General features: G+C 61.6%; 48 protein-coding genes (2 of these 48 running past the window's edge). 13 read left to right on the forward strand and 35 right to left on the reverse strand.

Annotated features, from left to right (window positions below; all coding sequences use genetic code 11):
* Positions 1 to 1,093 carry the 3' portion of a putative bifunctional diguanylate cyclase/phosphodiesterase gene (locus L6D74_RS22880; RefSeq protein ID WP_236190492.1) on the forward strand. 989 nt of this gene lie to the left of the window's left edge, so the window shows 1,093 of its 2,082 coding nt (coding positions 990–2,082); the start codon falls outside the window, past its left edge; its stop codon occupies positions 1,091 to 1,093.
* A gap of 85 nt (positions 1,094 to 1,178) precedes the next feature.
* Positions 1,179 to 1,925 carry an SDR family oxidoreductase gene (locus L6D74_RS22885; protein ID WP_007955033.1) on the forward strand — a complete coding sequence of 249 codons (747 nt, stop codon included), beginning with the start codon at positions 1,179 to 1,181 and terminating at the stop codon, positions 1,923 to 1,925.
* 123 nt (positions 1,926 to 2,048) lie between these two features.
* Here the strand turns inward: L6D74_RS22885 and mapR are convergent, their stop codons facing one another.
* From mapR to L6D74_RS22900, 3 genes are all read right to left on the reverse strand, one after another.
* Complete coding sequence (mapR, locus tag L6D74_RS22890; protein WP_236190494.1) at positions 2,049 to 3,458, reverse strand: GntR family transcriptional regulator MpaR; 1,410 nt, start codon at positions 3,456 to 3,458, stop codon at positions 2,049 to 2,051.
* Positions 3,459 to 3,704: 246 nt separating this feature from the next.
* Entirely contained in the window at positions 3,705 to 5,135 is a 1,431-nt protein-coding gene (gene ccoG / locus L6D74_RS22895) for a cytochrome c oxidase accessory protein CcoG (protein ID WP_064596277.1), read from the reverse strand.
* A gap of 195 nt (positions 5,136 to 5,330) precedes the next feature.
* A complete protein-coding gene (locus L6D74_RS22900) occupies positions 5,331 to 5,579 on the reverse strand; it encodes a DUF3203 family protein (protein ID WP_007952135.1) in 249 nt (82 codons plus the stop codon).
* Positions 5,580 to 5,702: 123 nt separating this feature from the next.
* On the opposite strand from L6D74_RS22900, the gene L6D74_RS22905 reads away from it, so the two are divergent.
* On the forward strand, positions 5,703 to 6,254 hold the full coding sequence (locus tag L6D74_RS22905; protein WP_236190497.1) for an MgtC/SapB family protein: 552 nt from the start codon (positions 5,703 to 5,705) through the stop codon (positions 6,252 to 6,254).
* Here the strand turns inward: L6D74_RS22905 and L6D74_RS22910 are convergent, their stop codons facing one another.
* A complete protein-coding gene (locus tag L6D74_RS22910; protein ID WP_165369575.1) occupies positions 6,255 to 6,413 on the reverse strand; it encodes a hypothetical protein in 159 nt (52 codons plus the stop codon).
* Positions 6,414 to 6,629: 216 nt separating this feature from the next.
* Between L6D74_RS22910 and L6D74_RS22915 the strand changes: the two genes are divergently transcribed.
* The 3 genes from L6D74_RS22915 (at position 6,630) to glgB (ending at position 14,369) form a co-directional block, all read left to right on the forward strand.
* Complete coding sequence (locus L6D74_RS22915; RefSeq protein ID WP_236190499.1) at positions 6,630 to 8,624, forward strand: alpha-1,4-glucan--maltose-1-phosphate maltosyltransferase; 1,995 nt, start codon at positions 6,630 to 6,632, stop codon at positions 8,622 to 8,624.
* Between the two features lie 169 nt (positions 8,625 to 8,793).
* The gene (gene treS, locus L6D74_RS22920) at positions 8,794 to 12,135 is read left to right on the forward strand and encodes a maltose alpha-D-glucosyltransferase (RefSeq protein WP_236190500.1); all 3,342 of its coding nucleotides are present in this window, start codon (positions 8,794 to 8,796) and stop codon (positions 12,133 to 12,135) included.
* A gap of 2 nt (positions 12,136 to 12,137) precedes the next feature.
* Entirely contained in the window at positions 12,138 to 14,369 is a 2,232-nt protein-coding gene (gene glgB / locus L6D74_RS22925) for a 1,4-alpha-glucan branching protein GlgB (RefSeq protein WP_236190502.1), read from the forward strand.
* Between the two features lie 51 nt (positions 14,370 to 14,420).
* Here the strand turns inward: glgB and L6D74_RS22930 are convergent, their stop codons facing one another.
* From L6D74_RS22930 to L6D74_RS30350, 18 genes are all read right to left on the reverse strand, one after another.
* Complete coding sequence (locus tag L6D74_RS22930; RefSeq protein ID WP_236190504.1) at positions 14,421 to 15,491, reverse strand: autotransporter outer membrane beta-barrel domain-containing protein; 1,071 nt, start codon at positions 15,489 to 15,491, stop codon at positions 14,421 to 14,423.
* Between the two features lie 391 nt (positions 15,492 to 15,882).
* A complete protein-coding gene (locus L6D74_RS22935) occupies positions 15,883 to 16,680 on the reverse strand; it encodes an endonuclease/exonuclease/phosphatase family protein (RefSeq protein WP_236190505.1) in 798 nt (265 codons plus the stop codon).
* Positions 16,681 to 16,771: 91 nt separating this feature from the next.
* Entirely contained in the window at positions 16,772 to 17,533 is a 762-nt protein-coding gene (locus L6D74_RS22940) for a PIG-L deacetylase family protein (RefSeq protein ID WP_085611716.1), read from the reverse strand.
* Between the two features lie 181 nt (positions 17,534 to 17,714).
* Positions 17,715 to 18,374: a glycosyltransferase family 2 protein gene (locus L6D74_RS22945; protein WP_236190506.1), complete on the reverse strand. Its 660-nt coding sequence runs from the start codon at positions 18,372 to 18,374 to the stop codon at positions 17,715 to 17,717.
* On the reverse strand, positions 18,371 to 18,970 hold the full coding sequence (locus L6D74_RS22950) for an SAM-dependent methyltransferase (RefSeq protein ID WP_064596295.1): 600 nt from the start codon (positions 18,968 to 18,970) through the stop codon (positions 18,371 to 18,373). The genes L6D74_RS22945 and L6D74_RS22950 overlap by 4 nt, the downstream gene beginning before the upstream one ends.
* Positions 18,967 to 19,725 (reverse strand): PIG-L deacetylase family protein, encoded by a 759-nt coding sequence (locus tag L6D74_RS22955; RefSeq protein ID WP_236190507.1) that lies wholly within the window; start codon positions 19,723 to 19,725, stop codon positions 18,967 to 18,969. The genes L6D74_RS22950 and L6D74_RS22955 overlap by 4 nt, the downstream gene beginning before the upstream one ends.
* The gene (locus L6D74_RS22960; protein ID WP_236190508.1) at positions 19,722 to 20,720 is read right to left on the reverse strand and encodes an acyl-CoA dehydrogenase family protein; all 999 of its coding nucleotides are present in this window, start codon (positions 20,718 to 20,720) and stop codon (positions 19,722 to 19,724) included. The genes L6D74_RS22955 and L6D74_RS22960 overlap by 4 nt, the downstream gene beginning before the upstream one ends.
* Before the next feature lies 1 nt (position 20,721).
* Positions 20,722 to 22,881 (reverse strand): glycogen debranching protein GlgX, encoded by a 2,160-nt coding sequence (gene glgX / locus L6D74_RS22965; protein ID WP_236190509.1) that lies wholly within the window; start codon positions 22,879 to 22,881, stop codon positions 20,722 to 20,724.
* Positions 22,882 to 22,989: 108 nt separating this feature from the next.
* Positions 22,990 to 23,325 (reverse strand): DUF2934 domain-containing protein, encoded by a 336-nt coding sequence (locus L6D74_RS22970; RefSeq protein WP_085611710.1) that lies wholly within the window; start codon positions 23,323 to 23,325, stop codon positions 22,990 to 22,992.
* A 29-nt stretch (positions 23,326 to 23,354) separates the two neighbouring features.
* Positions 23,355 to 26,132, reverse strand: coding sequence for a malto-oligosyltrehalose synthase (locus L6D74_RS22975; protein ID WP_236190510.1), 2,778 nt, complete (start codon positions 26,130 to 26,132; stop codon positions 23,355 to 23,357).
* The gene (malQ, locus tag L6D74_RS22980) at positions 26,129 to 28,207 is read right to left on the reverse strand and encodes a 4-alpha-glucanotransferase (RefSeq protein WP_236190511.1); all 2,079 of its coding nucleotides are present in this window, start codon (positions 28,205 to 28,207) and stop codon (positions 26,129 to 26,131) included. The genes L6D74_RS22975 and malQ overlap by 4 nt, the downstream gene beginning before the upstream one ends.
* On the reverse strand, positions 28,204 to 30,006 hold the full coding sequence (gene treZ, locus L6D74_RS22985; RefSeq protein WP_236190522.1) for a malto-oligosyltrehalose trehalohydrolase: 1,803 nt from the start codon (positions 30,004 to 30,006) through the stop codon (positions 28,204 to 28,206). Before treZ ends, malQ begins: the two co-directional genes overlap by 4 nt.
* Positions 30,007 to 30,024: 18 nt before the next feature.
* Entirely contained in the window at positions 30,025 to 31,611 is a 1,587-nt protein-coding gene (glgA, locus tag L6D74_RS22990) for a glycogen synthase GlgA (RefSeq protein ID WP_039768136.1), read from the reverse strand.
* Between the two features lie 529 nt (positions 31,612 to 32,140).
* Entirely contained in the window at positions 32,141 to 33,094 is a 954-nt protein-coding gene (locus L6D74_RS22995) for a D-2-hydroxyacid dehydrogenase family protein (protein ID WP_236190523.1), read from the reverse strand.
* 13 nt (positions 33,095 to 33,107) lie between these two features.
* Positions 33,108 to 34,133 carry an alpha/beta fold hydrolase gene (locus tag L6D74_RS23000; RefSeq protein WP_236190526.1) on the reverse strand — a complete coding sequence of 342 codons (1,026 nt, stop codon included), beginning with the start codon at positions 34,131 to 34,133 and terminating at the stop codon, positions 33,108 to 33,110.
* Between the two features lie 85 nt (positions 34,134 to 34,218).
* Complete coding sequence (locus L6D74_RS23005; protein WP_236190528.1) at positions 34,219 to 34,653, reverse strand: YqaA family protein; 435 nt, start codon at positions 34,651 to 34,653, stop codon at positions 34,219 to 34,221.
* Positions 34,653 to 35,099 carry a DUF411 domain-containing protein gene (locus tag L6D74_RS23010; protein ID WP_007957572.1) on the reverse strand — a complete coding sequence of 149 codons (447 nt, stop codon included), beginning with the start codon at positions 35,097 to 35,099 and terminating at the stop codon, positions 34,653 to 34,655. The genes L6D74_RS23005 and L6D74_RS23010 overlap by 1 nt, the downstream gene beginning before the upstream one ends.
* Before the next feature lie 164 nt (positions 35,100 to 35,263).
* The gene (locus L6D74_RS30350; protein ID WP_236190529.1) at positions 35,264 to 37,255 is read right to left on the reverse strand and encodes a methyl-accepting chemotaxis protein; all 1,992 of its coding nucleotides are present in this window, start codon (positions 37,253 to 37,255) and stop codon (positions 35,264 to 35,266) included.
* A gap of 381 nt (positions 37,256 to 37,636) precedes the next feature.
* Between L6D74_RS30350 and L6D74_RS23020 the strand changes: the two genes are divergently transcribed.
* Complete coding sequence (locus L6D74_RS23020; RefSeq protein ID WP_236190532.1) at positions 37,637 to 38,170, forward strand: hypothetical protein; 534 nt, start codon at positions 37,637 to 37,639, stop codon at positions 38,168 to 38,170.
* Positions 38,171 to 38,210: 40 nt separating this feature from the next.
* Here L6D74_RS23020 and L6D74_RS23025 read toward each other — a convergent pair whose 3' ends face one another.
* From L6D74_RS23025 to L6D74_RS23050, 6 genes are all read right to left on the reverse strand, one after another.
* On the reverse strand, positions 38,211 to 39,128 hold the full coding sequence (locus L6D74_RS23025) for a GNAT family N-acetyltransferase (RefSeq protein WP_236190534.1): 918 nt from the start codon (positions 39,126 to 39,128) through the stop codon (positions 38,211 to 38,213).
* Positions 39,128 to 40,417, reverse strand: a complete 1,290-nt coding sequence (locus L6D74_RS23030) for a phenylacetate--CoA ligase family protein (RefSeq protein ID WP_236190536.1) — start codon at positions 40,415 to 40,417, stop codon at positions 39,128 to 39,130. The genes L6D74_RS23025 and L6D74_RS23030 overlap by 1 nt, the downstream gene beginning before the upstream one ends.
* A complete protein-coding gene (locus tag L6D74_RS23035; RefSeq protein ID WP_236190537.1) occupies positions 40,401 to 42,845 on the reverse strand; it encodes an aldehyde dehydrogenase family protein in 2,445 nt (814 codons plus the stop codon). Before L6D74_RS23035 ends, L6D74_RS23030 begins: the two co-directional genes overlap by 17 nt.
* Before the next feature lies 1 nt (position 42,846).
* Positions 42,847 to 43,977, reverse strand: coding sequence for a LuxE/PaaK family acyltransferase (locus tag L6D74_RS23040; RefSeq protein WP_236190539.1), 1,131 nt, complete (start codon positions 43,975 to 43,977; stop codon positions 42,847 to 42,849).
* A complete protein-coding gene (locus L6D74_RS23045; RefSeq protein ID WP_236190541.1) occupies positions 43,977 to 45,236 on the reverse strand; it encodes an MFS transporter in 1,260 nt (419 codons plus the stop codon). The genes L6D74_RS23040 and L6D74_RS23045 overlap by 1 nt, the downstream gene beginning before the upstream one ends.
* Positions 45,237 to 45,498: 262 nt before the next feature.
* Positions 45,499 to 45,639: a hypothetical protein gene (locus L6D74_RS23050; protein WP_178076145.1), complete on the reverse strand. Its 141-nt coding sequence runs from the start codon at positions 45,637 to 45,639 to the stop codon at positions 45,499 to 45,501.
* Positions 45,640 to 45,796: 157 nt separating this feature from the next.
* On the opposite strand from L6D74_RS23050, the gene L6D74_RS23055 reads away from it, so the two are divergent.
* Positions 45,797 to 45,985, forward strand: coding sequence for a hypothetical protein (locus tag L6D74_RS23055; protein ID WP_039768149.1), 189 nt, complete (start codon positions 45,797 to 45,799; stop codon positions 45,983 to 45,985).
* A gap of 18 nt (positions 45,986 to 46,003) precedes the next feature.
* Here L6D74_RS23055 and L6D74_RS23060 read toward each other — a convergent pair whose 3' ends face one another.
* Complete coding sequence (locus tag L6D74_RS23060) at positions 46,004 to 46,381, reverse strand: fe2+ zn2+ uptake regulation protein (RefSeq protein ID WP_236190542.1); 378 nt, start codon at positions 46,379 to 46,381, stop codon at positions 46,004 to 46,006.
* A gap of 294 nt (positions 46,382 to 46,675) precedes the next feature.
* On the opposite strand from L6D74_RS23060, the gene pvdQ reads away from it, so the two are divergent.
* Positions 46,676 to 49,012 (forward strand): bifunctional acylase PvdQ, encoded by a 2,337-nt coding sequence (gene pvdQ, locus L6D74_RS23065; protein WP_085646473.1) that lies wholly within the window; start codon positions 46,676 to 46,678, stop codon positions 49,010 to 49,012.
* Positions 49,013 to 49,074: 62 nt separating this feature from the next.
* Here pvdQ and L6D74_RS23070 read toward each other — a convergent pair whose 3' ends face one another.
* Complete coding sequence (locus L6D74_RS23070; protein ID WP_064596334.1) at positions 49,075 to 50,079, reverse strand: FecR family protein; 1,005 nt, start codon at positions 50,077 to 50,079, stop codon at positions 49,075 to 49,077.
* 154 nt (positions 50,080 to 50,233) lie between these two features.
* Here L6D74_RS23070 and L6D74_RS23075 point away from each other — a divergent pair, with 154 nt between their 5' ends.
* Together L6D74_RS23075 and L6D74_RS23080 are read left to right on the forward strand one after the other, a co-directional pair.
* Entirely contained in the window at positions 50,234 to 50,503 is a 270-nt protein-coding gene (locus L6D74_RS23075; RefSeq protein WP_085646474.1) for a PepSY domain-containing protein, read from the forward strand.
* A gap of 328 nt (positions 50,504 to 50,831) precedes the next feature.
* Complete coding sequence (locus L6D74_RS23080; protein ID WP_236190544.1) at positions 50,832 to 51,863, forward strand: Ldh family oxidoreductase; 1,032 nt, start codon at positions 50,832 to 50,834, stop codon at positions 51,861 to 51,863.
* A 57-nt stretch (positions 51,864 to 51,920) separates the two neighbouring features.
* Here L6D74_RS23080 and L6D74_RS23085 read toward each other — a convergent pair whose 3' ends face one another.
* Positions 51,921 to 52,238, reverse strand: coding sequence for an ElaB/YgaM/YqjD family protein (locus tag L6D74_RS23085; RefSeq protein WP_007957537.1), 318 nt, complete (start codon positions 52,236 to 52,238; stop codon positions 51,921 to 51,923).
* Between the two features lie 153 nt (positions 52,239 to 52,391).
* Between L6D74_RS23085 and L6D74_RS23090 the strand changes: the two genes are divergently transcribed.
* Complete coding sequence (locus L6D74_RS23090) at positions 52,392 to 52,646, forward strand: hypothetical protein (RefSeq protein ID WP_007957535.1); 255 nt, start codon at positions 52,392 to 52,394, stop codon at positions 52,644 to 52,646.
* Here L6D74_RS23090 and L6D74_RS23095 read toward each other — a convergent pair whose 3' ends face one another.
* Positions 52,647 to 53,561, reverse strand: a complete 915-nt coding sequence (locus tag L6D74_RS23095) for a LysR family transcriptional regulator (protein ID WP_236190545.1) — start codon at positions 53,559 to 53,561, stop codon at positions 52,647 to 52,649.
* Between the two features lie 84 nt (positions 53,562 to 53,645).
* Here L6D74_RS23095 and L6D74_RS23100 point away from each other — a divergent pair, with 84 nt between their 5' ends.
* Positions 53,646 to 54,569: a carbon-nitrogen hydrolase family protein gene (locus tag L6D74_RS23100; protein WP_236190547.1), complete on the forward strand. Its 924-nt coding sequence runs from the start codon at positions 53,646 to 53,648 to the stop codon at positions 54,567 to 54,569.
* Here the strand turns inward: L6D74_RS23100 and L6D74_RS23105 are convergent.
* From L6D74_RS23105 to L6D74_RS23115, 3 genes are all read right to left on the reverse strand, one after another.
* On the reverse strand, positions 54,559 to 55,116 hold the full coding sequence (locus tag L6D74_RS23105) for a GNAT family N-acetyltransferase (RefSeq protein WP_064596344.1): 558 nt from the start codon (positions 55,114 to 55,116) through the stop codon (positions 54,559 to 54,561). The genes L6D74_RS23100 and L6D74_RS23105 overlap by 11 nt on opposite strands.
* 50 nt (positions 55,117 to 55,166) lie before the next feature.
* The gene (locus L6D74_RS23110; protein WP_236190548.1) at positions 55,167 to 55,640 is read right to left on the reverse strand and encodes an LEA/WHy family protein; all 474 of its coding nucleotides are present in this window, start codon (positions 55,638 to 55,640) and stop codon (positions 55,167 to 55,169) included.
* A 69-nt stretch (positions 55,641 to 55,709) separates the two neighbouring features.
* On the reverse strand, positions 55,710 to 56,967 hold the 3' portion of the coding sequence (locus L6D74_RS23115) for a nucleobase:cation symporter-2 family protein (RefSeq protein WP_085611690.1). Its footprint extends 209 nt past the window's final position; only the last 1,258 of its 1,467 coding nucleotides appear in the window; its start codon lies off the right edge, out of view — the gene reads right to left on this strand; the stop codon is at positions 55,710 to 55,712.

Below are 56,967 nucleotides of genomic sequence, written 5' to 3' on the forward strand. Positions count from 1 at the left end.
AGACTTGCGCAGCCTCGACACGCTGGCGCGGATCGGCGGCGATGAGTTTGTCCTGCTGGTGCGCTTGACCGAACCCAACGATGCACTGGGTCTGGCGGCGCGTCAGGTCGGCTTGATCGCCCGGTCGTTCCGGGTCGCCGAGCATGAGTTGCAGATTTCCGCCAGCGTCGGCATTGCCCTGTACCCCGGCAACGGGGAGAGCGCCCAGGAACTGCTGATGAACGCTGACGCCGCGATGTACCACGCCAAGGGCGGCGGCAAGAACGGTTACAGCTTCTTCGACGTTTCGATGAACAGCAACGCGCGCAAGCAACTGCAATTGCTGCAGGACTTGCGGGCGGCGCTGGAGCATGGCGAGTTCAGCCTGCATTACCAACCCAAATTCCATGCGGCCGACGGTCGTCCGGTCGGTGCCGAGGCCTTGTTGCGCTGGGAGCACCCGACCCAGGGCATGCTTATGCCGGACAAGTTCATCGATCTGGCGGAGAAGACCGGGCTGATCATTCCGATTGGCGAGTGGGTGCTCAATGAGGCCTGCCGGCAGATGCGCGAGTGGTACGTACTGGGCTACACCGACTGGCGAATTGCGGTGAACCTGTCGGCGTTGCAGTTCTGCCATGCAGGGCTGGTAAGCAGCGTGGCCAAGGCCTTGGCCACCCACCATTTACCGGCCAACAGCCTGACCCTGGAAATCACTGAAACCACCGCCATGAGTGACGCCGATGCGAGCATGACGGTGTTGCAGGAACTGTCCGACATGGGCGTCGATCTGTCCATCGACGACTTCGGCACGGGTTATTCGAGCCTGATGTACCTCAAGCGTCTGCCGGCCAACGAGTTGAAGATTGATCGCGGTTTCGTCCGCGATCTGGAACACGACAGCGATGACGCGGCCATCGTCTCGGCGATCGTCGCCCTCGGTCAGGCGCTGGGGCTGCGCATCGTGGCTGAAGGCGTTGAAACCGATTCGCAGCAGGACTTCCTGACGCAATTGGGCTGCGATTCGCTGCAGGGTTATCTGCTCGGTCACCCGATGCCGGCGGATCGCTTCCTGCAGGACATCGTGCGCGGCAAACCATTGGCGGTGAGCTGAGCCGCTAATCGCAGGTCATGCAAAACCCTGCAATGACGGTTATTCTTGCCCCGACTGTTACGTGTGCATCGGGGGAAAGGCCAGCATGGATAAAGTCATTGTGATCACCGGCGGCGGTCGTGGAATCGGCGCCGCCACTGCGCTGTTGGCTGCCGAGCAAGGCTATCGGATCTGCATCAATTACCAGACCGACGAACAGGCCGCTCACCACGTGCTGGACCAGGTGCGTGAGCGCGGCGCCACGGCCATCGCCGTGCGTGCCGATGTCAGTATCGAAGACGAAGTGATCGCGCTGTTCAACCGGGTCGACAGCGAACTGGGCCGCGTCACCGCCCTGGTCAACAACGCCGGCACCGTGGGGCAAAAATCCCGGGTCGACGAAATGTCCGAATTCCGCATTCTCAAGATCATGAAAACCAACGTGCTGGCGCCGATCCTCTGCGCCAAGCACGCGATCCTGCGCATGTCGCCCAAACACGGCGGGCAGGGTGGCAGCATCGTCAACGTCTCCTCGGTCGCCGCGCGGCTGGGCTCGCCGAATGAGTATGTCGATTACGCGGCGTCCAAAGGCGCGCTGGATACGTTCACCATCGGTCTTTCCAAGGAAGTGGCGGGCGAGGGGATTCGGGTCAACGCGGTGCGTCCGGGTTACATCTATACCGACTTCCACGCCTTGAGCGGCGACCCGGATCGGGTCAGCAAGCTGGAGTCGGCGATTCCGATGGCCCGGGGCGGACGGCCGGATGAGGTGGCGGAGGCGATTGTCTGGTTGCTGTCGGACAAGGCTTCGTATGCCACCGGGACTTTTGTCGATCTCGGCGGCGGGCGCTAAACCCGATCTTTCTATTGCAGCGACCGACCTAATCGCCAGCAGGCTGGCTCCCACATTTGGAATACATTTCCCTGTGGGAGCCAGCCTGCTGGCGATTGCAATCGATCAGGCAATATCTATTCCTCAAAACGACCGCACAATCCGCCCCAGCGTCTCCATCGCCTTCTCCGCATCCTCGGTCCACGGGCTGCCGTAGTTCAATCGAATGCAATTCCTGAAGCGCTGGGTCGGCGAAAAGATCGGCCCCGGCGCGATGCTGATCCCCTGCGCCAACGCCATCTGAAACAACTTCAACGAATCCATCTGCGGTGGCAGTTCCAGCCACAGAAAATAACCGCCGGCGGGTTGGCTTACGCGTGTCTGCGCCGGGAAGTAGCGGGCGATGGCCGCGAGCATCGAGCTTTGCTGTTCTTCCAGGGCATAGCGCAGTTTGCGCAGGTGACGGTCGTAGCCGCCGTGTTGCAGGTAGTCGGCGATGGCGGCTTGCGCGGGCATCGAGGCGCACAGCGAGGTCATCAGTTTCAGTCGTTCGATTTTCTGTGCGTAGCGGCCGGCGGCGACCCAGCCGATTCGGTAGCCGGGGGCCAGGCTCTTGGCGAACGAGCCGCAGTGCATCACCAGCCCTTCGGTGTCGAAGGCCTTGGCGGGTTTCGGCGCCTGCTGGCCGTAATAGAGTTCGGCGTAGACGTCGTCTTCGATCAGCGGCACCTGATGCTGTTTCAGCAGTTCCACCAGTTCCTGTTTCTTGGCCTCGGGCATGGTCGCGCCCATCGGGTTCTGGAAACTGGTCATGCACCAGCAGGCCTTGATCGGGTGTCGTTCCAGTGTCTGGGCGAGCACGCCGAGGTCGATGCCGTCGCGCGGGTGCACGGGGATTTCCACGGCTTTGAGCTTCAGGCGTTCCAGCACTTGCAGGCTGGCGTAAAACGCCGGGGCTTCGATGGCCACCAGATCACCGGGCTCGGTCACGGCTTGCAGGCACAGGTTCAGCGCTTCGAGGGCGCCGTTGGTGATCAGCAGTTCTTCCATCGGCAGCATCAGGCCGCCGACCATGTAGCGCAGGGCGATCTGCCGGCGCAGTTGCGGGTTGCCCGGCGACATGTCGGTGACCACCATGCGCGGGTCCATCTCCCGCGCGGCGCTGGCCAGCGAGCGGGACAGGCGTTGCAGCGGGAACAGGGTCGGGCTGGGGAACGCCGAGCCGAATGGCACGGTGCTCGGGTCCTTGATCGATTCCAGTACCGAGAACACCAGCTCGCTGACGTCGACCTTGGTGGACTCGTTGACCTGGCTGCTGATCACCGGCTCCGAGAACGGGCTCGGGGCGTGGGTATTGACGAAGTAGCCGGAGCGCGGGCGGGCGCGGATCAGGCCGCGACGTTCCAGCAGGTAATAGGCCTGGAACACCGTGGACGGGCTGACGCCGTAGGTCTGGCTCGCGTAGCGCACCGACGGCACCCGCTGACCGGGGCCGAGGACGCCGGAGCGGATCAGTTCAGCGATGTCGTCGGCGAATTTTTCGTAGCGTTTCATCGGGGGCCTTGGTACGTGGTGTTTGGTGTTTTTGTGGTGGGTCAGTGGCATCAGCCCTCACCCTAGCCCTCTCCCAGAGGGAGAGGGGACTGATCGTGGAATGCTTAAGAGTTACGCCGACATGAACGTGCTGCAGTGAATCCATAATCGACTCGATTTTTCAGGTCGATGTACAACTCCTTACACCTCGGTCGGCTCCCTCTCCCTTTGGGAGAGGGCTGGGGTGAGGGGGGAGATTCTAACGGCTCACCGATTCATCGGCGCAACAAACCGGCTCTTCGCCACGCTATAAATCCCCGGCTCATCACTGTCGGCAATCTTGAAGCTCAAGGTCTGCGAGCTGCTGGCCGGGCGTTCGGAGGTCATCGCCACCGACACCGGCACATCGACGATCTCGCCCGGCGCCAGGCTCAGTTCGGTCTTGCCTTGCAACTGGAAGCCGTCGCCATCCACCAGCGTCAGGTTGTAATCCTGGCGCTGCTGGGTTTTGTTGATGACCTTGAGGGTGTAGATGTTTTCGATCTGGCCCAGACCGTTTTCACGAAACAGGCCACGGTCCTTGGTCACGTCCAGCGAGACCATCGGTCGTTCCACCAACGCCAGGGCGAGGGCACCGATCATCACCACCAGCACCGCGACGTAGCCGATCAGGCGCGGACGCAGCAGATGGGTCTTGCCACCCTGCAACTCACGCTCGGAGGTATAGCGAATCAGGCCGCGAGCGTAATTCATCTTGTCCATGATCGAATCGCAGGCGTCGATGCATGCCGCGCAGCCGATGCATTCCATTTGCAGGCCGTCGCGGATGTCGATACCGGTCGGGCAGACCTGCACGCACAACTGGCAGTCGATGCAATCACCGAGGCCGGCCTCGGCCGGTTTGATCTCGCGTTTGCGCGGGCCCCGGTTTTCGCCACGGGCGGCGTCGTAGGAAATCGCCAGGGTGTCCTTGTCGAACATCACGCTCTGGAATCGCGCATACGGGCACATGTGCATGCACACCGCTTCACGCAGCCAGCCGGCATTGATGTAGGTGGCGGCGGTAAAGAACAGCACCCAGAACAGACTGACGCCGCCGATCTGCAGGGTCAGCAGTTCTTCGGCCAGTGGCCGGATCGGGGTGAAGTAGCCGACGAAGGTCAGACCGGTCAGCACACTGATCGCCAGCCACAGCGTGTGCTTGGCCGCACGCCGCGCCAGTTTGTTCAGGCTCCACGGCGCCGCCTGCAATTTGATCCGCTGGTTGCGCTCGCCTTCGGTGATCTTCTCGCACCACATGAAGATCCACGTCCACGAACTCTGCGGGCAGGTGTAGCCACACCAGACCCGGCCGGCGAACACGGTAATCGCGAACAGGCCGAACGCGGCGATGATCAGCAGCGCCGAGAGCAGAATGAAATCCTGCGGCCAGAAGGTCGCGCCAAAGATGTGGAACTTGCTTTCGGAAAGGTCCCAGAGCACCGCCTGACGTCCGCCCCAGTTCAGCCATACCGTGCCGAAGAACAGCAGAAACAGAAACCCCGCGCCGCTCATGCGCAAGGTGCGGAACAGGCCGGTGAAGCTGCGGGTGAAGATCTGGTTGTCGCTGGTGGCGTGTTTCGCCTTCATTGGGCGCGCCGGTACTTTTTTTATCCGGGGAGATGCTTCTACGGTTCGGACGGGGATTCGTTCGCTCATGGTCGTTCGCTCATCAGCCTCCATCAGGCCAGGGAACTATGAGCGCCGATCTGTTTGCATAACAGACTCAGGTATTTCAATAAAAAGCGTATCAGATGGGCTGTTCTGCCACGCCTGCGACAACTTGAAGCAGCCCGCAGGCCAAAGCGCAGAGGCCTATCCCAGAGCTCTGCGCCGGTTGTTGATCGAGGTCAGTCAAATCACCGAATCACTGTCGTCGGCCTTCAGGTGTTTGCGCCCATCCCGGGCGCCTGCGACGGTCAATGCGTCCGCTTCGGCTTCGGTGACGTAGATGCGCCGTCCTTCCACCTCGACGAACGACATGGCTTTTTCGCTATCTGTCCTGACTTCCAGCGTGTCGCAGATCCGGATTTCCTCACCATTCTCAACGGTGAAAAAACAGACTTTCGATTCCGGATTGCTTTCATCGATACGAAGGGGCATGGGGTTGTCCTTTTTTCACGGGAGTCTGAGACGTTAGGGTGCGCGGTTCTGCAGATCGTTCTACGCAACCGATTAATGGTCGGCGCTGTCCATCCTTTATCAACTCATAACAAGGACTGGACGATGAACGCCTGGTGGCATGAAGTGTGGGAAACCCTGCAAGCGGAATTCGCCGACATCGGCGATGCGTCGCAGTTGACCCGGATCACCGTGCGCCTGTTGATGGCGGCGCTGCTGGGCGGCATTCTCGGCTTTGAGCGTGAACACAAGGGCAAGGCCGCCGGGGTGCGAACGCACATGCTGGTAGCCCTTGGCGCGGCGTTGTTCGTGCTGGTACCGCAATTGTCCGGTTCCCAGGCCGACGCGATGAGCCGGGTGGTGCAGGGCGTGATTGCCGGGATCGGCTTTCTCGGCGCCGGCACCATCCTCAAGAACCACGAAGGCGACGAAGGCCACGTCAAGGGCCTGACCACCGCCGCCGGTTTGTGGATGACCGCCGCCATCGGCGTCGCGGCCGGTCTGGGCCGCGAGGCGACGGCGGTGCTCAGTACGTTGCTCGCGTTGGGAATATTCAGTGTCATGCCGCGGATCGTCAGGGTCTTTGAAAAGGATCACATCGAGAAGGACCGCATCGAGAAAGACCGCATCGAGAAAGACCACAACGACCTACGCTGATCAGACGATTACCGGCGGCATGGTCGTCGGTGGTTCTTCCTTGGGCGGTGGCGTGGTGCCAGGCGGCTCCTGTTCAGGGATCGGTTGCGGTTCGGTTTCGGGCAGGGTCGGTTTGTCGATGTTCGGATCGGGTGTTTCAGCGGGAATCGGAATAGTCATCGGGTGAACCTCCGTGTGGCACTTGGCGTGGGACGTGCTTAAGTGGATTGACCACTTCACTGCGAAATCGATCCGATTTTGTAGCGCGGCAAATCCCTGTGAACTTTTCCCGGCGACGGCCGCTCGGAACCTGAGAGAGTTCATCCGGGCCCAGGCCCGACCGTGACCGCCAAACAGGCAAACGAGCGTCCTTGGGGCGTTAAGGAGAGATGCTCAATGACTGCTGAAAAACCTTCCGAACAGAGCTACAACCCGCACATGCCGCTGTCGCAGGCCTTGCTGTTGCCGCGCATCGTCATTGAAAACACCATGCCGACCCTCGACGGCGGGCAATTTGCCGTCAAGGCGATCGCAGGTCGGGAGATCGTGGTCACCAGCAAGGTGTTCGCCGACGGTCACGACAAACTGGCGGTGCGCATCCGCTGGCGCGAAGAGGGTGACGAGACCTGGCAGACCGAAGTCATGAGCGATCAGGGCAACAATGGCTGGCGCGGTGTGTTTCAGCCGCAGCGCATGGGCCGTTATCTGTTCCTGATCGAAGCCTGGATCGACCAGTTCGCCAGTTTTCAGTACGAACTGGAGAAAAAGCACACCGCCGGCGTCCCGGTCAGCCTCGAGCTGCAAGAGGGACGCACCATGGTGCAGCAGGCCGCCGAGCGCAGCGAAGGTCAGCTCAGCGAACAACTGGCCGTCTTGCACCACGAATTGTCCGGCCTGCTCGAAACCGAGCAGGTCGCGTTGTTTCTGCACTCGCGCAGTGCGCAACTGATGGCCGAGGCCGATCACCGCGCCTACTTGAGCCTCAGCCCGGAATTCCCGGTGGACGTCGAGCGCGAATTGGCGGAATTCGCCAGTTGGTACGAACTGTTTCCCCGCTCGATCACCGACGATCCCACCCGCCACGGCACCTTCAATGACGTGCACTCGCGCCTGCCGATGATTCAGGACATGGGCTTCGACGTGTTGTATTTCACGCCGATCCACCCGATTGGTCGCAGCCATCGCAAGGGTCGCAACAATTCCCTGACCGCCGGCCCGGACGATCCCGGCAGTCCGTATGCGATCGGCAGCGAGGAGGGCGGCCACGAAGCGATTCACTCGCAACTCGGCACCCGTGAGGACTTCCGTCGGCTGGTGGCCGCTGCCGCTGACCATGGTCTGGAAATCGCTCTCGACTTCGCCATTCAGTGTTCCCAGGATCACCCGTGGCTCAAGCAGCATCCGGGCTGGTTCAACTGGCGGCCGGACGGCACGATCAAATACGCGGAGAACCCGCCGAAGAAATACCAGGACATCGTCAACGTCGACTTCTATGCACCGGAAGCGATTCCGAGCCTGTGGGTCGAGTTGCGCGACATTGTGGTCGGCTGGGTGCAGGAGGGCGTGAAGATCTTTCGCGTCGATAACCCGCACACCAAACCGTTGCCGTTCTGGCAATGGCTGATCGCTGATGTCCGTACGTTGTACCCGGAAGTGATCTTCCTCGCCGAGGCTTTCACCACCCCGGCGATGATGGCGCGGCTGGGCAAGGTCGGTTACACCCAGAGCTACACCTATTTCACCTGGCGCAACACCAAGACCGAACTGGCGACCTATTTCAGCGAGCTGAATGAGTCGCCGTGGCGCGAGTGCTACCGGCCCAACTTCTTCGTCAACACTCCGGACATCAACCCGGCGTTCCTGCATGAGTCGGGACGTCCCGGATTCCTCATTCGCGCCGCGCTGGCGACCATGGGCTCGGGCCTGTGGGGCATGTACTCGGGGTTTGAACTGTGCGAATCGGCGCCGGTGCCGGGCAAGGAGGAATACCTCGATTCCGAGAAGTACGAGATCCGCGTCCGCGACTTCAACCAGCCCGGCAACATCATTGCCGAGATCGCCCAGCTCAACCGCATCCGCCGCCAGAACCCGGCGCTGCACAGCCATCTGGGCCTGAAGATCTACAACGCCTGGAACGACAACATTCTGTATTTCGGCAAGCGCAGTGCGGACGGCAGCAACTTCATTCTGGTCGCCGTCAGCCTCGATCCACATAACGTGCAGGAGGCGAATTTCGAGCTGCCGCTGTGGGAAATGGGCCTGCCGGACGATGCCACCACCCACGGCGAAGACCTGATGAACGGCCATCGCTGGGACTGGCACGGCAAGTACCAATTCATGCGGATCGACCCGGCGTATCAGCCGTTCGGAATCTGGCGCATCACTGCCTGAACACAGATCCCCTGTGGGAGCGAGCCTGCTCGCGAGTGCGGGCCAACATTCAATACATAGCTTGCCTGCCAACTCGAATTCGCGAGCAGGCTCGCTCCCACAGGGTGCTCATCGTTTGCGAGCCAAGTGATCGGCTCACCGTGTTTATAGAATTGAACAGGAGTTTCACATGGCGAAGAAACCCAAGGCTGCCACCTTCATCAAAGACCCGCTCTGGTACAAGGACGCGGTTATCTATCAAGTTCACGTCAAATCCTTTTTCGACTCGAATAACGACGGGATTGGCGACTTTCCCGGCCTGATCGCCAAACTCGATTACATCGCCGATCTTGGCGTCAACACCATCTGGCTGTTGCCGTTCTACCCCTCGCCACGCCGCGACGATGGTTACGACATCGCCGAATACCGGGGCGTCCACAGCGATTACGGGACGATGGCCGATGCCAAACGGTTCATTGCCGAAGCACACAAGCGTGGCCTGCGGGTGATCACCGAGCTGGTCATCAACCACACCTCCGATCAGCACCCGTGGTTTCAGCGGGCGCGAAAGGCCAAACCCGGCTCGGCGGCGCGGGACTTCTACGTGTGGTCGGATGACGACCAGAAATACGACGGCACTCGGATCATTTTTCTCGACACCGAAAAGTCCAACTGGACCTGGGACCCGGTGGCGGGCCAATACTTCTGGCACCGCTTCTATTCGCACCAGCCGGACCTTAATTTCGATAACCCGCAAGTCATGAAAGCCGTGCTGTCGGTCATGCGCTACTGGCTGGACATGGGCATCGACGGCCTGCGCCTGGATGCGATTCCGTACCTGATCGAGCGCGATGGCACCAACAACGAAAACCTTCCGGAAACCCACGACGTTCTCAAGCAGATCCGCGCCGAAATTGACGCAAACTACCCCGATCGCATGCTGCTGGCCGAAGCCAACCAATGGCCCGAAGACACCCAGCTGTATTTTGGTGATACCGACGCCGAGGGCGTGAATGGCGACGAATGCCACATGGCGTTCCACTTCCCGCTGATGCCGCGCATGTACATGGCGCTGGCCCAGGAAGATCGCTTTCCGATCACCGACATCCTGCGCCAGACCCCGGAGATCCCGGCCAACTGCCAATGGGCGATTTTCCTGCGCAACCACGATGAGCTGACGCTGGAGATGGTCACCGACAAGGAACGCGACTACCTGTGGAATTACTACGCGGCCGACCGTCGCGCACGGATCAACCTCGGCATCCGCCGGCGTCTGGCGCCGTTGATGGAACGTGACCGCCGCCGCATCGAACTGCTCAACAGCCTGCTGCTGTCGATGCCCGGCACGCCGACCCTGTATTACGGCGATGAAATCGGCATGGGCGACAACATCTACCTCGGCGACCGCGACGGCGTGCGTACGCCGATGCAATGGTCGATCGACCGCAACGGCGGCTTCTCTCGCGCCGACCCGGCCAGTCTGGTACTGCCGCCGATCATGGACCCGCAATACGGCTATCAGTCGGTCAACGTCGAAACCCAGGCCGGCGACCCGCATTCGCTGCTGAACTGGACCCGACGCCTGCTGACCGTGCGCAAGCAATCCAAGGCGTTCGGTCGTGGCACCTTGAAGATGTTGTCGCCGGCCAACCGTCGCGTTCTGGCCTACACCCGCGAATACACCGGGCCGGACGGCAAGCACGAAATCATTCTCTGCGTAGCCAACGTGTCACGCAGTGCACAAGCGGTGGAACTCGACCTGTCGGCTTACGTCGGCATGGTGCCGGTGGAAATGCTCGGTGGTAACGCGTTCCCGCCCATCGGCCAGTTGAGTTTCCTGCTGACCCTGCCGCCTTACGGGTTCTACTGGTTCGGCCTGGCGGCGGAAAACCAGATGCCGAGCTGGCACGTGGAACCTGCGCAGAGCCTGCCGGACTTCACCACGCTGGTGCTGAAAAAGCGCATGGAGGAACTGCTCGAAGCACCGTCCCGGGCCACCCTCGAACAGGCGATCCTGCCGAGCTGGCTGCAGAACCGCCGCTGGTTTGCCGGCAAGGACGCGGCCATCGAACAGGTGAAACTGGCCTACGGCGTGCGCTTCGGCGATGCGCAGCATCCGGTGTTGTTCAGCGAAATCGAAGTGCAGAGCGGCGGGCAGACCAGCCGGTATCAACTGCCGTTCGGGTTCATTGCCGAAGATCAGGTCGGGCCGGCATTGCCGCAACAACTGGCCCTGGCCCGAGTGCGCCGGGTTCGCCAGGTCGGCTTGATTACTGATGCCTTCAGCCTTGAAGCATTTGTTCGCGCGGTGCTGCAAGGTATGCAGGGCGGTACGGTGCTGGAGTCCAGTGATGGCGAGATCCGTTTCGAGGCGACGCCGCAACTGGAAAAACTCGGTCTCGGCGCGGAATCCGAAGTGCGCTATCTGTCCGCCGAGCAGTCCAACAGTTCAGTGGTGATCGGCAACAGTCTGGTGCTCAAGCTGATCCGCAAAGTCGCTTCCGGCGTACACCCGGAACTGGAGATGAGCGCTTACCTGACCGCGGCCGGATTTGCCAATATCTCACCGCTGCTCGGCTCGGTGATTCGTCGGGACGGGAAGGGTGAAGACAATCTGTTGATGATTGCACAGGGCTATCTGAGCAATCAGGGCGACGCTTGGGAATGGACGCAGAACAACCTCGAACGTGCACTGCGCGACGAACTGGCCGACGCGGTGTCCGAGCAGGCGCAACACTACAACGCCTTGGGCGAACTGAAGGATTTCGCCGGGATGCTCGGCCAGCGTCTGGGGGAAATGCATCAGGTACTGGCAGCGCCGAGCGACAACAAGGACTTCGCGCCGCAAGTCAGTTCGGCCAAGGATGCCCAGGCGAGCGGCAAGGATGTCGCGGCGCAGGTCGAACATGCCCTGAAGCTCCTGAAGCAACATCAGGGCGAACTAGACGCGGCGGATCAGAAGCTGGTCGCTCGTTTGCTCGACAACAAGAAAACCATCCTTGCCCACGTGCAGGAACTGGCCAAGCAATCCGCCGGCGGTCTGCGGATCCGTGTGCACGGCGACCTGCATTTGGGGCAGGTGCTGGTAATCAAGGGCGATGCCTACCTGATCGACTTCGAAGGTGAACCGGCGCGGCCACTGGCCGAACGCCGAGGCAAGCACAGTCCGTACAAGGACGTCAGCGGGGTGCTGCGCTCCTTCGACTATGCCGCGGCCATGGCGCTGAATGTGCACAACGTCGACAACAGCCCCGAGGCCGAAGCCGCGCGTCGGCGGGTCACGGAGCGTTACCTGCGTGAAGCCCGGGAAGCATTTCTCCAGGCATATCGCCAAGCGGCAGCTAGTCTTGATCATGCCTGGCAAGATCCTGAAGGTGCCGACGCCGCACTGGCGTTGTTCGGTCTGGAGAAAGCGGCCTACGAAGTGGCCTATGAAGCCGAAAATCGCCCCACCTGGCTGCCCGTGCCGCTGCACGGTCTGTATGGGTTATTGACGGGGCTCAAACCCTTTTCCGATCTTGGTGGAGAGTAGTCATGAGTTTCTCGAACAGGGAACAGGGTCACGCTAAAGAAAGATTGCTGCCCACTGCAAAAGACATTGATGCTTTAGTGCGCGCAGAACACCACGACCCGTTTTCCATTCTTGGCCCCCACGGCGATGGCGCCGGCGGGCAGTTTATCCGGGCGTATCTGCCCGGCGCGTTGAGTGTTGCTGTCGTCGATAAAAACAGTGGCGAAGAACTCGGTCCGCTGGAGGCTACCGAAACGCCGGGGCTGTTTGTCGGCCATTTCGAGGGCGCACGGCCGTACCTGTTGCGCACCCGCTGGGCCGGTGGTGAACAGGTCGCGGAAGATCCCTACAGCTTTGGTCAGTTGCTCGGTGAAATGGACTTGTATCTGTTCGCCGAAGGCAATCACCGCGACCTCAGCAGCTGCCTCGGCGCGCAGCTGAAAACCGTCGATGGCGTCGACGGTGTGCGCTTTGCCGTGTGGGCGCCGAATGCCCGGCGGGTGTCGGTGGTCGGTGACTTCAACGTTTGGGACGGCCGGCGACATCCGATGCGCCTGCGGCATCCATCCGGCGTGTGGGAGTTGTTCATTCCACGCCTGCAGGCGGGCGAACTGTACAAGTACGAAATCCTCGGCGCTCACGGCATCCTGCCGCTGAAGGCCGACCCCATGGCACTGGCCACCAGCCTGCCGCCGGACACTGCGTCAAAAGTCGCCGCACCGTTGCAGATCGACTGGCAGGATCAGGACTGGATGAACGGCCGCCACGAGCGTCAACAGCACAGCGCGCCGCTGTCGATCTATGAGTTGCACGCCGGATCCTGGCAGTGCGAACTCGATGATCTGGGCGAAGTGGCGCGCCAATACACCTGGCCAGAACTGGCCGAACGACTGATTCCTTACGTGAAGGAACTGGGTTTCACCCACATCGAACTGATGCCGATCATGGAGCACCCGTTCGGCGGTTCGTGGGGCTATCAGTTGCTGTCGCAGTTCGCTCCGAGTGCGCGATACGGCACGCCCGAGCAGTTCGGCGATTTCGTCAATGCCTGCCACCAGGCCGGCATTGGTGTGATTCTCGACTGGGTGCCGGCGCATTTCCCCACCGATACCCACGGTCTGGCGCAGTTCGATGGCACGGCGTTGTATGAGTACGGCAACCCGCAGGAAGGTTTTCATCAGGATTGGGACACGCTGATCTACAACCTGGGCCGCACCGAAGTGCACGGCTACATGCTGGCGTCGGCGCTGCACTGGTTGAAGCATTTCCACGTTGATGGGCTGCGGGTCGATGCGGTGGCGTCGATGCTCTATCGCGATTATTCGCGCAAGGCCGGCGAGTGGGTGCCGAACCGCCATGGCGGTCGCGAGAACCTGGAAGCCATCGATTTCCTGCGGCACTTGAACGACGTGGTGGCACTGGAAGCACCGGGCGCGCTGGTGATCGCCGAGGAGTCCACGGCGTGGCCGGGCGTCAGCCAGAGCACCCAGCAGGGCGGGCTCGGTTTCGCTTATAAATGGAACATGGGCTGGATGCACGATTCGCTGCATTACATCCAGCAGGATCCGGTTTACCGCGCCCATCATCACAACGAATTGAGTTTCGGTCTGGTCTACGCCTGGTCCGAGCGTTTCATCCTGCCGATTTCCCACGACGAGGTGGTGCACGGCAAGCATTCGCTGATCGACAAGATGCCCGGCGACCGTTGGCAGAAATTCGCCAATCTGCGCGCCTACCTGAGCTTCATGTGGACCCATCCGGGCAAGAAGTTGCTGTTCATGGGCTGCGAGTTCGGTCAGTGGCGCGAGTGGAACCACGACCAGCAACTGGACTGGTATCTGCTGCAATATTCGGAACACCAAGGCATGCAGAAACTGGTCGGCGACCTCAACCGGCTCTACCGCGAAGAGCCAGCGCTGCACGAGCAGGACGATGCGCCGCAAGGCTTTCAGTGGTTGATCGGTGATGATGCGATCAACAGCGTTTACGCCTGGTTGCGCTGGAGCAAGGACGGCACGCCGGTGCTGGTGGTGGCCAACTTCACTCCGGTGCCGCGCCAGTCGTACCGGGTCGGTGTGCCGTTTGCCGGGCGCTGGAAGGAATTGCTCAACAGTGATGCCGACACCTACGCCGGTTCCAACTATGGCAATGGTGGCGGGGCGTTCACCGAAGAGGTGGCCAGCCATGGGCAGGCGTTGTCGCTGGAGCTGAACCTGCCGCCGCTGGCGGTGTTGATCCTCAAACCTGAGGGCTGACCCCACGCGAGATCGTTCCCACGCTCCGCGTGGGAACGATCATACGGGTGCTCACCAGCGCATCCGGATCCCCAGGCTGCCAATCAACCCGTTCAGGTCGTTGTCGTCCACATCGCTGCTGTAATCGGCGCTGACGTACAGGCTCACCGTCGGTGTCATCCTCGCCACCAGCCCCAGGCCGACTTCCACGGTCGAGGACTTGCGGCTGCTGCTGATCTTGTCCACCTGATCCAGCGTCACCGTGTTGCCGGTATACACCGTGTGCCACAGGTTCGTGCGCACGTAGGGTTCGACCGGCAAGCCGTTCAGGTCATAGCTACCTTTCAAGCGTGCACCGACCCGGCCGCTCCAAGATGAAATATCGCTGGAAGACGCATTGCCCGAGCCCGCATAGGGTGTGTCCAGGGTGATGCGCTGGTTGATCAATTGCGCCTGCGGTTCAACCACCCAGTTTTCACCCAGACCGATCGGGAATCCGCCTTCCACCGACAGCGTCATCGCGCTGCCTTCGGTGGCCAGGCGTGCGCCTTGCTCGTTACGGCTGAAACCGCTGACCCGGCCGCCACTGGCCGACAGATCGACGTGCCAGCCTTGTGGGCCGATCAGGCTGTAGTAGGCGCCCAGGCTCTGGCCTTGCAGGTTGAGAGTGTCGGTGGTCGGGTCGGCGAGGGCGCGGCTGGTGATCAGGCCGTTGCCATTGCCCCTGATCTGATTCACACCGCCGATCAGGCCGACTTGCTGGGTGTGCCCACTGCTGCTTTTCAAGGTCAGTACGGCGGGCCCCTTGAAGTCGCCGGTGCCGGGTGTGGCGAAGCCCGGGCTGATGACGTCGGTTTGCGCCTGGCGGGAAGTCGGTCCGTAAAGCTGTTCCCAGGCCGAGGGGGCGAGGTCTTCGGTAATCAGCTTTGTACCGCGCAGATCCGGCTGTGGGCTGAGCCGTTGCGGGCCCGGAGTCACGACCGTGGCGGGGAGAGTCATGACGGGAATGTCCTGGCGATACCAGGGTGTTGCTTCGTCCGCCACAGGACCCGCCTGCGCCTCCATGGACGAGCACAGCAAGATAGAACTTGAAACGGTGCAAAAGGTAACTTTGATCTCTTGTGAGGTGAGTGAGGTTTTCATGGAGGTCTACCTTGCTAGCGCATGCAGTATCTCGCCTTGGCGTCTCTCCTACCCCGAACGAGGGGCGACCGAATGGAGCGTGGCGAATCCGTGGCCGCCCGTTTTTGACGAGTGACCTGGGGTTCGCCCCGAGTAGTGTTTCCGGGGGTAGTAAGGTAGAGCTAAGAAGACCCGAGCCGCTGCGTCAAGAAATTGAACGATGAGCGGTCGAGTCAAAACAGGTGATGCAAGTTTTTGTTTTTGCGTATTTATCTAAGTTCTTGTTTGTAGAGCTAATCGCTGTGGAAGCCGCGAGGCAGAGACTTTTTACAACCGACAGTCGGTCTGCGAAACCGGGCCTGGCGACCAATTTCGCATCGTTGCGTATGTAAGGACAGCTGTCAGTATCGCGCTATAAATGCACTTCAACCGCCAGCGGCAAATGATCCGAAAGATGCGTCCACGGTTTGTTGCCGAGGATCTGCGGGTCGTGGCTGCTGGCATTGCGCAGGTAGATCCGATCCAGTCGCAGCAACGGGAAACGCGCGGGATAAGTCTTGGCCGGGCGGCCGTGGTGGCGTTCGAAGGCTTCGTGCAGGTAGTCGCGGCGGGCGAGAGCGACGTTACCCTGCAACTGCCAGTCATTGAAGTCGCCGGCGATGATCACTGGCGCGTCGTCGGGCAGGGATTCGAGCAACTGACAAAGCAACTGCAACTGCAATTGCCGATGGCTTTCGAGCAGGCTCAGGTGTACGCAGATGGCATGCACTTCGGCATGTCCCGGCACATCCAATATGCAGTGCAACAGCCCGCGCCGTTCCGGGCCGGTGATCGAGACGTCGAGATTGCGGTATTCGCGGATCGGGTATTTCGACAACAGGGCGTTGCCGTGATGGCCATCGGGATAGACCGCATTGCGGCCGTAGGCAAAGTCACTCCACATACTGTCGGCAAGGAATTCGTACTGTGAGGTTTGCGGCCATTCGTGGTAGCGGCTGGAATGCCGCTCGTGTTCGCCCACCACTTCCTGCAGAAACACCAGATCGGCCGAGGTGCTGCGCACCGCTTCACGCAGTTCCGGAAGGATGAAACGTCGATTGAGCGCGGTGAAACCCTTGTGCGTATTGACCGTCAGCACCCGCAGGCGATGGATGGCGGACGGGGTGGAAGTCTGCGCGTCGACGACATGACGCTTGGGATCGCTGGACACGTTCACTCCTCTGAATCATGACTGCCTGTTCATGCGACTGATCCGGGCGCGGGCAGTTCACTTTGACTGGCTGCCCGCGCCCGATGGACAGTCAATCGACGAAGACGATCTCGTAGGGCAGGCGCATGCGTTCCAGTATCGACTTGGGCAACAGTGGCGCGATTCCGATCGCCGGTTCGCCATTGAGCTGGCTGGCGTAGGCATGGGTGGCGTGGCTCTTGCGCGCGACGGTCCAGGTGTCGAGGCGCAGCTTGCGCGCGCGATGCCACGGAATCTGTCCCTGATCGCGTTCCGGCCAGTGCCAGGCCCAGACCGGCACGTCGTGGTAAGTGGCGCCGACCTGTTGCGCCGCTTTGGCACTGGCCCGGCCGACCACTTCATGATCGGCGGTGCCATCTTCGCACCAGGTGCTGAAGACCACATCACCGGGGCGCAGGTAGCGGGCGATGAAATCAGTCAGTTGGGTTTCCTGGTCGAGCAGGGCCTTGTCGGTAAAACCGCCGCGCACCCATTTCAGGCTGTGCATCGGCAAACCGAGGCGGCGCAGGGCTTCGACGCTTTCCTGCGGGCGGAAAACGCTCAGGCGTTTTTCCGACCACTGGCGCGAGCCCGGATGACTGGCGCTGCCATCGGTGATCGACAGCAGTTGCAAGGGATGTCCGAGGCTGGAAAGCAGTTGCAGCAAACCGCCGCAGGTCACTACTTCATCGCCGGGGTGCGGGGCGATGACCACGGCGCGGGCGCCGGGTGGCACCAAGGTGTGGGTATTGATGACGGGAATGTTGTCGAGCTGCGGGGCGCTGTTCCAGATCTGCGCCGGCAGACCGCTCTCGCTGAGGGATAACGGTTTCATGAGTGATACGTCCTTGTTGTGTCTCGCCCTCAGTCGCACAAGCGCCGGTCTCCAGGCGTGTTCGACCCGTGAAGGCTGGTGGATAGCCCTGCAGCGCTCCGAACCCTGGATTGCTGCGCAGCAGAGTATTGCTCAAGACGGGCGGTTCGTCGCGTCACAGATCAATCTGATCCGCTTTTTTTTATTCAGTCTGTGCCAACTGTCGCAGAAAGTCGCCAAATCCGCCGCGTGCACGACTGTCCAGACGGGCGCTGGTAATGACCTGTGGCCGATGACTCCAGGCGATGCTGGCCCCGCAAAGCTCCAGTTGGCGCACCAGCCGCACATCTTCGTCACAGGTCAATGGTTCGAAGCCTCCGGCACGCACGTAAGCTTGTGCGCTGACGCCCAGATTGGCGCCATGGATGTGCCGGTGTCCTTCGCAGGCCTGGTAATTACTGTGATAGCGAATCTGCGCGGCTTCATCGAAGGTGTCATGCCAGCGCTCGACCGTCACCGTGCCGCACACGGCATCGGTGCCCAATCCCAGTTGTTCCACGAGCCAGTCTTCGGCGACGCGGCTGTCGGCGTCGGTGCAGGAAATCCAGCGAGCACCCCGATCAAGCAGCTGTTGCGCACCGATGGCTCGGGCCTGGCCGACATTGCGTGCCTCGATGCTCAGCGCCCGCACAGGGTACTGGCTGACGATATGCGCCGAACGGTCGGTGCAACTGTCGAGCACTACCAGGATCTCCACCGGTTCACCTGCCAGCATCGGATGCCCGGCGGCGCGCAGGGCGGCCTGCAGGCAGTCATCGAGCCACTCTTCTTCGTTGTGTGCCGGGATCAGGATGCCAATCATCGCAACCCCTCCAGCGCGGCCACCGAACGCGGTTCGCGGCTCCAGACTTCCAGCAGGAAATCTGCCTCCTGATGCAGGACCAATCGTGACAGGTGCAACTGTTCATGAATCAGGTCATGGACCTGACGAGCATTGAGCGGGCAGCCATCGATGGGCGGGCGCCAGTGACAGGCCAGCAATTGACCGTCTGCCGTCAACGAATCGCTGATGCGACGGATGACCTCTGTCAGATCCTGTCGATCAAGGTAGTAGCCGATTTCGCTGAATACGATCAGGTCGAATTTTTCCTCAGGCCAGTCAACAGGGAGGCGACCCTGCCGCACCTCGGCGTGGTCGAACAGGCTCAGCCGGGTACGCGCCAGATTCACCGCGGCGGCGCTTGTATCGCAGCACAACAGTCGATCACAGCGTTCGGCCAGCGCGGCACTCAGTTCACCGTTGGCGCAACCCGGTTCGAAGATCGCGCGGTAATGCGGGCGGGGCAGTGCCGCCAGGGTCACCAGGCGTTTACGCTGCTCGTACCAGCGCTGGCGAAATCCCCAAGGGTCGTTATTGCCGGCGAACAGGCCTTCGAAGTAACGATCCTCGACGCTCATAGAAAGACCACCTCGAACGGTTGCAGCAAACGGTCGATGACATAGGGCGCGAGCACCGGTGGCAGTCCCGCGTCGGGATCACCCTCCAACTGACTGGCGAAGGCATGCACTGCGTGACGCTTGCGCGCGACCTGCGCCGGGCTGAGCAGAATCTTGCGCGCCCGTTCCCAGGGCACGATGGCGTCTTCCGGCGTCGCCCAGTGCCAGGTCCAGACCGGCAGTTCGTGGCAAATTGCACCCACGCGGTACGCTGCTTCGACGCTGGCGCGGCCGACGGCCTCATGGTCGCTGTGGCCGTCTTCGCGCCAGGTGGTGAAGATCACGTCGTCGGGTTGCAGGTAGCGCGTCAGGTATTCGCAAAGCATCGATTCGCGCGCGGCGACCTGGGTGTCGGGGAAACCGCCGCGCAGCCATTGCACCTGATGCATGGGCAGGCCGAGACGACGCAGGGCTTCGGCGGATTCCTGCGGGCGCACCACACTCAGGCGCTCCACCGGCCAGCGCTCCGAGCCCGGATGGCTGGCGCTGCCGTCGGTGACCGAAATCAGTTGCAGGGTGCGGCCCGCCGCTGCGAGCTGTTGCAACAGCCCGCCGCAACCGAGCACTTCATCATCCGGATGCGGCGCGATTACCACGGCCCGCGACCCCGGCGGAACCAGGTCGAGAATGTCGATGCTCTCCACCGCTGCCAGATGACGCGAGCCCTGCCACTCATGCAAGGAGGTTCCTTCACCGATGATCGGATTGCGCTTCATAGGGCCCAACCCTCGCGCGGTTGCTGCGCAGCCAGTTGGCCCAGTACTGCCAGATCCCGTTCGGCATGGCTCTGGCGCAGATACACCGGCAGGTCGGCCGCCAGGCGGGCAAAGTGCAGGTCCTTGCAGAACGGCCCGGCGCCAAGTGCCCGGCCAGTCTCGCGCATGACCTGTGCAGCGGCGTCCTCGACCACGGCACGCACACGCCGGGCCAACAACTCGGCGTCGGCTCCGGGATTGCTGTCGATGTCCAGGGCACTGACGCGCAGCACCTGTGCGGCGCCGTGCAGCGCGCTGTCGACGGCGCCGAGACTGGCCAGTGCGTGCGGTTCTTCACGCCGCGCACAGTGCTGGCGCAAGCGTTCGCCGATCTCCCTCGCGGCGCCGTACCAGCACGCGGCGATCCCGATTCCGCCGTGCCAGAAACCCGGACGTTGCAGATAGTCGCCAGGATCGCCGATCGCCTGGGCCTCGACCTCATCGAACAGCACCTCGACGCTGCCGGTGGCGGCCATGCCGACCGCTTGCCAGCCTTGATCGGTGACGGTCACGCCCGGTTGGTCGAGGGCCACGGCCACCAGTTGCTGATGATCGTCCTCATCCCACGCCGTCAGCAGGGCATGACTGAGCACTGCCGCCCCGGAGCACCAGGCCTTGCGTCCATTCAACCGCACCATTTGCCCCGAACGGCTGACCCGAACCCGCGCCTGCGGTGGTTCAGCCGCCCACATGCCCCACGTGCTGCCGGGCGTCGGCGAGCCACCGAGTTGTTCGATGATTGCCAACGCATCGGTATGGCCTTCGTAGAGTTTGCACAGCCCCAGATCGTGCCCACCGACCTCGGACAGCCGTTGCCAGCGCTCCAGCGTACGACCGCTGCCGGGTAACGGCAGGCGATCGAGGCCGGCCTCGACCAGTTGCCGCAGACACAGGCCGAGGGCGGCAGTGTCGCGGTAGTCCGGCGCGTGCCGTGAGAGATAGACGGGCAAGTCCATGTCAGTCCTCTTCTTCGCGTTGCAGTTCAAACAGCAACAGCGAGCGTCCGGTGACCGAGTACTCATGACCGAACTCAAAACGCTCCTGGCCACGGATCGATGGCTGGTTGGTGTCGATCATGCACGTCCAGAAACTGCCTTCAGGCACTTCCGGCAAGGTGAAGTTGACGATGTCGTGATGGGCGTTGACCACCAGCAGCAACGTGGCGTCGCCACCCTTGCGGCGGATCCCGGTTTCCTGGGCACGGCCGTCAAGCAACATGCCCATGCAGCGATTCTGCGCGTCATGCCAGTGTTCGGTGGTCATTTCCGTGGCGTCCGGCGCAAGCCAGGTCACGTCCTTGACGCCGATGTCCTCGTTGTATTCGCCGACCAGGAACCGCCCGCGTCGCAGGATCGGATACGCCAGGCGCAACTTGATCAGGCGTTTGACGAATTTCAGCAGCGCCTTGCCGTCCTCGCTCAGGTCCCAGTTGACCCAGCCGATCTCGCTGTCCTGGCAATACGCATTGTTGTTGCCGTCCTGGGTACGAGCGAATTCGTCGCCGGCCACGATCATCGGTGTGCCCTGTGACAACAGCAGGGTGGCGAAGAAATTGCGCATCTGCCGGTGGCGCAGTGCATTGATTTCCGGATCGTCGGTAGGGCCTTCGACGCCGTGGTTCCAGGACAGGTTGTTGTTGCTGCCGTCCTGATTGTTTTCGTCGTTGGCCTCGTTGTGCTTGTCGTTGTAGGACACCAGATCATTGAGGGTGAAGCCGTCGTGGGCGGTGACGAAGTTGACCGACGAATAAGGCCGGCGACCGCGCTGGTTGAACATTTCCCCGGAGGCGGTCATGCGGCTGGCGAAGTCGGCGAGTTGGCCGTCGTCGCCTTTCCAGAAGGCACGCACGGTGTCGCGGAACTTGTCGTTCCACTCGACCCAGCCCGGCGGGAAATTGCCGACCTGATAACCGCCGGGGCCACAGTCCCAGGGCTCGGCGATCATTTTTACCTGACGCAGCACCGGATCCTGGCGGCAGGCCACGAGGAAACTGTGCCGTTCATCAAAGCCGTCGTGATAGCGACCGAGGATGGTCGCCAGGTCGAAGCGGAAGCCGTCGACGTGCATTTCACTGGCCCAGTAGCGCAGCGAGTCGGTGACCATTTGCAGCACGCACGGGTGGCTCAGGTCGAGGGTGTTACCGGTGCCGGAATCGTTGATGTAGAAGCGCTTGTCGTCCGGCATCAAGCGGTAGTACGAGGCGTTGTCGATCCCGCGCATCGACAGGGTCGGGCCTTGCTCGTTGCCTTCGGCGGTGTGGTTGTAGACCACGTCGAGAATCACTTCGAGATTGGCGTCGTGCAGGTGCGCGACCATTTCCTTGAACTCGGCAATCTTGCCGCTGGCCAGATAGCGCGGATCCGGGGCGAAGAACGCGATGCTGTTGTAGCCCCAGTAATTGGTCATGCCCTTGTGCAGCAAGTGCTGGTCATTGACGAAGGCATGGATCGGCAACAGTTCGACGGTCGACACGCCCAACTTGCGGATGTGTTCGAGCACATCGTCGACCATCAACCCGGCAAACGTGCCGCGCACATTCTCCGGCACCGAAGGGTGGCGCATGCTGATGCCGCGCACGTGGGTCTCGTAAATGATGGTCTTGTCCCACGGCACGCTGACGCGATGGTCGTGGCCCCAGGTGTGCGCCGGGTCGATAACCTTGCACTTGGGGACGAAGGGCGCGCTGTCGCGCTCGTCGAAACTGAGGTCGGCGTCCGGGTGGCCGATGGTGTAGCCGAACAGCGCTTCGGACCATTTCAATTCGCCCACCAATTGCTTGGCATAGGGGTCGATCAGCAACTTGTTGTGGTTGAAGCGGTGGCCGTTGGCTGGGTCATAGGGTCCGTAGACCCGGTAACCGTAGATCAGTCCCGGATGCGCATCGGGCAGATAGCCGTGGTAGATCTCGTCGGTGTATTCCGGCAGTTCGATGCGTTCGAGTTCGACTTCGCCGGCATCGTCGAAAATGCACAGCTCGACCCGGGTGGCGTTGGCGGAGAACAGCGCGAAGTTCACCCCCAGACCATCCCAGGTCGCGCCGAGCGGGAAGGGCAGGCCTTCACGGATGCGCGAGGGTTCGGCGTGCGCGGCGGGCTCGGCTTTCTTTGGACGGGTCATAGGTGCTCCTGCAAAAAATCGGGGGGTAGGTGTTTTTCGAGGACGAGCGAGCCCTCGGTGGCGAGCGAACCCGCCACACGGTTATTCAAATCAATGGTTCGGGGGGCGTCAGACCGCAGGCGGCTTGCGTGGCGCGCGGGGCTTTTTCTCGGTGGCTTTTTCGCCCGGAGGAATCACTTTGGCAGCACCGGCGGGCTTGGCCTTCGTCGTGGTGGCTGTCTTGGGTTTGGCAGCTGTCCCTTTGCCGTCGAGCGCTTTGCTGGTGGCGGTCTTGCCGGCGGTTTTACTGCCGGCGGCTTTTGGCGATTTTTTCGGCGCCAATGCTTCGGCTTCGGCCAGTTTGCGTGCCATCTCCCAGTGGCGGGCGTCCTGGCCCTCGGGTTTACCTTCGGATTCCCAGATCTGATAGGCGAATTCGCGGATGCGTTTATCGTCGGTACTCATCGCAATGCTCCTGAACTGAACTCATGCTGCTAGACGTGTTGGATAAGCAGATTGACCGGGAAATCCCCCAGCGCGGCGCTGACCTTCAGCTCCCTGTTTTTTGTGACTGCGGTGCTCGAAAAAAGTCCCTTCGGATTTTCGTCATAGGCGTCGAACGGTAAAACCACCCGCGTATCGCCCCAGCGCAGCGCGTCAACCATCGGCACAGCACTGTTTTCCAGCAAGGTTGCGCAACGGATCGGCACGATCACGATGATCCGGCGCTCCCCATGCTCGCGGGCAAACGCGAGCACGTTGTGCGCCTGGCTGCCCAGCACCTCGAGGGCCTGGTACGAACCCTGGCGAAACAACTCGGTGTGGTCGGCGCGCAGACGCAGCACCTCGGCGATCAATGCTTGCTTGATTCGCCCGTCGCGCCAGTTCGCCAACAGTTCCTGAACCGGCCTGGGTGCCTCCAGCGCCTGCTGCCTGGCGGCATAGTCCACTGGCCGGCGGTTGTCCGGGTCGACCATGCTGAAGTCCCAGAACTCGTTGCCTTGATACAAGTCCGGCACTCCCGGCACCGTCATGCGCAGCAAGGTTTGCGCCAGACCGTTGAGGGCGCCGGCGGCGGCGATGCTGTTGACGGTCTTGGCCAGCGCTCCGCGCAGCAGTTCGCCTTCAGGAGCCAGCAGTAATTGTTCGGTGAACGCCTGGGCTGCGTTTTCGTAGGCTTCGTTCGGCGCGCTCCAGCTGCTTTGCAGCTTGGCTTCGCGCAGGGCTTTCTGCTGCCACTGCCAGACACGTTTGGCGTAATCGGCGAAGCCCGCCTGATCGTCGTCACGCAACTCCAGCGGCCAACTGCCGAGCAGCGCCTGATAAAGGATCAGTTCGTCCGCAGACGACGGCAGCTGATCGTCATTGCGCAGCGGCCGGGCGAGGGCGCGCCACAGCTCGATCTGTTCGGCGTACCAATGGCTGCGCTCGCTGAGCACGGCCAGCCGCGCGCGGGTGTCTTCCCCGCGTTTGTGGTCGTGGGTGGCGGTGGCCAACAGATTGTCGGGAAAGCTCTCCAGACGTTGCAGGTTCACCGCGTGAAAGTCGCTGACCGGCGCACTGAACTGCTCGGTGTTGTAGCCGACGTCATTGCGCGACAGCAGCACCGCCGAACGATACAGCGCGGTGTCTTCCACCGCTTTGGCGGCGGCCGGCGAAGTGAGCTGTTGAAAGCGCACGCAGGCATGGCGCAGGATTTTGCGCGAGCGCCCACGGGGTTTGCGCCGCCATGGCTGACCACCGAGCCAACCGGCTACGGAGTCCAGCACTGGCCAATCAGCTTCGCTCAATGTCTGCCGTGCACCGTCCATGGCCTGCTGGAAAAACACCTCGTCCCGGGCCGAGCGGCCCATCGGGGTGATGTAGGTGCGATAGACCGGGAAGTGCACGATCAGCGCCTGCAACACCCGGCGGATCGAGCCGAGCGTAAGGTCGCGGGTCATCAGGTCGTCGCGTGCCACTTGCAGCAGGGCCTGGGCGACGCTTTCGCAATCGCTGGCCAGCGAGCCGTTGAGGATCTGCTGGCGCGCCAGTTGGGCTTCTTCGATGAACGCGGCGGGGCGCTCGGTACGGCGTTGCCACAAGTCACCGAGCACGTGTTCGCCGTCCGGGTCGTGTTGCAGCAGCGACAGCTGGTTCATGAATTCGTAACCGGTGCTGCCGTCCACGGCCCAGTCGGTGGGCAGGGTTTCGCCGTCGCCGAGAATCTTCTCGACGTAGATCGGCAAGTGCCGGCCCGGCGCCAGGTGATCGAGGCGGCGGCGCAGCTTGCGGCAGTAACCGCGCGGGTCGGCGAGGCCGTCGATGTGGTCGATGCGCAGGCCGTCGATCAAGCCCTCGCCGATCAACTGGAAAATCTTGCCGTGGGTGGCCTCGAACACAGCCGGACGCTCGACCCGCAAACCGCCGAGTTCGTTGATGTCGAAGAAGCGCCGCCAGTTGATGTCGTCCGCCGCCGTGCGCCAGCTCGCCAGACGATAGCTTTGCCGCTCCAGCAATTGGTGCAGGCGCTGAAAACCGTCTTCGGTCTTCGAATCGTAGTGCGTCAGGTTGCGCTCAATGGCCTGCAGAATCTGCGGGTCGCTGGCCAGTTGCTGAAGTTCTTCCTTGAGCGGAATCGCCAGCGCGCGAGCGTCGGTCTGATAACTGAGCGCGCTGAAACGTTCAGCGAGGGCCCTGAGGGCTTCGTTCGGTGTGTCAGCGGATCTGAGCAGTTCGCCGTAGTCGCCGGGGCAGATGGGGAAGTGATGCTCGTAATGCTCGACATGGAAGGTGCCACTTTCGGCGTTGAACACCAGCGGCAGAGTCGCGTCCTGCAACGCGACGCCATAGTCACTGCCGAGAAACGGCAACAGCAACTGGCCTTCCATCAATGGGTCGGGCGAGTGCCACTGAATGTCGAAGAACTCGCCGTAGGGGCTGAGCCGTCCCCATTCCAGCAGATCGAGCCACCACGGGTTGTCCCCGCCACCGACTGCCATGTGATTGGAGACGATGTCGAGGATCAGCCCCATACCGTGCTCGCGCAGGCTGGCGACCAGACGACGCAAGGCTGGCTCGCCGCCAAGTTCCGGATTGACCCGGGTCGGGTCGACCACGTCGTAGCCATGCATCGAGCCCGCACGGGCGGCGAGCAACGGCGAGGCATAAATGTGGCTGATGCCGAGTCGGGAGAAATAAGGCACCAGCGGCACCGCCTGATCAAGGGTGAAACCGCGATGAAATTGCAGGCGAACCGTGGCGCGCAGTGTCGGGATAGGCAATGCACTCATTGGTCACGCTCGGCTGCTTGAAGGCGGGCACACGCCAATAGTTCCAGGCGTCTTGCGGCGTCGACACCGTCGAGCAGTGTCTCACTGGTGGCCGGCAAGCGGCGCGACCAGTTCGGGTGGGTGTCGATGGTGCCGGGCAGGTTGGCCTGTTCGTCGAGCCCCAGCGCATCTTCCAGTGGCAATAGCACCAGCGGCGCGCGAGTGTGGCCGAGGAAACGCACAGCGGCGTCGACCACCTGATCGGCCTCGTGGGATTCCTCGCGAAAGTTCTGCGGGTCCTGGCTCAAGGCACTGCGCAGGCCTTCACGCTCGCGTTCGCGGTAACGGCGCCAGTCGATTTCGCCGTTGGCATCGACCAGCCCGAGCCGCGCGTTCCAGTCGATGTCGCGGCCATGCCACCAGCCGTTGAGCGTCGGCAGATCGTGGGTGCTGGTAGTGGCCAGTGCGTTGTCCGGCCAGTCGAGGATCGGTTTGAAATGGGTGTTGTCCTGTTCGAACAACAGCACGCGCATGCCGAGCATGGCGCGGGCGATCAGTTTCTCCCGCAGGCCGTCGGGTACGGTGCCGAGGTCTTCACCGAGCACTATCGCTTGATGACGATGGGATTCGAGGGTCAGCAGACGCAGCAAGTCGTCCACCGGGTAATACAGGTACGCACCGTCTGCCGGGGCGGAACCGTTGGGGATGACCCATAACCGTTGCAGGCCCATGACGTGGTCGATGCGCAGCCCGCCGGCGTGGGCGAAGTTGGCGCGCAGCATCTCGATAAACGCGCGAAAACCGTTGCGCACCAGGCCTTCCGGGGAAAACGCGGAAATACCCCAGCCCTGTCCGGAGCGATTGAGAATGTCCGGCGGCGCACCGACGGTCAGCGAGGCGAGCAGTTCGTCCTGAAAACTCCAGGCCTGGCTGCCGGCGCCGTCGGCACCCACCGCCAGGTCAGCGATCAGGCCGATGCCCATGCCGGCGCTGCGAGCGGCGGTCTGGGCACGTTCCAGGCAGCGGTGAATCAACCATTGGCAGAACGCGAAGTAACTGATGCGCTCGGCGTATTCCTCGGCAAATGCGCCGAGCGCTGCGCCGCGCGGGTCGTGCCAGTGTTCCGGCCATTCGCGCCAGTCGAGGCTCTCGCCACGGGCGGCGCGCATTTCCTGGATGGCTTCGAAGCGGCAGTGGTTTTCCAGCGCTTCACCGCCGGCATCGCGGAAACTGGAGAAGTCGGCATGCAGCGGGTGTTCGCCGTTGATGAAACCGTCGTACAAGGCTTGCAGGAGTTTCAATTTGGCTTCGGCCGCTTTCGGCCAGTCGACCAGTTTCAGGTCTTCCAGTTGCTTGAACTGGTCGGTCAGGCCGGCGGCGTCAATCGCATCACGCAGCGCGCGCTCGCCGAGGATGGTCCCCGGTGCGGCATACAGCGGATTGAGAAACAGCCGACTGGACGGCGAGTAAGGGCTGTAGCGCCCGGTGTCGGCGCTGAACATCGCGTGCAATGGGCTGATCGCCAGTGCATCGGCACCCCGTTCGCCGGCCACCCGGGCCAGTTCTTCCAGGGCCTGGGTATCGCCGAAACCGCCATCGCCAGGGCGACGCAAACCATAAAGCTGCACGCTCAGGCCCCAAGCGCGCGGGATCGGACTGTCCACCGCGTCGCCCACGCTGAAGCAGCGTTCCGGCGCCACGGCCAGGGTGAATTGCTGATCGGCGATGTGCACTTGCTGATAGCCGACCGGAATCTCTCCGGGCAGTATCGACTCGGCATCAAGCCGCAGGCTCAAGCGCGAGCCATCTTCAAGGTGAATCTCACAAGGGGTTTCTGGTTCGAAATAGCGCGCCAGATCCAGGCCCTTGCCGAGATCGGCAGTAAGCAGTGGCGGCAGTTGGCGATTTTCCTGTACCTGTTGCAGTTCAAGCAGGCTGGCGTCGATTTCCTGGGCAGTGCCGGCCGGGTGGCCGAGACCGATCAGCACATTGCGAAGCACGGCCGGGGCGACTTTTTGGGCTCGCCCGTTGGCGTCGATCCAGTCGACGGCAAGGCCGGCTCGGCTGGCGAGAATTTCCAGTTGCGCATCGCTCATAGGCGCTCTCCATCCAAGGGGGGCAAAGGGGTTGCGGCCGTGAGGCTGACGAGCGCGCAATACGGGGGCAGAAGGCCCTTATCCGACATCTCGGCAGCGGGGGGCTGTTGAAACAGCCACACCGCGCCGGTCCGTGGAGGGTTGACCACTGCCGTCCCGCTGAGGTTCAGGTCAATTCGCAACTCACTGCCATCGCCCAGACGCCAGCGTGCGCTGACTGCACCACGGCCCAACATTTGCGCGCCAAGGGCCTGGGTGCCGGACAGGTTCGGGATGATGTAGCGGTGACGCAATTGCAGCAGGTGACGATAGAGCTCATTCGTTGCCTGCTGGCGCGGCGTGCCATTACCGGACCGCGTTGGCCGCGAGGCGTGGAAGGTCGATTCGGCGTTGGGATCGGGAATCCGCTCGCGCTTATTCGGGTCGGTGAACGCACTGAATGCAGCGAACTCGTTGCGACGGCCTTCTCGTACCTGTTTCGCCAGTTCGCCGTGGTGGCTGGTGAAGAACAGAAACGGTTGCTCGGCGGCATATTCATCGCCCATGAACATCAGCGGAATCATCGGCGACAGCAACAGCAGCACCGTCGCCGCCTCGAGCGCGCGCGGATCGGCCAACTGATGCAGGCGCTCGCCGAAGGCACGGTTGCCGATCTGGTCATGGTTTTGCAGAAACAGTACGAAGGCAGTGGACGGCAGATGCTCGCTCGGTTCGCCGCGTGGTTCGCCGTGGCGGGTGATATGCCCCTGAAACACGAAGCCCTGGCTCAGGCAGCGGGCCAGTTGCTCGGTCGGTTGCAGAGCGTAGTCGGCGTAGTAGGCATCGGTTTCGCCCGTCAACAACACATGCAAAGCGTTATGGCCGTCGTCATTCCATTGGGCGTCGTAATTTTCTTCCAGCAGGCTCGATTGGTTGAGTTCGTTCTCGACGGTCAACCATACATGACGGGCAGGGTCGACCTGCTGGCGGACACGCTGCGCCAGTTCGGGCAGGAAGTCCTGACTTTCTATTGCATGGACGGCATCCAGGCGCAAACCGTCGAAACGGTATTCCAGCAGCCACATCAGTGCGTTTTCGACGAAGAAGTCCCGCACCTCACGACGGCGAAAGTCGATGGCCGCGCCCCACGGGGTGTGTTTGTCTTCGCGGAAAAAGCCCTTGGCGTAGCGATGCAGGTAGTTGCCGTCCGGACCGAAATGGTTGTAGACCACGTCGAGAATCACCGCCAGACCGTGGCCATGGGCGCTGTCGATCAGATGCTTGAGTTGTTCCGGAGTGCCATAGGAGGCTTGTGGCGCAAAATGAAGTACGCCGTCATACCCCCAGTTGCGATAGCCGGGGAATTGTGCGATCGGCATCAGTTCGATAGCGGTGATGCCCAGGGCGGCCAGTCGGGCCAGATCCTTTTCGACCTCATCGAATCCGCCTAGCGCACCCACATGCAACTCGTAGATCACCGCTTCATTCCACGGCCGACCTCGCCACGTTACGTGTTGCCATGGATAGGCGTGGGGATCGACCACCACGCTGTGACGGTCGATATCACCGTCCTGCGCCCTGGAGGCCGGGTCGGGCACCTCCAGTTCGCCGTCGATGTTGAAGCGGTAGCGGCTGCCGGCAGGGCAGCGGGTCTTGATGACAAACCAGCCATCGCCCTGGGGCAGCATAGGCAGCGACTGGCCGTTGCCCAGCTCGACGCTGACGTAAAACGCATCCGGCGCCCACAGCGCAAATTGTGTGTGGTCGGCATCCAGCATGATCGCGCCGTGGGGCCAGCTTTCAGGTGTCCTTGACGGCATTGTTGTAAAGCTCCCTGGTTATTTGTGGTGCGTTTTACCCAGCGACTTGGCCACCAGTTGTTCGTAGAGTTCGGCGTAGGGTTCGACCGCCTTGCACCAGTTGAATGGCGCGGCCATTGCCCGGCAGCGCATGGCGTTGAGCAGTTCGGGAAAGGCAAATACCTTGAACGCGCGGCTCAGGGCTTCGCGGTAGCTGTCGGCGGTCGATTCGTTGAACAGGAAACCGGTAACACCGTTTTCGATGGTGTCGGCCAGCCCGCCGGTGTTGCGCGCCACTGGCAACGAGCCGAAACGCTGGGCGTACATCTGGCTCAGACCGCAGGGTTCATAACGCGATGGCATCAGCAGGAAATCGCTGCCGGCGAACATCCGCCGGGCGTCGGTTTCGTTGAAGCCGATGCGCACGCCGATCTGGCCGGGGAAGCGCAGCGCCAGTTCGCGCATGGCTTGTTCTTCTTCCGGCTCGCCACGGCCGATGATTGCGATCTGGCCACCGTTCTGCACGATGTATTCCGACACCGCCTCGGTCAGGTCGAGGCCTTTTTGATAGACCAGCCGCGAGACCACGGCAAACAGCGGACCTTCCGATTGTTCCAGGCCGAACAGTTCGCGAACGTGGGCGGCATTGACCGCTTTGCCTTCCCAGTCGCCGATGGCGAACGGTGCGAACAGGTGCGGGTCGGTGGCGGCGTCCCAGCTTTCATCGATGCCGTTGGGGATGCCGCTGAGCAAACCTTGCTGGGTCTTGGCGGCGAGAAAACCGTCGAGACCGCAGCCGAAATCCGGTGTGGTGATTTCCTGCGCGTAGGTAGCGCTGACCGTGGTGATATGGCTCGAATAGGCCATGCCGGCCTTGAGGAACGACATTTTGCCGTAGAACTCCATGCCTTCCTGTTGCAGGGCATGGGCGGGAATCCCGAGTTCCGGGCACGAGCCCAGGCTGGTCACGCCTTGATAAGCGAGGTTGTGAATGGTGAACAGGGTCGGCGTGCGTTGCCCGCGCCAGTGCATATAGGCAGGCGCGAGACCGGCCGGCCAGTCGTGGGCGTGCACCAGATCCGGGCACCAGTGGATTTGCGCGAGGTTGGCGGCGATATCGGCTGCGGCCAGCCCCAGACGAGCGAAGCGAATGTGGTTGTCCGGCCAGTCGCGACCATTGTTGGCGCCATACGGGCCACCGTCACGGGCGTAGAGTTCAGGGCAGATCAAGACATAAATGACCAGACCGTCGGGCATGTCCATGCGCCCGATCTTGCAGGGTGGCAGTGCAGCGTGGCCACCCAGTTCGCCGATGATGTGGATCGGATTTTCGCTGTTCATGACCTGCGGGTAACCCGGGATCAATACCCGCACGTCATGCAGATGTGCCATCGCGCGGGGCAGGGCGGCAGAAACGTCTCCCAGACCGCCGGTTTTCACCAGATCGGCGATTTCCGAGGTCACGAACAACACTTTTTTCTTGTTGGGGTTCTGACTGGCTATCGGCGTCAGTGTCTTGGTGATCGGGACGCTGATCGATCGGCTGCCGGGAACGCTTAAAGTGCTCGATTCACCCATCGGCTGATGAGCCCGTTCTCCCTGAATTTCCAATGCCGCACTGATCATATGAATCTCCCGTCTTTTTGATCTGATTCTTGTCTTGAACATGCGATGTCCATGGCCAGGTCCTGTGGCCGGGCGCAAACACGCCACGCATGAGTGAGCAAATCGCTACCCAACACGTGCAAGCAGAATGGGTGAGGGGGCCATTGCAAGACTTGAACCAGTCGCTTTGGCCCTGCCTATCAGATGACCCGCCGCGATCTGCAAAAGTTTCGACGAATTTTTGACTTTGTGACCGGCCGGTTTTACCCCGCGAAAACCAGTCTAGGCCAGATCCTAGAGCGGGCCAGGGCAATTGGATGAATTGTTCGACAATCTGTTGCAGGCTCACGAAATCCGTGGCTTCGGGAGGGGGTGCGCCCCGACGAAGTGCATGTCTGGCGGGTTCGGTGACGCAAAATGGTGACCGACCAGTCACGATTTCGGGCGCCGGGAAAGTGCGGGCGCACTGTTGCGGTGCGGACAGTTGTGTTGGCGGGCAGGCAGCGGGTGCTGCTTCGCGGGCAGGGATTGCCCGCGAAGGCGAGGTGACTCAGTTAAGCAGGCGGATAGGTTCCCCGGCTGACCACCCTTGAATGTCTTCGATCATCTGCGAAAAGAACAACTCATAGTTCTGGCGGCTGACGTAGCCGACATGAGGCGTGGCCAGCACATTGTCGAGGGTGCGAAACGGGTGCAGTGCCGGCAGCGGTTCCTGATCGAACACGTCAAGGGCCGCACCGCCGATACGCTGTTTCTGCAAGGCTTTGATCAGCGCCGCTTCGTCGACAATCGGCCCGCGCGCCGTGTTGACCAGCAGGGCGGTCGGCTTCATCCAGTCCAGCGCTTGGGCATCGACCAGGCCCCGGCTGCGATCGCTGAGCACCAGGTGCACCGACAGCACGTCAGCCTGTTCGAACAATTGCTGCTTGCTGACATAGGTGACGCCAGCCTGTTCGGCGCGTTCGGCGGTGAGGTTTTCGCTCCAGGCGATGACGCGCATGCCGAACGCCTGACCGAACTGCGCCACCCGCTGGCCGATGCTGCCGAGCCCGAGGATGCCCAGGGTCTTGCCGTGCAGGTCGCCGCCCAGACCTTGCTGCCACTGGCCGGCGCGCAGGGCGTTGGCCTCGTTCAACAGATTGCGGCTGGCGGCCATGATCAGCGCCCAGGTCAGTTCCGGCGCTGCGTGTTTGTAGCTGTCGGTGCCGCAGACCTTGATCCCGAGGCGGGCCGCGGCCGGCAAATCCAGCGCCGCGTTACGCATGCCGCCGGTGACCAGCAGCTTCAGGGTCGGCAAGCGTTTGAGCAGGTCTTCGTCGAAGCGCGTGCGTTCGCGCATCACGCAGATCACTTCGAACCGGCCCAGACGTTCGGCCAGCGTGGCGTTGTCCGCCGGGTACTCATGAACGAAGGTGACTTCGCCGAGACTGTCGAGCACCGACCAGTCGACTGCGCCCCGCGCGACGTCCTGCCAGTCATCGATCACCGCAATCTGCACCGCCATCAGCGTTACCTCTTCAACGAACGGGATTGGTTTTGTCCAGCCAGCCGAGCAGCGCCTCGTGGAATTTCGCCGGCTCTTCCATCTGCGGGGCGTGGCCCATGCCGGGGAATTCCACCAGCGTGGACTGAGGAATCAGTTTCGCCACCTGCTTGCCCAGCACCTCGTAGTGACCGATTTTCGCCTTCACTTCGGGCGGCGCGATGTCCTTGCCGATGGCGGTGGTGTCGGAGGTGCCGATCAGCAGCAGGGTCGGCATCTTCAAATCCTTGAACTCGTAGTACACCGGCTGGGTGAAGATCATGTCGTAGATCAGCGCCGAGTTCCATGCGACCTGAGTCTTGCCCGGACCGTTACTCAGGCCGGCGAGCATGTCCACCCAGCGGTCGAATTCGGGTTTCCAGCGGCCGTCGTAATAGGTCGTGCGTTCGTAGTCGCGAATGCCCTGAGCGGTGACTTTCAATTCGCGCTGATACCACTGATCGACGCTGCGATACGGCACACCAAGGGCTTTCCAGTCTTCCAGGCCGATCGGGTTGACCAATGCCAATTGCTCGACCTGATCCGGGTATTGCAGCGCGTAACGGGTGGCGAGCATGCCGCCGGTGGAGTGGCCGAGCAGGGTGGCCTTCTGGATGCCCAGCGCCTTGAGCAATTGCTGGGTGTTGGCCGCCAGTTGCTGGAAGGTGTACTGATAATGATCGGGTTTGCTGGAGGTGCAGAAACCGATCTGATCCGGGGCGACCACCCGGTAACCGGCTTCGCTGAGGGCCTTGATCGAACTGTCCCAGGTCGCGCCGCAGAAATTCTTGCCGTGCATCAGCACCACGGTGCGCCCGTTGGCCTTGCCGTGGGCGGCGACGTCCATGTAACCCATCTGCAGCGACTTGCCCTGAGACTGAAAGGCAAAGTGCTTGAGGGTGTAGGGATACTCGAAACCCTGCAATTGCGGGCCGTATTGCGGGCCTTCGGCGTGAGCGAGCAGGGGCAGGACGGCGGTCAGCAGCAGGCCGGGCAGCCAGCGGGTCAGCGATACGGACATAGGACAACTCCACAAGAAATCGGCCGATGCTGGAACGGCCGGATTAGGGCGACGTTAAACACAGGCAATCCCCGGGCCCGATCGTTCAACCGAGCCAGCCGAGGGTGAGCATCGCCAGCACCCCGTAGCGGGCGCCTTTGGCGAGAGTGACGATCAACAGAAAACGCCCGAGAGGTTCGCGCATGACCCCGGCGATCAGCGTCAGCGGATCGCCGATGACCGGCAACCAGCTGAGCAGCAACGACCAGTGACCGTAACGCTGATAGTGAACGCGGGCTCGCTCCATATGCCTGGGGCTGATCGGAAACCAGCGCCGGTCCTGAAAGCGTTCCAGCCTGCGCCCCATCCACCAGTTCACCAGCGAACCGAGGACGTTGCCCAGCGTCGCCACGGCCAACAGCCCCCAAAGCCAATAGCGCTCGCTGACCAGCAGCCCGACCAGCACGGCTTCCGATTGCAGCGGCAACAGCGTCGCCGCACCAAACGCGGCCACAAACAGCCCGAGATAACCCGCCGTCATCAATGGGCCGGGTAATCCGCCACCACCACATCGGCACCGTCTTTCTTCAGGCCGATCACTTGATAGGCATCGCTCATGCCGTCCATTTCCATGCCCGGCGAGCCCATTGGCATGCCCGGTGCGGCAACGCCCAGCAGGTCGTCACGTTTGCTCAGGGCCAGCACCTGTTCCGCCGGAACGTGGCCTTCGACGAATTTGCCGTTGATGATCGCGGTGTGGCAGGACGCCAGACGTGGCGGAACGCCGTGTTGTTGCTTGAAGCTGCTCATGTCGCTTTCGACGTGGTCTTCGACCTTGAAGCCATTGGCTTCCAGATGACTGATCCATTTTTTGCAGCAACCGCAGTTGGCGTCGCGGTGGACTTCGATCGGGATAAGGTCGGCGGCTTGCGCCAGGGAGGAAATGAACAGGGCGCTCAGGGCGGCCAGACGCAGATGGTTTCGCATGGAGGGCTCTCGGCTCAGAGGAGGAACGGTCAAAAAAGGAAGGCATTTTGACCGGTTTTTCCTGCCGGGCATCAACGGAGTGTTTCCAAGTGATACAAGGCAGGCCTGCCAACATGATCGTAGATCAAAGCTGACAGGCCACTGAGCGCAAGATGACAAAACGGTCAGCGAACCTTGAAGCGCCCCATGATCGCACTGACCCGGCTGTTGGCTTCCAGCAACTGGCGGGTGTTGAGTTCGCTGGCCTGACCGCTTTCCACCAGCTCATCAACCATGTGGCGGATCTGCACCATGCTGCGGTTGATCTCTTCGGTGACCGCGCTCTGCTGTTCGGCGGCGGTGGCGATCTGGGTGCTGAGGCTGTTGATGTGGCTGACCGAACCGGCCATCTCGTCGAGGCCACTGTTGACTCGCGCCGTGGCATCGGCGGCCGACTGGCAGCTGGCCTGGGTGTTTTCCATGGCGCTGACCGACGAGCTCACGCCCTGGGTCAGACGGCTCAACATCTCGTTGATTTCCGAGGTGCTGGCCTGGGTGCGGGCGGCGAGGGCACGCACTTCGTCCGCCACCACTGCAAAACCGCGACCCTGTTCACCGGCCCGCGCTGCTTCGATGGCGGCGTTGAGCGCCAGCAGGTTGGTCTGGCCGGCAATGGCGCCGATCACGCCGAGGATTTCGGTGATGCGCTGGGCGTCCTGCTGCATGCTTTCGACCTTGTGGGTGGCGCTGGCCACTTCGTCGATCAACGCCACCACGCTGCTTGACGCTTCGCCAACCACCACGCGCGAGCGGTCGGCGTTTTCATTGGCGCGTTGGGTGAAGGCGGCGGTTTCAGCGGCATTTTGCGCGACGCTTTCGGCGGTCGAGCTCATTTCGTTGATCGCGGTAACCGTCTGGTCGGTTTCCGAAGCGTGGCGCAGCAGAATCTGGCTGGTGTGCGCCGAGGTGCGTTGCAGGTTGTCGAGGCTTGAGGCCATGGCGCCGGTGGCCTGGGTGACCTCGCCGATCATGTTCTGCAGGTAGGCGATGAAGGTGTTGACCGAGTGCCCGATGGCGCCGAGCTCATCTTCAGCGCGGATGGTGATGCGCCGGGTCAGGTCGGCATCGCCGCTGGACAACGAATCGATGTTGGCTTTCAGCGCTTTCATGCGCGAAACCAGTTGGCGAATCGCGTAGACCTGCAGCAGCACCAGCAGGATCACCAGCGGAATCTGCAACAGGCTCAGGCTGCTGAGCACGTCATCACGCTGGGCGGTGAGCATTTTGGTCGGCAGCGCGGTGGCGAGGAACCACGGGGTGCCTTCGATCGGGCGCATGAAGAAGGTGCTGGCTTCACCGTGGTTTTCGAATTCGACGCGCTGCGCCTGCTCGCGGTTTTGCAGCCCGGCCTTGACCTGGCTGGCGAAGGTCGAGCCACCGGCCAGTTCGCTGATGTTCTTCAGCACGATCGGCCCGCTGATGCGCGAGCTGTTGCTGATGATCTTGCCGTCGGCCTCGACGATCAGCATTTCGGCGTTGAGGTCTTTTTCCTTGCGCGCCACCAGATCGTTGAAGAAGCCCAATGTCACGTCGATGGTCGAGACGCCCCAGGCGCTGCCGTTTTTCTGGATGGCCATGGCGCAGTTGGTGCGCGGTTCGGCGCTGGCGTCATCTTTATAGGCAGCGGCCCACGCGCATTGGCCGCGCGGGGTCTGCATGCCGCCCTTGTACCAGCTCTGGTCGTAATAGTTGGGGGCTGCGTCGCTGTTCCAGAAGGTGTTTACCGCCAGTTTGCCGGAGGCGTCGCGGTGCCAGAACGTACTGAACTTGTTGCGTCCGGCCTCACGCTGGCCGGGCAACGGCCAGATGCCGCCGCCGAATACTTTGAGCTCGCCGTATTGATCCACCAGCCCCGGCAACACGGTGTCGATGGCTGCGCTGTCGAGCAGCGGGATGGTCTGGGTGATGCTGCGCTGTTGCGCCTGGACCTTGTTCAGTTCGCCCTGGATCTGCTCGGCCACTTCAGCAATGCGATTGAGCACCACCTGTTCTTCGGTATGGCGCAGCTTGGGCGCAACCAGCTGGCTGATGCCAACTACGGTCAGCACCGACAACAACAGAATGAACAGAACCAGAAACAGCGTGTAGCGAGCCTGAATGGTGCGGAATGCGGGCATGGAAACCGGTCCTTGAGCAGGGATTCTTATTGTGGGCAAGGGGAAAACAGCGCGGGTTTCCTAACGTATCGTCGCGACATCGGGAAGCTTTAGGTACTTGCGTCCTAAAAGATGCAATCCCGACCGATGGAACGTATCCGGCCTGATACACGAGAACTAACTGTCCCGAACATTAGAGCGATAAACCCACTTTCATCACATTGTCATGAACGCTCTGGTCCCGTATTTCCGAGCTGTTACCGGTTTGTATCGTGAATGTACGAAAATTGTAAAAAAGTGCAGAAAGGAGTTGGTGCCATTAGTTTGCCGGCCGATACTCCGGGCAACTCAAAAGTCGTCCAACAAGGAATTTTTCATGTTTTCCTCGCAAGGAGCCTGCACATGACTATCGGCTATACCGGTGCCTGGCAACCCAAGGCGGGTTTGCTGGTTCGAGACACAGGAAGCTCGAGCAAACCGGTTTCCCAAAGCGTGAAGGTCAAGCAGATGCTGGCTCTGGTCGGCAACGACCCCAACGCAATCAGCATCGCCGAGATGGACAAGCAGGGTCTGCACAAGAACATCAAGGGTTTCGATCCCACCAACGTTTCGGCCAAACAATTGGGCAGCCTCAGTGCAATGCTGCGCAGCCGTGGCCTGATTTCCGAAGTCACGTCCATTACTCTGCTCAACGCCGGCGACAAGTTTGATCGCTTCGGCATTCAGAAGGATCCGGAAGCCAAGTTCAATGCGCTGGAGTACTTCGCGACGCAACTGGATACCATCCAGAACAACAATCTCAAGGGCAACAAGTACGCCAATACGTTGATCCCCGAGTACAAGAAAGCCATCTATGTGCTGCAGAATCTGCAGACCTACGGTCAGGGTGGGGAACGCAAGCCTCCTACCGACAAGGGTGTCAGCGCCAAGGCGTGATCAGGCAGGCCCGCCCCGGCAACGGAGCGGGCCTCGTCGTTTACGCAGCCTTGAGTTTGCGCCGTCGCGTGTCGTCCTGCAGAACCTGCATGCGCGGGCAGTGCAATGTCAGCGGTCCTGGTTGAAATCCGCGATGAAACAACGCCAGCCATCCGGACCCTTTTTCATCGGGTGCCAGCCCGGTGAAGGTGAAGTCCATGGTCGACAACTGGCGCCAGGCACTGTCGAAACCCTGCGCGAGTCTGAGCCTGATCGAAATCAGCCAATGGTCCGGCAACTGCTGCAATTGCTTGAGCAATCCGTCGTCAAGCGCCTCCAATACGCAGTCATAGCGCCCCCAACGTTGATCCAGTTGGATGGGGTCGCCGACCCAGGGTGATGGGTTGTCCCGTGTCCCGAACATGTCGACCATCTGCTGCATGAACTCGCGGCAGCCATCCGGCCATGCGAGGCTTGGCAACGGTCGCTGGTATCCGTCGATCTGGAGATAGCCGAGCACCAACGACTCCGGCACCGGTTCGCCAAAGGGCGAAGGGGCATGATCGGGTAGCAGCCCAGTGTTGTGAAACCCCAGACGGGCGGCCATCCGTTGCGTGTAGAGATGATGGGTCATCTGCTTGATCGTCACGCCGTGGCATCCGAGCGCCTGGGCATGAACCAGCAATTGCCGGCTCAGTCGGGTGGCCACGTTCTGGCCACGGCTCTGCGGATCAACCACGCTCAATGCGAGTTCGGCAATGCGCGACTCCTTGTCGCGAATCAATGCCGCGTGCCCCAGAATTTTCCCCTCCGACACCGCCACCAATGAATGCCAGCGACCGCCGACATGGTTCTGCGTAATCATGCGCGGCAGGTAAACATGGGGCTGAGCGTATTGGTTGCCGTAGACCTTTCTGAACAGTTGGCTGACGGCACGGGCGTCGCTGTTACGGTAACTGCGCAGGATCAGGGTTTCCATCAACGGTCCTCCCGGTGCAGATTGTCGTATACCCGCAGATCGACTACACGCTGCTGTTTACCTGACCGAGGATGGCGTGACAGTGACTGAATCGTGCAGCGCCGGATCTGCAATTCGAGCAAATGCCCGGTGCTCAACTCTTCGATCAATGGATAGGCTTCGATCAACGCACGGTGCAGTAACCGGTCTGCCTGCTCAGCCATCGCAGATAGGGCATCCGGTACCCAGCGCAGGCACAGAATATCCCTTGTGCCTTCCTGTTCGATCACCAGTTGCCAGTCTTCACTGCCGGTAATCCGCTGTACGGTTTGGCCGATGGCCTGAGGCAGGAGGGTCAGTATGCCGACACGAACCCGCTGACTGTCGGCACAGCGTCCCATCAAGGCGAATTTGCGCCGGGGAACATTACCGGGCTCTCGCCAACAGGCGCGATCGCCGACCGGATAGCGAATCAAGGGCATCAAGCGACGGGTCATGTTGGTCACCACCAGTCGTCCCACCCGGTTGCACCCGTCAATCACCTCTCCGGTTTCTTCGTCGAGAATCTCCAGCACGCTATGGTTGTCCGCCGCATGATGTTCGCCCAACGCGCAATCCCGTTGACTGGCGCCGATGAAACCGGCGTCGACACTGGCATAGCCGAGAGACGCAATGCGCGCACCGGGAAAGACACGCCCCAATCGTCGCAGTTGTGCCGGAAAGAGACTTTCCCCGGCGTAGAGCAGGGTTTTCACGCCCTCGAGTACCCGCCCGTGCTGTTCCAGCCAGGCCGCGAAGGTCAGCAAATGGGCGGGCAGTCCGGCCAGCACATTGATCCGGTGTCGGGCGATGGCATCGGCGAGGATGAGCGAGTCGACATGACCGGTGAACGGAAATTCGACAATGTCCGTTTCCACCTGTGCCAGCGCATCGTGGGTGAAGATGAAACTGGCGTAGAGGTCGCCAGCGAAAAACAGGTTGGCGATGCGGTCGCCCGCGCTCAACTGCCCGCCGAGACTGCGACCGAAGTCCGCTACCAGTGTTTGCCATTCCTTGCGCTGAAAAACCGAAAATTTGCCGGTGCTGGTGGTTCCTCCTGTCTTGAATACCAGTGCGTTTTCCAGAGAACCGGTCAGTACAGGCCAGTGGTCGAGATCCTGGCTGCCTTCCCAGTAGGCCGCAGGATCGATCACCGGTAATTCAGCCAGCGCAGTGATGTGCTCGGGCACATCAGCGAAGTGTCTTGCATAAAAGCTCGAATGGCGGCGTGCGAACGCCACGAGCTCGTTCAACTCAATCCTTGTGTTCATGTTGCATTCCTTGTATGTCAGTGGGCGGGACCTCGCTGCGGTTGTCGATCACCTGCGGCGTCTTTCCGCTGTGTTTGTTTCGGGCGAATTGATCGATCGCACAACGTTCCGCCTCCACCGTGAGCAGTCCGGTGCGGATGAGGGTCGCCAGGGTCGGGTAGTCCTGCAGGCGGCGGTGGACGTCGAGGGCGGACAGGGAACTGCGAAACCGCATACGTTCCAGCCCGTCGGGTGCGTGCTCCAGGACCAGCTGGAACTCGACCTGCAGATGCCGAGCCAGTGTTTCCAGACAGATAAAGTCCGTGCCGATGCGCAGCAGCCGGCCGTGACGTTGCAGCAGCTCGAAGCGTGGAGCCGGCAGCCCGCATGGACACCGGCCGGGTATCCAGCGGCCGCTGTCGCCAAGGTCGTATCGCTGAACGTCCTGGCCTTGTCGTTCTATCGAGGTGAACACCAGACGGCCGATTTCATCGCCATTCACCGGCTGATCGGCTTCAAACGCGACGATTTCCAGGTGTTGAATAGCGCTCATCAGATGGAATACGCCATCAGACGTTGCCGGGCAGGCATGGCCGAGTGGTCCGGCGTCGACGCTGCCGTAAATGGCCGAACGGATCAGCCTGACGCCGCAACTGCGCATCAACGCACGGCTCTGTTCGCCGGGATGCTCACCGCCGAGAAAGACCTTTTCGATGCCGCCATAGTCACGTAATCGTGACTGCTCGTTTAGAAACAGGCGATGCAGGGTGCTCGGCATGCCGACCAGTGTGGTGACGCGTTGTTCGATGATCAAACGGGCGATTTCGCGGTAATCGTCATCGGCGGGCGCGCCCATCGGCAGATGAGTGACACCCAGTAGCTCCAGCACTTTGGAAAAGCTGAAGAAGCCGCCATACAGCCCGCCACTGAAGAACAGGTTCATCACGCGGTCGCGGGCCGGGTCGAGGCCAGCCGCAAACAGGCCATCGGCGGCGGCACGCATTTGCCGATCAAAATCGCGGTAACTGAAACCCGACAACACCGGAACGCCGCTGCTGCCCCCGGAGCGGAAGTACAGGCGGGCCGCCGGATTGATCGGGCGGGTGACAAACGTTTCCTTGTTCATGATCGAGCGAGCTGCGATGCACGGCGGTGCCGGTAGCGGATCAAGCGTGGCACAGGTAGACAGCGTCGCAACCGGCAGGCTGACCGACACCCGCCGACTCAGGCGCTGCAAGGCATAGACGCCGTCGTGGGGTTCACCCTCGTAACCTTCGTGAATCGATTCAACGGGGGCGATTCGCGTGACGCCTGCTGCGATCAGCATCTGCGAAAGTTCTGCTGTCTCGTGTTCGGAGCAGATCAGGGCGCAGCTTTGCAGCATGTTTCGCCAAGGCATGAGCGCCTCGATGACTTGCGTTCGTGGCAGTGGTTTGAGCAGCACACTGCGAAACAGCGGCGAGGGCGCGAGTTGCTGGTCATGCGTCCAGATCACCCGCCAGCCCGGTGCTTTCCAGACATGTCCGGGTGGCCCGACAAAACTCTGGGTCAACTGCGCGATCGCCGTGTCTGTGGTGATTTGCGACGCCTCTTGAAGTGACGGCATCAAGGCTGGCCAGTGCTGGGCCCGACGTTCCAACGCCTTTGCCAGGCCCGCGCCGATGATGCGCAGAACAGCTTCGTCATCGCTGTCCACCAGCAGCCATTGCGGGCTGGAACAGGCCTGTTGGTCGAGGCGACAGACTTCATCCGCCACCGCGTCCAGCGCCTCTGGCGAGGCGGTCTCGGGAGTCAGGTAAACAAAACTGATCCGATGACCCCAGTCGATCCAGCGACAGCCGGCCGGGATCTGTCGGCGGATGGATTGAAGCGCCGATTCGCCGCCCCAGGCTGAAATGCCGTTGGCGCGTTCGCAGAGTTGGCCGATTTGCTCGGTCGTTGCTGGTATGACCGCGACGTGTCCTGCGATCTGGCCGGTGGCGTCGCACTGAGTCAGCGCATGGAGCAAGCGAGCGGTCAGGCCCTGGTCACTGCTGCTGGGACGCAGCCAGTTGACGTTGCCGGCCAGCAGGCTTTCGATCACGGCGCAGAAGGCCAGCAGCGGCGCATTGCCAGGGGTGATGTGCACCACCAGACCCAGCGGGCTCCAGCGTTCGAAGTGCGACTCGCGATAGTCGATGCGGCGCAAGGCATCCGCTTGATCCCCCAGCTCACGTTGCAGTTTGTGCTGCAGGGCATCAGGCTGGCAGAACTCAATCAGGGATTGACGGTGTTCAGGTTCAAGAGGCAGATCCGGATCGTGCAGTCGGGTGGAGAAAACCGCGACCGCATCGAGGACTGTCCCACGCTGGAGTGCCGTGCCCAGTCGCTGTGGCAGGTCCAGATGAAGTTGCTCCAGTGCGGCGTCGAGCCGGTAGTCGGGGTGAAGCTGTCCATTGATCAGATACATGTCAATGCCTCCCCAGCAGTTCAGCGGCGGCCAGGGCGCAGCTTCTGCCGGCCGTGGTCGCGGCGCGGCCATGCAGTTCGAACCAGTCTGCAGATAGACCGCAGCCACAGCTGGCGCCTGGATGCAGGGTGGCCAGATCGCTCATGACCACGGCGTGGGCCGGACTCGATGAAATGTAGGGCGAGACGAAACTCAGCAAGCCTTGACGGCCATACGGCAGAACCGTGAAGTCGGACGGATTGCGCACGAAGACCTGCGAATAGACGGGCACATGGAAATGATGATGAGCACATTCAAGGTAAGGCACCGGATGCTCGACCGCGCCGTAACCGTCACGGCAGCGAGAGACCTCAAGGCCCAGTTGTCGGTGCATGCGCTCGTACAGTTGCTGATGGGGAATCTCCTGCGCGGCATGGGTTTTCCAGCCACCCCCGAAGAGCGCCAGCGAGTCCGGTGTCAGTTGCAGTTCGCGAACGCCGGTGGCCCGCATGCGTTCAAGGGTCTGCCAGAGAAAGGCGGGAAAGCCGAGAATCCGTACGGGCAAGCCTTCTTCGGCGAAGGATTGCAGGGCAACAATGACGCCGAAACTGTCGAACTCGTGGCCGCCGCCGGTACGGCGCAGGGCATAGGCCACTCGATTGACGGGGGCGAACCGACACAGGAACTGGTCAGTAAAGGAGGTTCCCAGGCTGATCGTGCCCTCCGGCTCATAGCTTAAAAGCAAGTAGTTGCACGGGGTTTGCGGGTTGTTCCAGCCATAATGGTGAAAGATGCGTTCGACCATGTACTGAGCGGCGCCCAGGCTGCGTTCGTCGTAACGCATGCGACTTTTCTGACCGCTGGTGCCTGAGGATGTCAGCTCCAACGCGTGGGTACCGGTGGGGCTGAGCAATAGGTGCTGCTTGAAAAAACTGGCGAAAATCGGCGGTAGACGCGACCAGTCGTCGAGTCTGTCCAGATTGTCCACGGTCAGCCCGTTGGCGTTCAGCCAGCGTTCGTAGCCCGGGGTATGCAGGCTGTGGAAACGGCTGATCTCGACCATGGCCTGATCGAACAGCCCGTCCGGCACGGAGTCCGGGCAATAGGGTTGCGTCAACGCGCAGAGCTTGTCGCTGTGGGGGAAATGGAACATCAGACGTCCTTATCGTTATGGTGAACGGTCGGCCTTGCCGCAGCAGGCAAAAACCGGTTGAGCAGGGGCAGGCACAGCAGGCCGCCGACCGCGGCCCACAGTGCAAAGAAATCGAGGCGAAGGCCGCCGCCGATGGCGGCAATCAACGATCCACCGGCACCCATTACGGCAATCGAAATCATGCCGATCGCGGCCGAGACCAGTCCTTTGCTGTCATCGCTGCAAAACAGCGCCAGCCGATACAGGGCTGCGTTGCTCATGCCCAGCCCTACGGCGTACAGCGCGAGGCCGGCAATCAGTGCGGTGAGGGAGAGGCCTGTCATGGCCACGGCCACCAGGGTCAGCAGACCCAGGCAGTACGGCCACAGTGCCAGGCGAATCAATTGCGGCAGTGCACGTGTGGGCAGCAACCGGTCGAGAATCAGATTGCCGAGAATGACGGCTGAAAAAACCGGTATCTGCCACAGCGCATATTCCCGCGTTGTCAGCCCCAGTGACTGGATCAGCAACAGCGGAGCAAGACCGATCCAGGCGATCAGCGGCAGGCTCATCAGGCCAAGTGCAACGCAGGTCCCGAGAAAGTTCTTGTTGCGCGACAACGCAAGGTATCGAGCACCGATCTGGCGAAGGGAAAAGGCTATAGGCGCTTGCTGAGTGCCATCACGACGGACCACTCCGATGGTTTCGGGCATGCAGGCGTACAGTCCGGTCCATGCAAGTACGGCAACCAGGGCCAGGCCGAGAAACAGTTCGCGCCAGCTGAGCCATTCAAGTAACAGACTGCCCAGCAGGGGGCCGATCAGCGGCGAAAGCAGTGCAACATTGCCCAGCAGCGCCATTAGGCGCACCGCATCGGCTTCGCAGAATACTTCCTGAAGCGCGGGATAGCTGACAGCCACCACAAACCCCAGCCCCATGCCCTGGATCAGCCTTAATGCGTTGAAAACTTCAATACCGGGCGTAAAGACTGTCGCTGCACACGTTGCACCGAACAGTGCGCAACCGGCCAGCAACAGCGGGCGTCGGCCGAACCGGTCGGCAAGCGGTCCGATCAGCCATTGCAGGCACACTCCACCGATCAGGTAGAGATTGAAAGCGTTGGGGATATGACGGGCATCGGCTTCAAGATCCCGAGTGACGGTGAGCATCGCCGGCATGACCATGTCGCTGGCCATGTAGGTCAGCCATTCGAACAGCATGATGGCGAGGCAGAAACCGAGCGCCTGCCGCGGCGAGAGATTGATGAGAGTTCTTTGCATACGCTTCCACGAGATTCGAGAGAGAGCGCAAAGGGTAGAGGCGGGGTCAGACTGTTCCTACGTCATTGCTGTGACGCTCTATGACGGGGGGTTGCGTGATGTTGCACAAGTCGGGATGCCTACTCGCAAGCGCGAATTGCCTGACAAGATAATGAATAGAGTCTTAAGAAAAATGCCCACATTCCTGTGGGCATTTCGGCTGACACTAAATCAGTTGTTGCATTTGAATGAATGGACGCTGGCATCCTTCTCGCGGCATGACTTAACGATGGTCGTAGTAGCCCGGACCTTGCGGCGCGTAGTGGCGATGATCGCCATGCCAGCCGCCGTGGGGGAAAATGATGCAGCCGCTCAGGGTGAGCAGTGCAAGGACAGGAATCAGCCAGGTGATTCGACGCAGCATTTCAAAGATCCTCATGGTTAAAGCCGCCTGAAGCCAAAGCTCTTCATCGGCTGTAACATGAGACCCCGTTTGCAGCGGCATATCCCCGTGAAAGGGTATGCGCATGGCATCAACGCCGATACAAACCCGATACATTCCAACGGTTCAGGAACCTGTAATGACCCAGAAGCAACGCTTGAAATATTCGATTCTGATCGCCCTCGCCGTACTGCTGATCATGCTTGGCCTGTCCTGGCTGCAAAACGCCGGCAAGCTCAGCGAGCAAACATTTCAGTACATAGCCATCGGTGTGGCGGTGGTGGTTGTGGTGATCAACGGCGTGATGCGCCGCAAGGTCAAGCCCTGACGGCATCTGCCGGGCGCTTCAATCGTGGTTGAGCACGGCGGCAGCCTGGGGATGGAGGCTGTAGCTCTTGTCGTCGTTGAACGTGATGACACCTTCGGCGCACAGGCGCTTGAGTACTTCACGCACGCTGAGAAAGGACAAGGGAATGTCCAGATCCAGCAACTGGCTGTGAACACCACGCACACCCAGACGACGGTCGTCCTCGGCGGCGACCAGCAGGGTGTCGATGACTTTGAGGCGAATCAGGCTGGTGCGCAGGCCGAAGCTTTTAAGCAGCATACGGATGCGATCATTGCCGTGACGCTCGACCCGTTGCCCGAATACGTCGGCGTGTGAACCCATGGGCGCTCCTTGTGGGGGCTGGCTACCTTCCGATGGTAGGGGTGGGTTGTACATGCGATTACTCCTTTCAGAGCCTGATCAGGAAAGGTTTTTCGTGCTCTCTCTAAACAAGACGTTTCAGCCCGACAAATCATGAAGCGGAAAATGTAGAAAATTTGTCGTGGTTTTGTCTTTTCCCCGTGATTGCGGCACGAAACGGGTGTGTGACCGACTAAATTTTTTTCCCACGGCTTCGTTTTCTGGACAGGCTCATTGCGCGTGACGCGTGGGTGATTTCAGAGCGAGCCGGGTCCGACGTGTTCACGGTGGCTGGCGGTTCGCTCTTCGGCATTTCGATCAGGAGCGAGCGTGACTATTTCCAGGCAATTCACCGGACTGACCCTTGCCGGCCTCTTTCTCGGGCTGAGTCTGTCGGCGCAGGCGTTCAGCCCTTCCGGCCAGACCGGCGCCGATATCCGCCGCACCGGTTTTGGCGTACCGCACATCCGCGCGGAAAACGAACGTGGTCTCGGGTTCGGCATCGGTTATGCCTATGCGCAGGACAACCTGTGCCTGCTGGCCAACGAAGTCGTGACGGTCAATGGCGAGCGGTCGCGGTACTTCGGGCCGGAGCAACTGACAGTCGAAGAGCGCGAGAACCGCGTCAGCGACGTGTTCTTCCAGTGGCTCAACACGCCGCAGGCAGTGAACGCTTTCTGGCAGGCCCAGCCGGTCGAAGTGCGTGATCTGGTGGAGGGTTATGCCGCCGGCTACAACCGTTATCTGGCCGAACGCCGTCAGCAGGGCTTGCCACAACAGTGCCAGGGTGAATGGGTGCGCGATATCGCCGCCGAGGACCTGGTGAAGCTGACCCGTCGTCTGCTGGTCGAGGGCGGGGTGGGCCAGTTCGCCGAAGCGCTGGCGGGTGCTACTCCGCCGCAGGCCACTGCGAAGATTGAAAACGATGCGCGGGCCTATCAACTGGCGGACACGCGCCTGCAACGCTTCGCACTGGACCGTGGCAGCAACGCGGTGGCGGTGGGCAGCGAACGTTCGTTCAATGGCCGTGGGATGCTGTTGGCCAACCCGCATTTCCCGTGGGTCGGCGGCATGCGCTTCTATCAGATGCACCTGACCATTCCGGGCAAACTGGATGTGATGGGCGCGGCGCTGCCGGGCCTGCCGATGATCAACATCGGCTTCAATCAGCATCTGGCCTGGACCCACACCGTCGATTCGTCAAAGCATTTCACCCTGTATCGCCTGCAACTCGATCCGAAGGATCCGACCCGTTACCTGCTCGACGGCCAGTCCTTGCCGATGAACAAGCAGACGGTCACCGTGCAGGTCAAACAGGCGGACGGTCAGGTGGTGCCGGTCTCGCGGGATGTCTACAGTTCGCAGTTCGGCCCGATTGTGCAATGGCCCGGCAAGCTCGATTGGGACAATCAGTTCGCCTATAGCCTTCGCGATGCGAACCTCGATAACGACCGGGTGTTGAAGCAGTGGTACGCCATGAACCGCGCCGGCAATCTCAAGGATCTGCAGGATTCGGTGCACACGATTCAGGGCATCCCGTGGGTCAACACCCTGGCCGTGGATGACAAGGGCCAGACGCTGTACATGAACCTGTCGGTGGTGCCGAACGTCAGCGCCGACAAACTGGCCAGGTGCAGCGACCCGCGCGCCGGTCTGAAAATGATCGTGCTCGACGGCTCCAACAGCGCCTGCGCCTGGGACATCGACCCGCAAGCCGCACAGAAGGGCATTTACGCCTCCAGCCAGTTGCCGCAGCTGCTGCGCAAGGACTTTGTCCAGCACTCCAACGACTCGGCGTGGCTGGCCAACCCGGCGCAACCGCTGACCGGCTTCTCGCCGCTGATCAGTCAGGACGGCCAGCCATTGGGCCTGCGCTCGCGCTTTGCGCTGGATCGTCTGGCGACCCTGAGCAAGAAAGGCTCGGTGTCGGTGCAGGATCTGCAACACATGGTGATGGACGATCAGGTATTCCTGGCGACTCAGGTGGTGCCGGACCTGCGAAAGTTCTGTGCTTCGCAGTCTGAGGCCGCGTTGAAATCGGTATGCAGCAGCCTGAAGGCGTGGGATGGTCGGGCGAATCTGGAGTCGGGCGTCGGCCTGGTGCATTTCCAGAACATCATGCAAGCGATGCAGGAATCGCCGCAGGCCTGGCGCGTGGCGTTCGATCCCAAGGATGCTCAGCACACCCCGCGCGGGCTGGCCGTTGAAAAACCGGAAGTGGCCAAGGCACTGCGCGAGGCCATGCTGGCGTCGGCCGAATCGGCGGTAAAAATGGGCCTGAACGCCAGCACCCGCTGGGGGGATGTGCAGGTGGTCAGCAGTGGTGGCCAGCAAACGCCGATTCACGGTGGCCCGGGCACGCTCGGCATCTACAACGCCATCCAGAGCGTGCCCCGTGAAGACGGCAAGCTGGAAGTGGTCAGCGGCACCAGTTACCTGCAAGTCGTGACGTTCGATGACAAGGGACCGCATGCCCAGGGCCTGCTGGCATTCTCGTTATCCAGTGATCCGGCGTCGAAGTATTCCCGGGATCAGACCGAGGCCTTCTCGAAGAAACAGTGGAGTGTGTTGCCGTTCACCGAACAGCAGATCGAGGCCGATCCGCAATATCAGGTGCAGACCGTGCGCGATGACCTGGAAAAAACGGGGAAAGTCGCGGCGCAGTAATCAGCTGTTCAACCTGCGGACAACCGCAAAAGCACAAGGCCGCTCCCTCACGGGAACGGCCTTCAGTTTTTTGGCGGTTGCTGCGGCATCGGGTTGATCACCGGGTTGCCGTCCTTGTTGCGGGTCAGGAAGACCGGCAGGACTTTGGGCAGAGAACTGGCGAAGCTGTTCAGTTCCTTGATGTTGTAAATGCCGCCCACCCGGATCGAACCGGTGGCGTTGTCGGCCAGCATCAGGGGCTTGTCCAGGTAACGGTTGATCTGCGGCAATGCTTCGTTCAGCGGCAGGTTGTCGAGCACCAGTTTGCCGCTGCGCCAGGCCAGTGCGTTGTCGTTGGCATAGGTCTGGCTGATCTGCGGAGTGAAATCGCCATGCCTGTAGCGTGCCTGCATCGAAGGCCCCAGGCGCAGACCATCGCCGGGCAATTGAGTGTTGCTGGTGACCAGCACGGAACCCTCGATCAGGTTGACCTTTACCTGATCCTCATACATCCAGACGTTGAAGCGTGTGCCGGTGACGCGAATCCTGCCTTCGGCGGCCCTGACGACGAACGGGTGGCTCAGGTCGTGGCTGACTTCAAAGAACGCCTCGCCCTTTTTCAGGGTGACGCGACGCTCGTCCTTGTAATTGCTGTAGGTCAGTTCGGTGTTGAGATTCAGCTCGACCTGGCTGCCATCGCCCAGGGTGACATGGCGGACATTGTCGGTGGCCGCGAAATGCTGATAGCTGTCAGGCAGCCAGCCGAGGTTCCATCCGGTCCAGGCCGCCAGCGGCAAAGCCAGTGCGCAGACGCACGCCGCTACGGCGTACTGGCGCCATGACCGGGTCGCCGTCGGGTGAATCGGCAGGGCCGGTGCCGTTGCCGGCCGGGGCAGGTGTTCAGCGACGTCCCAGATTTCCAGCATCGCCTCATACTCGAACGCGTGAAGCGGGTGCGCATCGCGCCATTGTTCGAACGCCATGCGCTCTTCAGCGGTGCAGTCAACGGCGTGCAGGCGCATGCACCAATGCGCGGCGGCATCGGTGATTGCATCGTATTCGGCTTCCGAGAGAGGGTTCTGGGTCATTGACTCATCCTGATTTCGCGCATTCTAACCTTGGGCGGAAGGCGCCGAGAACAGCCGTCATGGCATTTACCCATCAAACGTGGAACTTTTTTTCGCTGCAGCGCCCCAAAAAACAGGACATCCCGCGAACATTAACTATAAATGGAGTGAAAACATGATCAAAAGAACCTTGGCCGCTGTGGTTGCAACCGCCAGTCTTCTGAGCGCAGGCGCGGCACTGGCCGACCGCCCGGGCGCGGGCTGGATCACCATCGAGAAGGCCATCGAGATCGTGAAAACCAAGGCCGGTTATGTCGAGGTCTACGAGATCGAGGCCGACAACAATGGTTATTGGAAAGGCGAAGGACGCAAGGCCGACGGGGTGGTGTACGAATTCCGTATCGACGGCGCCTCCGGCAATGTCCTTCGCGATCAGAAAGACTGACCCCCACGGTTGTGGAGCGATGCGCAGGTGTCGAGCCTGCGCATTTTTTATGCGTGAATCAAACGCTCGGATCGGCTCCAGCTGGCCGACCCTTTCTACCCGGTGCTCTGGGCGACATTGATGTGATCGAGGGCAAATTCGACGAGGTTTCTGGCGGGGCCGGCCAGTGTCAGATTGGGATTGATCTGAATGTGAAGGGTATTGAGCCCGCTGTCTGGAAATCGGCTGTCCATTGCGGGGTTGACAGGCCACCGGCCAGCCGTGGTTAATCCTCTGGCGGGTTGTCCGTTCGCTGTTGTTCCCTCCAATAATTACTCTGGAGCTTCAGATGTCTGCGCCACACGATCATTCGCTCTCGTCCGCGGTGTCCCTGGACGAGCTGACTCAACTGCTGGAAACGATCTTCACCCGTCACGGCACTTCGGCCGAAGTCGCCAGAACCCTGGCCGCCAATTGCGCCAGTGCCGAGCGGGACGGTGCGCACAGTCACGGCGTATTCCGGATTCCCGGTTATGTCTCGACGCTCAACAGCGGCTGGGTCAACGGCAAGGCCGTGCCGAAAGTCGAGGACGTGGCTTCAGGGTTTGTCAGCGTCGATGCCGGCAACGGTTTTGCCCAGCCTGCGCTGGCGGCGGCACGTCCACTGCTGATGGAAAAGGCCCGCAGTGCCGGGATTGCGGTGTTGGCGATCCGCAACTCCCACCACTTTGCCGCGCTGTGGCCGGACGTCGAGCCTTTTGCCGACGAAGGCCTGGTGGCGCTGAGCGTGGTCAACAGCATGGCTTGCGTGGTGCCGCACGGCGCCGACCGGCCATTGTTCGGCACCAACCCGATCGCTTTCGCCGCACCCCGGGCCGATGGCGCGCCAATCGTGTTTGACCTGGCCACCAGCGCCATTGCCCATGGCGACGTACAGATCGCCGCGCGCAAGGGCGAGAAACTGCCGGCGGGCATGGGCGTCGACAGCCTCGGCCAGCCGACCTGCGATCCGAAAGCGATTCTGGAAGGCGGCGCGTTGCTGCCGTTTGGCGGGCACAAAGGTTCGGCGCTGTCGATGATGGTCGAGCTGCTCGCCGCTGCGCTGACCGGCGGCAACTTTTCGTTCGAATTCGACTGGAAGAATCACCCCGGTGCCAAGACCCCGTGGACCGGCCAGTTACTGATAGTGATCGACCCGAGCAAGACCGTCGGGCAAAGCTTTGCCGAGCGCAGTCAGGAACTGGTGCGGCAGATGCACGGGGTAGGGCTCAAGCGCTTGCCGGGGGATCGGCGGCATTTGCAGCGGGCCAAGTCATTGGCCAAGGGCATCGAACTGGATCAGCAGACGCTGTCGCAGCTGCGTGAACTGGCCGGCGAATGAGTTTTTGCCGGGCATGAAAAAGGCGAGCCCGAGGGCTCGCCATTTTTTTGTTCGCGCTCAGCGTCGACCGAGCAGCAATCCGACCACCAAACCGAACCCGGCGGAAATCGCCACGGTCTGCCACGGGTGCCCGCCGATGTAGCTCTCGGTGGCGTCCACCGCCGGTTTGGTGCGGTCACGCACGCTGGTGACCGAATCCAGCGCCTGCTGCAATTTCTGGGCGATTTGCCCGCGCAGGGTCTCCGCTTCCTCGCCGACCAGGGATGCACTGCTCTTGAGCAGTTTTTCCGACTCTTCGATCAGCGCCTGAAGTTCGCTGAAGGCCTGGTCCTTGATTTGGTCTTCGGCGGCTTGAACGGCGGTTTTCCGGGCCATTGGGTGACTCCTTGCAGGTGAATGGACAGTGAACAATGGAGTGTGGCGCGCCTTGAAAAGTTGCAGCGATTTTCCATCCGGAACAAAAACCAGCGTCAGAGATTTCCGTCCAGCGTGTAAGATGTCGCCATTTCATGCAGCAGGTAATTCCCGATGAGTTTCAATCTGGCCGACAAATCCCTCGCAGAGCGCGCCGCGCTGGAAGATGAGAAATCCCGACTGTTCGAACTCTGGCAGAACAATCTGGGCAAAGCCAAGGGCGAGGCCGCGCGGTTGTTCGGCGAGCGCTCCAAGCGCAAGGGCAAATGGGCCGAGTTCGTGCGCGCGGAACTGGACGGCATGTCGCCGCCGGAATTCGCCAACATGGTGCGCAGTGAAGTCAATCGCCTGATGGCGGCCAACAAGTAATCACTCGGTTCTGAAGCTGGCGCCAATCGCTTCGCGCACCGTCAGCACCACCGGATCGATCTGGGTGCTGGTGCGCCAGCCCAGTTCGATCGGGTAGCGCGGCAGCGCCAGCGGGCAGGGCAGCAGCACCAGCCCGCTCAGTGAGGCAATGGCCTGCGCCGCGTGGGTGGGAATGGTCGCCACCGCCTCGCTGCCCTTGAGCAGATGCGGCAACGCGGCGAAATGCGTGGTCGAGGCGCAGACCCGGCGAGTCCGGCCCAGCGCCGCCAGCCCTTCATCGGTGATCCCGATAAAACCGCCCGACGACACCAGCAGGTGCTCGCGGGTGACGAATTCTTCCAGATCGATCTGCTGCTGACCCGGCGCCAGGCTCGCCGGATCCACCAGACACGCGTAACCCCCTTCACCCAACACCTGACGGCTGAGCAGCCGCTCGGCAAATCCGCCGGCGGTGATTGCCAGATCGATGCTGCGTTCCATCAGCGCCCGGGCGACGATCTGGCTGTGGGTCTGGCGGAAGATCAGCCGCAGTTTCGGTGCGCGACGGGCGATTTCCTCGATCAGCCGACGGCCGTAAGCGATCTCGAAGTCATCCGAAAGGCCCACAGTGACCGAACGTCCTTCGTAATGATTGGCGGTCGGATCGACCATCGCCAGGCTTTGCCGGCATTTGTTCAGGGCATCGCTGACCACCGGTTTCAATTGGTTGGCCTTGAGCGTCGGCGCCAGGCCGCGGCCGGTGCGCACGAACAATTGATCGCCATACACTTCGCGCAACCGGCGCAAGGCCGCGCTGACCGCCGACTGGGTCACGCCCAGGCGCAACGACGCGCGGCTGGCGCTGGACTCTTCATGCAGGGCTTCGAAGACTTTCAGCAGGTTGAGGTCGACGGTTGCGATATTCATTTGGCTCATATCAATCAGCAGTGGATCGGTCTTTATTCATGATCCCGTGGCGCCGGAGAATGAGCAACACCTGAACTTAACGGAGTGACCACCATGCCCAAATCAATCGTTGCCGCCCTGCAGATTGGCGCCTTGCCCGGCGGCAAGACTGAAACCCTGGAACAGATCCTGAGCTGGGAAACCGCGATCATCGAATCCGGTGCCGCGCTGGTGGTGATGCCCGAAGCCTTGCTCGGCGGTTACCCGAAAGGCGAGGGGTTCGGCACGCAGCTGGGTTATCGCTTACCGGAAGGCCGCGAGGCCTATGCCCGTTACTTCGCCAACGCTATCGATGTGCCGGGGGCGGAAACCGAAGCGCTGGCCGGGCTGTCGGCGCGTACCGGGGCCAATCTGGTGATCGGTGTGATCGAACGGGCCGGCAGCACTTTGCATTGCACCGCGCTGTATTTCGACCCTCAGGCAGGCCTTGTAGCCAAGCACCGCAAACTGATGCCCACCGGCACCGAACGGCTGATCTGGGGCAAGGGCGATGGCTCGACGCTGCCGGTGCTCGACACTCAGGTCGGCAAGCTCGGCGCAGTGATCTGCTGGGAAAACATGATGCCGCTGATGCGCACGGCGATGTACGCCAAGGGCATTGAGGTCTGGTGTGCGCCAACTGTGGATGAGCGCGAGATGTGGCAGGTCAGCATGCGCCACATCGCTCATGAAGGGCGCTGTTTTGTGGTCAGCGCCTGTCAGGTCCAGGCCTCGCCGAATGAGCTTGGCGTGGAAATCGCCAACTGGCCGGGGGATCGGCCGCTGATCGCCGGCGGCAGCGTGATCGTCGGGCCGATGGGCGATGTGCTGGCCGGGCCGTTGCGCGGCGAGGCCGGCTTGCTCACCGCCGAGATCGACACCGCCGAACTGGTGCGCGCCCGCTACGACTACGACGTGGTTGGCCACTATGCGCGGCCGGATGTGTTCGAGTTGAGCGTCGATGAGCGGGCTAAACCGGGCGTGCGTTTCACGGTTTGACGGTTTGTCGGCGCCGCCATTCTTCGCGGGTGATTTCCCAGATTTCCCGTGGGAAGCGGCCGCCGACAAAGTCATCCTCGTCTGTGCGAATCAAGCGCATGCCGCTACGCTCCGATAGCTTTCGCGAGCCAAGGTTCGGTGCGGCTTTCGGCACGCGCATCAACGGTTGATCGAGGGTTTCGAACCAGTACCGGGTCACGGCTTCGCTGGCTTCGGTCATCAGGCCCTGACCCTGCCACGCCGGGGCGAGCCAGAACCCACGGTGGTTGTCCGGCTCGTCCATCAGGCTGATGTTGCCGATCAATTGCTCTGGCGCCGATCTGAGGCGAATCGTCCAGTGCCACTCTTTGCCGGCTGCAACGGCAGGCAGCGCAATGTCGCGCAGATAGGTGAGGGCGCCGTCGTCCGGATACGGCCAGGGCACGAAAACGTTCAGATAACGCACCACTTCCCAGTGGGGAAATTGCTGCTGGATGGCCTCGGCATCCGCTAGCTCAAGCGGACGCAAAATCAGCCGTTCGGTGTACAGCGTGGGCGTGTCTTGCATAAACCACGACTTCCATGTTCTGACAGTGGGCCGCGCAGACTACCGCATCTTTACCAGGTTGCGGCACTGGCCCTCGGCAGACTGAGCTTGCCGGTATCGACAAAGCGCATCGTGCCAAACAGCCCGCCCGCCAGTTTGCCGCGCAGCACATAGGGCAGGTTGTCGAGGGTTTGCGTCTGGCTCAGGCCGATGGTCTGGCGCAGCACCGAGAACGCGGAAATGCTCACCGGGACGCTGACAATAGTTTCGGAAAACCGTGGAATCGAGCCGCTCTGATCGCTCACACCCGACGCCAGCGAGTGGCCGTTGACCTCCAGATCCAGCGCGATGCCGTTGTAGTCGATGGGCGTTTCGTTCGGGTTCTGCACGCGCAGCTTGATCGCGAAGCGCACTTCCAGGTCCTGGCTCGGCAGCGGTTCGAGGCCGACCACGTTGATGTTCACCGGGTCGCGGTTGGGGAACAGCGCGCAGGCGCTGAGGGAGAGCAGAAGCAGGGACAGGATGATGGCTTGGAGGCGGCGCATTGATGCTCTCTCATTGAAAAAGGGCTGAACCGTTGACGGTATCAGCCCTTTTTGATGGAGCGGACAGGATCAACGGTTCAACTGTGCGACAGCGGCGTTTGTTGCGGGTTCAGCTTTGGCCGGCAGGTCGGGGTTTTCCATGACCTGAAGGATAGAGGCTTCCGGATCGAAGTCATCTTCTTCCAGTTCGATGAATTCTTCCGGCAGGAAGATATTCAGCACGATGGCACACAGCGCGCCGACGGTGATCGGCGATTCGAAAATATTGCGCAGCGCCTGCGGCAGCTCGCGCAGCACTTCCGGCACGGCGGCGATGCCCAGGCCCATGCCGACGGAAATCGCCACGATCAGCATGTTGCGCCGATGCAGGCCGGCCTCGGCGAGGATCTTGATTCCGGCCACCGCCACAGTGCCGAACATCACCAGCTCTGCGCCGCCGAGCACCGGTTTCGGCATCAGTTGCAGCACCGCACCGATCATCGGGAACAGTCCCAGCAGCACCAACAGCCCGGCAATGAAGAACGCCACGTAGCGGCTGGCCACACCAGTCAGCTGAATCACGCCGTTGTTCTGGGCGAAGGTCACCATCGGCATGCTGTTGAACACCGCCGCCATGGCCGAGTTGAGGCCGTCGGCGAGCAGGCCGGACTTGATCCGGCGGATGTACAGCGGGCCTTTGACCGGTTGTCGCGAGATCATCGAGTTGGCGGTCAGGTCACCGGCAGCCTCCAGCGGCGACACCAGGAAAATCACCGCCACCGGCACGAACGCCACCCAATCAAAGTTGAAACCATACTTGAATGGCACCGGCACGCTGACCACCGGCACTTCGGGCAGATTGGCGAAGTCCACGGTGCCCATCAGCCACGCCACCACGTAGCCGAGGGTCAGGCCGATGACGATTGCGCCCAACCGCAGGAACGGCACGTCGACCCGGTTCAACACCACGATGGTGCCCAGCACCAGCGCTGCCAGGAACACGTGACTGGCCGCGCCCAGATCCGCCGCGCCGAAGCCGCCGGCAATGTCGGTCATCGCCACTTTGATCAGCGACAGGCCCATCAGCGTGATGATGGTGCCGGTCACCACCGGGGTGATCAGCATGCGCAACTTGCCGATGAACTGGCTCAGCACCACTTCGATGAACGCGGCAAAGAAGCACACGCCGAAGATCGTCGAGAGGATTTCATCGGTGCCGCCGCCCCGGGCCTTGACCATGAAACCGGCGCTGAGAATCACGCTGATAAAGGAAAAACTGGTGCCTTGCAGGCACAACAGCCCCGAACCGACCGGGCCGAAGCGCTTGGCCTGAACGAAGGTGCCGAGG

Origin of the sequence: Pseudomonas pharyngis (genome assembly GCF_021602345.1) — a bacterium.
Taxonomy (GTDB): Bacteria; Pseudomonadota; Gammaproteobacteria; order Pseudomonadales; family Pseudomonadaceae; genus Aquipseudomonas; species Aquipseudomonas pharyngis.

What these genes read in the sequence shown, in the direction of transcription:
- L6D74_RS22885 (WP_007955033.1), top strand. Translation starts at nt 1,179, where the DNA reads ATGGATAAAGTCATTGTGATCACCGGCGGCGGTCGTGGAATCGGCGCC.
- mapR (WP_236190494.1), bottom strand. Translation starts at nt 3,458, where the DNA reads ATGAAACGCTACGAAAAATTCGCCGACGACATCGCTGAACTGATCCGC.
- ccoG (WP_064596277.1), bottom strand. Translation starts at nt 5,135, where the DNA reads ATGAGCGAACGAATCCCCGTCCGAACCGTAGAAGCATCTCCCCGGATA.
- L6D74_RS22900 (WP_007952135.1), bottom strand. Translation starts at nt 5,579, where the DNA reads ATGCCCCTTCGTATCGATGAAAGCAATCCGGAATCGAAAGTCTGTTTT.
- L6D74_RS22905 (WP_236190497.1), top strand. Translation starts at nt 5,703, where the DNA reads ATGAACGCCTGGTGGCATGAAGTGTGGGAAACCCTGCAAGCGGAATTC.
- L6D74_RS22910 (WP_165369575.1), bottom strand. Translation starts at nt 6,413, where the DNA reads ATGACTATTCCGATTCCCGCTGAAACACCCGATCCGAACATCGACAAA.
- L6D74_RS22915 (WP_236190499.1), top strand. Translation starts at nt 6,630, where the DNA reads ATGACTGCTGAAAAACCTTCCGAACAGAGCTACAACCCGCACATGCCG.
- treS (WP_236190500.1), top strand. Translation starts at nt 8,794, where the DNA reads ATGGCGAAGAAACCCAAGGCTGCCACCTTCATCAAAGACCCGCTCTGG.
- glgB (WP_236190502.1), top strand. Translation starts at nt 12,138, where the DNA reads ATGAGTTTCTCGAACAGGGAACAGGGTCACGCTAAAGAAAGATTGCTG.
- L6D74_RS22930 (WP_236190504.1), bottom strand. Translation starts at nt 15,491, where the DNA reads ATGAAAACCTCACTCACCTCACAAGAGATCAAAGTTACCTTTTGCACC.
- L6D74_RS22940 (WP_085611716.1), bottom strand. Translation starts at nt 17,533, where the DNA reads ATGAAACCGTTATCCCTCAGCGAGAGCGGTCTGCCGGCGCAGATCTGG.
- L6D74_RS22945 (WP_236190506.1), bottom strand. Translation starts at nt 18,374, where the DNA reads ATGATTGGCATCCTGATCCCGGCACACAACGAAGAAGAGTGGCTCGAT.
- L6D74_RS22950 (WP_064596295.1), bottom strand. Translation starts at nt 18,970, where the DNA reads ATGAGCGTCGAGGATCGTTACTTCGAAGGCCTGTTCGCCGGCAATAAC.
- L6D74_RS22955 (WP_236190507.1), bottom strand. Translation starts at nt 19,725, where the DNA reads ATGAAGCGCAATCCGATCATCGGTGAAGGAACCTCCTTGCATGAGTGG.
- L6D74_RS22960 (WP_236190508.1), bottom strand. Translation starts at nt 20,720, where the DNA reads ATGGACTTGCCCGTCTATCTCTCACGGCACGCGCCGGACTACCGCGAC.
- glgX (WP_236190509.1), bottom strand. Translation starts at nt 22,881, where the DNA reads ATGACCCGTCCAAAGAAAGCCGAGCCCGCCGCGCACGCCGAACCCTCG.
- L6D74_RS22970 (WP_085611710.1), bottom strand. Translation starts at nt 23,325, where the DNA reads ATGAGTACCGACGATAAACGCATCCGCGAATTCGCCTATCAGATCTGG.
- L6D74_RS22975 (WP_236190510.1), bottom strand. Translation starts at nt 26,132, where the DNA reads ATGAGTGCATTGCCTATCCCGACACTGCGCGCCACGGTTCGCCTGCAA.
- malQ (WP_236190511.1), bottom strand. Translation starts at nt 28,207, where the DNA reads ATGAGCGATGCGCAACTGGAAATTCTCGCCAGCCGAGCCGGCCTTGCC.
- treZ (WP_236190522.1), bottom strand. Translation starts at nt 30,006, where the DNA reads ATGCCGTCAAGGACACCTGAAAGCTGGCCCCACGGCGCGATCATGCTG.
- glgA (WP_039768136.1), bottom strand. Translation starts at nt 31,611, where the DNA reads ATGATCAGTGCGGCATTGGAAATTCAGGGAGAACGGGCTCATCAGCCG.
- L6D74_RS22995 (WP_236190523.1), bottom strand. Translation starts at nt 33,094, where the DNA reads ATGGCGGTGCAGATTGCGGTGATCGATGACTGGCAGGACGTCGCGCGG.
- L6D74_RS23000 (WP_236190526.1), bottom strand. Translation starts at nt 34,133, where the DNA reads ATGTCCGTATCGCTGACCCGCTGGCTGCCCGGCCTGCTGCTGACCGCC.
- L6D74_RS23005 (WP_236190528.1), bottom strand. Translation starts at nt 34,653, where the DNA reads ATGACGGCGGGTTATCTCGGGCTGTTTGTGGCCGCGTTTGGTGCGGCG.
- L6D74_RS23010 (WP_007957572.1), bottom strand. Translation starts at nt 35,099, where the DNA reads ATGCGAAACCATCTGCGTCTGGCCGCCCTGAGCGCCCTGTTCATTTCC.
- L6D74_RS30350 (WP_236190529.1), bottom strand. Translation starts at nt 37,255, where the DNA reads ATGCCCGCATTCCGCACCATTCAGGCTCGCTACACGCTGTTTCTGGTT.
- L6D74_RS23020 (WP_236190532.1), top strand. Translation starts at nt 37,637, where the DNA reads ATGACTATCGGCTATACCGGTGCCTGGCAACCCAAGGCGGGTTTGCTG.
- L6D74_RS23025 (WP_236190534.1), bottom strand. Translation starts at nt 39,128, where the DNA reads ATGGAAACCCTGATCCTGCGCAGTTACCGTAACAGCGACGCCCGTGCC.
- L6D74_RS23030 (WP_236190536.1), bottom strand. Translation starts at nt 40,417, where the DNA reads ATGAACACAAGGATTGAGTTGAACGAGCTCGTGGCGTTCGCACGCCGC.
- L6D74_RS23035 (WP_236190537.1), bottom strand. Translation starts at nt 42,845, where the DNA reads ATGTATCTGATCAATGGACAGCTTCACCCCGACTACCGGCTCGACGCC.
- L6D74_RS23040 (WP_236190539.1), bottom strand. Translation starts at nt 43,977, where the DNA reads ATGTTCCATTTCCCCCACAGCGACAAGCTCTGCGCGTTGACGCAACCC.
- L6D74_RS23045 (WP_236190541.1), bottom strand. Translation starts at nt 45,236, where the DNA reads ATGCAAAGAACTCTCATCAATCTCTCGCCGCGGCAGGCGCTCGGTTTC.
- L6D74_RS23050 (WP_178076145.1), bottom strand. Translation starts at nt 45,639, where the DNA reads ATGCTGCGTCGAATCACCTGGCTGATTCCTGTCCTTGCACTGCTCACC.
- L6D74_RS23055 (WP_039768149.1), top strand. Translation starts at nt 45,797, where the DNA reads ATGACCCAGAAGCAACGCTTGAAATATTCGATTCTGATCGCCCTCGCC.
- L6D74_RS23060 (WP_236190542.1), bottom strand. Translation starts at nt 46,381, where the DNA reads ATGTACAACCCACCCCTACCATCGGAAGGTAGCCAGCCCCCACAAGGA.
- L6D74_RS23070 (WP_064596334.1), bottom strand. Translation starts at nt 50,079, where the DNA reads ATGACCCAGAACCCTCTCTCGGAAGCCGAATACGATGCAATCACCGAT.
- L6D74_RS23075 (WP_085646474.1), top strand. Translation starts at nt 50,234, where the DNA reads ATGATCAAAAGAACCTTGGCCGCTGTGGTTGCAACCGCCAGTCTTCTG.
- L6D74_RS23080 (WP_236190544.1), top strand. Translation starts at nt 50,832, where the DNA reads ATGTCTGCGCCACACGATCATTCGCTCTCGTCCGCGGTGTCCCTGGAC.
- L6D74_RS23085 (WP_007957537.1), bottom strand. Translation starts at nt 52,238, where the DNA reads ATGGCCCGGAAAACCGCCGTTCAAGCCGCCGAAGACCAAATCAAGGAC.
- L6D74_RS23090 (WP_007957535.1), top strand. Translation starts at nt 52,392, where the DNA reads ATGAGTTTCAATCTGGCCGACAAATCCCTCGCAGAGCGCGCCGCGCTG.
- L6D74_RS23095 (WP_236190545.1), bottom strand. Translation starts at nt 53,561, where the DNA reads ATGAGCCAAATGAATATCGCAACCGTCGACCTCAACCTGCTGAAAGTC.
- L6D74_RS23100 (WP_236190547.1), top strand. Translation starts at nt 53,646, where the DNA reads ATGCCCAAATCAATCGTTGCCGCCCTGCAGATTGGCGCCTTGCCCGGC.
- L6D74_RS23105 (WP_064596344.1), bottom strand. Translation starts at nt 55,116, where the DNA reads ATGCAAGACACGCCCACGCTGTACACCGAACGGCTGATTTTGCGTCCG.
- L6D74_RS23110 (WP_236190548.1), bottom strand. Translation starts at nt 55,640, where the DNA reads ATGCGCCGCCTCCAAGCCATCATCCTGTCCCTGCTTCTGCTCTCCCTC.